General features: G+C 72.8%; 53 protein-coding genes and 1 riboswitch (1 of these 54 cut by a window edge). Of the genes, 26 read left to right on the forward strand and 27 right to left on the reverse strand.

From position 1 onward, the window contains the following. On the reverse strand, positions 1 to 1,062 hold a 1,062-nt coding region (gene cbiE, locus ACWEKM_RS24265; protein WP_451623351.1), incomplete at its 3' end, for a precorrin-6y C5,15-methyltransferase (decarboxylating) subunit CbiE. Positions 1,063 to 1,067: 5 nt separating this feature from the next. Further along, positions 1,068 to 1,886: a precorrin-4 C(11)-methyltransferase gene (cobM, locus tag ACWEKM_RS24270; RefSeq protein ID WP_451623301.1), complete on the reverse strand. Its 819-nt coding sequence runs from the start codon at positions 1,884 to 1,886 to the stop codon at positions 1,068 to 1,070. A 95-nt stretch (positions 1,887 to 1,981) separates the two neighbouring features. On the opposite strand from cobM, the gene ACWEKM_RS24275 reads away from it, so the two are divergent. Beyond that, complete coding sequence (locus ACWEKM_RS24275) at positions 1,982 to 2,896, forward strand: ZIP family metal transporter (protein WP_451623302.1); 915 nt, start codon at positions 1,982 to 1,984, stop codon at positions 2,894 to 2,896. Positions 2,897 to 3,231: 335 nt separating this feature from the next. Here ACWEKM_RS24275 and cobI read toward each other — a convergent pair whose 3' ends face one another. The 9 genes from cobI to ACWEKM_RS24320 all read right to left on the reverse strand — a co-directional run bounded on the left by cobI (position 3,232) and on the right by ACWEKM_RS24320 (position 16,284). Beyond that, the gene (gene cobI, locus ACWEKM_RS24280) at positions 3,232 to 3,963 is read right to left on the reverse strand and encodes a precorrin-2 C(20)-methyltransferase (protein ID WP_451623303.1); all 732 of its coding nucleotides are present in this window, start codon (positions 3,961 to 3,963) and stop codon (positions 3,232 to 3,234) included. Beyond that, positions 3,960 to 5,336: a cobyrinate a,c-diamide synthase gene (locus tag ACWEKM_RS24285; RefSeq protein ID WP_451623304.1), complete on the reverse strand. Its 1,377-nt coding sequence runs from the start codon at positions 5,334 to 5,336 to the stop codon at positions 3,960 to 3,962. The genes cobI and ACWEKM_RS24285 overlap by 4 nt, the downstream gene beginning before the upstream one ends. Continuing rightward, a complete protein-coding gene (gene cobO / locus ACWEKM_RS24290) occupies positions 5,330 to 5,929 on the reverse strand; it encodes a cob(I)yrinic acid a,c-diamide adenosyltransferase (RefSeq protein ID WP_451623305.1) in 600 nt (199 codons plus the stop codon). The genes ACWEKM_RS24285 and cobO overlap by 7 nt, the downstream gene beginning before the upstream one ends. Continuing rightward, positions 5,929 to 7,959 carry a putative cobaltochelatase gene (locus tag ACWEKM_RS24295; RefSeq protein ID WP_451623306.1) on the reverse strand — a complete coding sequence of 677 codons (2,031 nt, stop codon included), beginning with the start codon at positions 7,957 to 7,959 and terminating at the stop codon, positions 5,929 to 5,931. Before ACWEKM_RS24295 ends, cobO begins: the two co-directional genes overlap by 1 nt. Before the next feature lie 169 nt (positions 7,960 to 8,128). Further along, positions 8,129 to 11,779 carry a cobaltochelatase subunit CobN gene (gene cobN, locus ACWEKM_RS24300; RefSeq protein WP_451623307.1) on the reverse strand — a complete coding sequence of 1,217 codons (3,651 nt, stop codon included), beginning with the start codon at positions 11,777 to 11,779 and terminating at the stop codon, positions 8,129 to 8,131. Beyond that, positions 11,776 to 13,326, reverse strand: coding sequence for a cobyric acid synthase (locus tag ACWEKM_RS24305; RefSeq protein ID WP_451623352.1), 1,551 nt, complete (start codon positions 13,324 to 13,326; stop codon positions 11,776 to 11,778). Before ACWEKM_RS24305 ends, cobN begins: the two co-directional genes overlap by 4 nt. Before the next feature lie 20 nt (positions 13,327 to 13,346). Then, positions 13,347 to 14,288, reverse strand: coding sequence for a cobalamin biosynthesis protein (locus tag ACWEKM_RS24310; protein ID WP_451623308.1), 942 nt, complete (start codon positions 14,286 to 14,288; stop codon positions 13,347 to 13,349). 101 nt (positions 14,289 to 14,389) lie between these two features. Beyond that, a riboswitch (cobalamin riboswitch) is annotated at positions 14,390 to 14,529 on the reverse strand. Between the two features lie 156 nt (positions 14,530 to 14,685). Further along, positions 14,686 to 14,907, reverse strand: coding sequence for a hypothetical protein (locus tag ACWEKM_RS24315; protein WP_451623309.1), 222 nt, complete (start codon positions 14,905 to 14,907; stop codon positions 14,686 to 14,688). A 72-nt stretch (positions 14,908 to 14,979) separates the two neighbouring features. After that, positions 14,980 to 16,284, reverse strand: a complete 1,305-nt coding sequence (locus tag ACWEKM_RS24320; protein WP_451623310.1) for an anion permease — start codon at positions 16,282 to 16,284, stop codon at positions 14,980 to 14,982. Positions 16,285 to 16,433: 149 nt separating this feature from the next. On the opposite strand from ACWEKM_RS24320, the gene ACWEKM_RS24325 reads away from it, so the two are divergent. The 3 genes from ACWEKM_RS24325 (at position 16,434) to ACWEKM_RS24335 (ending at position 19,993) form a co-directional block, all read left to right on the forward strand. Next, positions 16,434 to 17,123 (forward strand): class II aldolase/adducin family protein, encoded by a 690-nt coding sequence (locus ACWEKM_RS24325; RefSeq protein WP_451623311.1) that lies wholly within the window; start codon positions 16,434 to 16,436, stop codon positions 17,121 to 17,123. Between the two features lie 144 nt (positions 17,124 to 17,267). Beyond that, positions 17,268 to 18,395: an alpha/beta hydrolase gene (locus ACWEKM_RS24330; RefSeq protein WP_451623312.1), complete on the forward strand. Its 1,128-nt coding sequence runs from the start codon at positions 17,268 to 17,270 to the stop codon at positions 18,393 to 18,395. Between the two features lie 158 nt (positions 18,396 to 18,553). Further along, entirely contained in the window at positions 18,554 to 19,993 is a 1,440-nt protein-coding gene (locus ACWEKM_RS24335; protein ID WP_451623313.1) for a hypothetical protein, read from the forward strand. 16 nt (positions 19,994 to 20,009) lie between these two features. Here the strand turns inward: ACWEKM_RS24335 and ACWEKM_RS24340 are convergent, their stop codons facing one another. After that, positions 20,010 to 20,423, reverse strand: a complete 414-nt coding sequence (locus ACWEKM_RS24340) for a VOC family protein (protein ID WP_451623314.1) — start codon at positions 20,421 to 20,423, stop codon at positions 20,010 to 20,012. A gap of 788 nt (positions 20,424 to 21,211) precedes the next feature. On the opposite strand from ACWEKM_RS24340, the gene ACWEKM_RS24345 reads away from it, so the two are divergent. The 4 genes from ACWEKM_RS24345 to ACWEKM_RS24360 all read left to right on the forward strand — a co-directional run bounded on the left by ACWEKM_RS24345 (position 21,212) and on the right by ACWEKM_RS24360 (position 25,108). Next, on the forward strand, positions 21,212 to 21,895 hold the full coding sequence (locus ACWEKM_RS24345; protein ID WP_451623315.1) for a hypothetical protein: 684 nt from the start codon (positions 21,212 to 21,214) through the stop codon (positions 21,893 to 21,895). A gap of 92 nt (positions 21,896 to 21,987) precedes the next feature. Further along, the gene (abc-f, locus tag ACWEKM_RS24350) at positions 21,988 to 23,586 is read left to right on the forward strand and encodes a ribosomal protection-like ABC-F family protein (protein WP_451623316.1); all 1,599 of its coding nucleotides are present in this window, start codon (positions 21,988 to 21,990) and stop codon (positions 23,584 to 23,586) included. A gap of 335 nt (positions 23,587 to 23,921) precedes the next feature. Further along, positions 23,922 to 24,143, forward strand: coding sequence for a helix-turn-helix domain-containing protein (locus ACWEKM_RS24355; RefSeq protein ID WP_004002281.1), 222 nt, complete (start codon positions 23,922 to 23,924; stop codon positions 24,141 to 24,143). A 161-nt stretch (positions 24,144 to 24,304) separates the two neighbouring features. Then, positions 24,305 to 25,108, forward strand: coding sequence for an enoyl-CoA hydratase/isomerase family protein (locus ACWEKM_RS24360; protein WP_451623317.1), 804 nt, complete (start codon positions 24,305 to 24,307; stop codon positions 25,106 to 25,108). Positions 25,109 to 25,136: 28 nt separating this feature from the next. Here the strand turns inward: ACWEKM_RS24360 and ACWEKM_RS24365 are convergent, their stop codons facing one another. Then, the gene (locus tag ACWEKM_RS24365; protein ID WP_451623318.1) at positions 25,137 to 25,868 is read right to left on the reverse strand and encodes a nucleopolyhedrovirus P10 family protein; all 732 of its coding nucleotides are present in this window, start codon (positions 25,866 to 25,868) and stop codon (positions 25,137 to 25,139) included. An 87-nt stretch (positions 25,869 to 25,955) separates the two neighbouring features. Here ACWEKM_RS24365 and ACWEKM_RS24370 point away from each other — a divergent pair, with 87 nt between their 5' ends. Genes ACWEKM_RS24370 through amaP form a run of 5 tightly spaced genes read left to right on the forward strand, consistent with a single transcriptional unit; the run spans position 25,956 to position 28,383 of the window. After that, positions 25,956 to 26,441: an Asp23/Gls24 family envelope stress response protein gene (locus ACWEKM_RS24370; RefSeq protein WP_451623319.1), complete on the forward strand. Its 486-nt coding sequence runs from the start codon at positions 25,956 to 25,958 to the stop codon at positions 26,439 to 26,441. A gap of 49 nt (positions 26,442 to 26,490) precedes the next feature. After that, a complete protein-coding gene (locus tag ACWEKM_RS24375) occupies positions 26,491 to 26,685 on the forward strand; it encodes a hypothetical protein (RefSeq protein WP_451623320.1) in 195 nt (64 codons plus the stop codon). Continuing rightward, positions 26,682 to 27,125, forward strand: coding sequence for an Asp23/Gls24 family envelope stress response protein (locus ACWEKM_RS24380; protein ID WP_451623321.1), 444 nt, complete (start codon positions 26,682 to 26,684; stop codon positions 27,123 to 27,125). Before ACWEKM_RS24375 ends, ACWEKM_RS24380 begins: the two co-directional genes overlap by 4 nt. Next, on the forward strand, positions 27,122 to 27,799 hold the full coding sequence (locus tag ACWEKM_RS24385; protein WP_451623322.1) for a DUF6286 domain-containing protein: 678 nt from the start codon (positions 27,122 to 27,124) through the stop codon (positions 27,797 to 27,799). The genes ACWEKM_RS24380 and ACWEKM_RS24385 overlap by 4 nt, the downstream gene beginning before the upstream one ends. Then, the gene (amaP, locus tag ACWEKM_RS24390; protein ID WP_451623323.1) at positions 27,796 to 28,383 is read left to right on the forward strand and encodes an alkaline shock response membrane anchor protein AmaP; all 588 of its coding nucleotides are present in this window, start codon (positions 27,796 to 27,798) and stop codon (positions 28,381 to 28,383) included. Before ACWEKM_RS24385 ends, amaP begins: the two co-directional genes overlap by 4 nt. Before the next feature lie 58 nt (positions 28,384 to 28,441). Here amaP and ACWEKM_RS24395 read toward each other — a convergent pair whose 3' ends face one another. From ACWEKM_RS24395 to ACWEKM_RS24415, 5 genes are all read right to left on the reverse strand, one after another. Continuing rightward, complete coding sequence (locus ACWEKM_RS24395) at positions 28,442 to 29,197, reverse strand: SDR family oxidoreductase (RefSeq protein ID WP_451623324.1); 756 nt, start codon at positions 29,195 to 29,197, stop codon at positions 28,442 to 28,444. Positions 29,198 to 29,202: 5 nt separating this feature from the next. Beyond that, positions 29,203 to 31,011, reverse strand: coding sequence for a glycoside hydrolase family 15 protein (locus tag ACWEKM_RS24400; protein WP_451623325.1), 1,809 nt, complete (start codon positions 31,009 to 31,011; stop codon positions 29,203 to 29,205). 70 nt (positions 31,012 to 31,081) lie between these two features. Continuing rightward, positions 31,082 to 31,867 (reverse strand): SURF1 family cytochrome oxidase biogenesis protein, encoded by a 786-nt coding sequence (locus tag ACWEKM_RS24405; RefSeq protein ID WP_451623326.1) that lies wholly within the window; start codon positions 31,865 to 31,867, stop codon positions 31,082 to 31,084. Positions 31,868 to 31,916: 49 nt separating this feature from the next. Continuing rightward, positions 31,917 to 32,150, reverse strand: coding sequence for a hypothetical protein (locus tag ACWEKM_RS24410; RefSeq protein ID WP_451623327.1), 234 nt, complete (start codon positions 32,148 to 32,150; stop codon positions 31,917 to 31,919). A 475-nt stretch (positions 32,151 to 32,625) separates the two neighbouring features. Continuing rightward, a complete protein-coding gene (locus ACWEKM_RS24415; RefSeq protein ID WP_451623328.1) occupies positions 32,626 to 33,624 on the reverse strand; it encodes a DEDDh family exonuclease in 999 nt (332 codons plus the stop codon). A gap of 222 nt (positions 33,625 to 33,846) precedes the next feature. Between ACWEKM_RS24415 and ACWEKM_RS24420 the strand changes: the two genes are divergently transcribed. Both ACWEKM_RS24420 and ACWEKM_RS24425 read left to right on the forward strand, forming a co-directional pair. Next, complete coding sequence (locus ACWEKM_RS24420; RefSeq protein ID WP_451623329.1) at positions 33,847 to 34,566, forward strand: VIT1/CCC1 transporter family protein; 720 nt, start codon at positions 33,847 to 33,849, stop codon at positions 34,564 to 34,566. Between the two features lie 216 nt (positions 34,567 to 34,782). After that, positions 34,783 to 35,826, forward strand: coding sequence for a zinc-dependent alcohol dehydrogenase family protein (locus tag ACWEKM_RS24425; protein WP_451623330.1), 1,044 nt, complete (start codon positions 34,783 to 34,785; stop codon positions 35,824 to 35,826). 99 nt (positions 35,827 to 35,925) lie between these two features. Here the strand turns inward: ACWEKM_RS24425 and ACWEKM_RS24430 are convergent, their stop codons facing one another. Together ACWEKM_RS24430 and ACWEKM_RS24435 are read right to left on the reverse strand one after the other, a co-directional pair. Continuing rightward, positions 35,926 to 36,942 (reverse strand): CopD family protein, encoded by a 1,017-nt coding sequence (locus ACWEKM_RS24430; RefSeq protein ID WP_451623331.1) that lies wholly within the window; start codon positions 36,940 to 36,942, stop codon positions 35,926 to 35,928. Between the two features lie 762 nt (positions 36,943 to 37,704). After that, the gene (locus tag ACWEKM_RS24435; protein ID WP_451623332.1) at positions 37,705 to 39,234 is read right to left on the reverse strand and encodes a S8 family peptidase; all 1,530 of its coding nucleotides are present in this window, start codon (positions 39,232 to 39,234) and stop codon (positions 37,705 to 37,707) included. A 257-nt stretch (positions 39,235 to 39,491) separates the two neighbouring features. Here ACWEKM_RS24435 and ACWEKM_RS24440 point away from each other — a divergent pair, with 257 nt between their 5' ends. From ACWEKM_RS24440 to moaA, 3 genes are all read left to right on the forward strand, one after another. Then, complete coding sequence (locus ACWEKM_RS24440) at positions 39,492 to 39,848, forward strand: DUF485 domain-containing protein (protein ID WP_451623333.1); 357 nt, start codon at positions 39,492 to 39,494, stop codon at positions 39,846 to 39,848. After that, a complete protein-coding gene (locus ACWEKM_RS24445; RefSeq protein ID WP_451623334.1) occupies positions 39,845 to 41,464 on the forward strand; it encodes a solute symporter family protein in 1,620 nt (539 codons plus the stop codon). Before ACWEKM_RS24440 ends, ACWEKM_RS24445 begins: the two co-directional genes overlap by 4 nt. Before the next feature lie 159 nt (positions 41,465 to 41,623). Then, positions 41,624 to 42,613, forward strand: a complete 990-nt coding sequence (moaA, locus tag ACWEKM_RS24450) for a GTP 3',8-cyclase MoaA (RefSeq protein ID WP_451623335.1) — start codon at positions 41,624 to 41,626, stop codon at positions 42,611 to 42,613. Positions 42,614 to 42,835: 222 nt separating this feature from the next. Here the strand turns inward: moaA and ACWEKM_RS24455 are convergent, their stop codons facing one another. Next, entirely contained in the window at positions 42,836 to 43,039 is a 204-nt protein-coding gene (locus ACWEKM_RS24455) for a hypothetical protein (protein WP_451623336.1), read from the reverse strand. Between the two features lie 213 nt (positions 43,040 to 43,252). Continuing rightward, on the reverse strand, positions 43,253 to 43,651 hold the full coding sequence (locus ACWEKM_RS24460) for a DUF3099 domain-containing protein (RefSeq protein ID WP_451623337.1): 399 nt from the start codon (positions 43,649 to 43,651) through the stop codon (positions 43,253 to 43,255). Between the two features lie 261 nt (positions 43,652 to 43,912). Here ACWEKM_RS24460 and ACWEKM_RS24465 point away from each other — a divergent pair, with 261 nt between their 5' ends. After that, a complete protein-coding gene (locus tag ACWEKM_RS24465) occupies positions 43,913 to 44,197 on the forward strand; it encodes a GlsB/YeaQ/YmgE family stress response membrane protein (protein WP_451623338.1) in 285 nt (94 codons plus the stop codon). A 105-nt stretch (positions 44,198 to 44,302) separates the two neighbouring features. Here the strand turns inward: ACWEKM_RS24465 and tyrS are convergent, their stop codons facing one another. The 3 genes from tyrS to ACWEKM_RS24480 form a co-directional block, all read right to left on the reverse strand. Continuing rightward, positions 44,303 to 45,571 (reverse strand): tyrosine--tRNA ligase, encoded by a 1,269-nt coding sequence (gene tyrS, locus ACWEKM_RS24470; protein ID WP_451623339.1) that lies wholly within the window; start codon positions 45,569 to 45,571, stop codon positions 44,303 to 44,305. A gap of 67 nt (positions 45,572 to 45,638) precedes the next feature. Next, positions 45,639 to 47,033: a metallopeptidase TldD-related protein gene (locus tag ACWEKM_RS24475; protein ID WP_451623340.1), complete on the reverse strand. Its 1,395-nt coding sequence runs from the start codon at positions 47,031 to 47,033 to the stop codon at positions 45,639 to 45,641. Positions 47,034 to 47,115: 82 nt separating this feature from the next. Then, the gene (locus ACWEKM_RS24480; protein ID WP_451623341.1) at positions 47,116 to 48,672 is read right to left on the reverse strand and encodes a TldD/PmbA family protein; all 1,557 of its coding nucleotides are present in this window, start codon (positions 48,670 to 48,672) and stop codon (positions 47,116 to 47,118) included. Between the two features lie 239 nt (positions 48,673 to 48,911). On the opposite strand from ACWEKM_RS24480, the gene fabG reads away from it, so the two are divergent. The 3 genes from fabG (at position 48,912) to ACWEKM_RS24495 (ending at position 50,944) form a co-directional block, all read left to right on the forward strand. Next, positions 48,912 to 49,616: a 3-oxoacyl-[acyl-carrier-protein] reductase gene (gene fabG, locus ACWEKM_RS24485; RefSeq protein WP_451623342.1), complete on the forward strand. Its 705-nt coding sequence runs from the start codon at positions 48,912 to 48,914 to the stop codon at positions 49,614 to 49,616. 5 nt (positions 49,617 to 49,621) lie between these two features. Further along, positions 49,622 to 50,389: an enoyl-ACP reductase FabI gene (gene fabI, locus ACWEKM_RS24490; RefSeq protein ID WP_451623343.1), complete on the forward strand. Its 768-nt coding sequence runs from the start codon at positions 49,622 to 49,624 to the stop codon at positions 50,387 to 50,389. 204 nt (positions 50,390 to 50,593) lie between these two features. After that, the gene (locus ACWEKM_RS24495) at positions 50,594 to 50,944 is read left to right on the forward strand and encodes a hypothetical protein (RefSeq protein WP_451623344.1); all 351 of its coding nucleotides are present in this window, start codon (positions 50,594 to 50,596) and stop codon (positions 50,942 to 50,944) included. On the opposite strand, the gene ACWEKM_RS24500 is transcribed toward ACWEKM_RS24495, so the two are convergent. Next, the gene (locus ACWEKM_RS24500) at positions 50,922 to 51,614 is read right to left on the reverse strand and encodes a FadR/GntR family transcriptional regulator (RefSeq protein ID WP_451623345.1); all 693 of its coding nucleotides are present in this window, start codon (positions 51,612 to 51,614) and stop codon (positions 50,922 to 50,924) included. The two genes, ACWEKM_RS24495 and ACWEKM_RS24500, sit on opposite strands and share 23 nt — an antisense overlap. A gap of 70 nt (positions 51,615 to 51,684) precedes the next feature. Between ACWEKM_RS24500 and ACWEKM_RS24505 the strand changes: the two genes are divergently transcribed. The 4 genes from ACWEKM_RS24505 (at position 51,685) to ACWEKM_RS24520 (ending at position 55,061) form a co-directional block, all read left to right on the forward strand. After that, entirely contained in the window at positions 51,685 to 53,019 is a 1,335-nt protein-coding gene (locus tag ACWEKM_RS24505; RefSeq protein WP_451623346.1) for a CynX/NimT family MFS transporter, read from the forward strand. 953 nt (positions 53,020 to 53,972) lie between these two features. After that, a complete protein-coding gene (locus ACWEKM_RS24510) occupies positions 53,973 to 54,089 on the forward strand; it encodes an SGM_5486 family transporter-associated protein (RefSeq protein WP_121893209.1) in 117 nt (38 codons plus the stop codon). Between the two features lie 169 nt (positions 54,090 to 54,258). Further along, a complete protein-coding gene (locus ACWEKM_RS24515; protein WP_451623347.1) occupies positions 54,259 to 54,465 on the forward strand; it encodes a hypothetical protein in 207 nt (68 codons plus the stop codon). A gap of 77 nt (positions 54,466 to 54,542) precedes the next feature. Continuing rightward, complete coding sequence (locus ACWEKM_RS24520; protein ID WP_451623348.1) at positions 54,543 to 55,061, forward strand: SixA phosphatase family protein; 519 nt, start codon at positions 54,543 to 54,545, stop codon at positions 55,059 to 55,061. Between the two features lie 131 nt (positions 55,062 to 55,192). Here the strand turns inward: ACWEKM_RS24520 and serB are convergent, their stop codons facing one another. Further along, positions 55,193 to 56,392, reverse strand: the 3' portion of a protein-coding gene (serB, locus tag ACWEKM_RS24525; protein WP_451623349.1) for a phosphoserine phosphatase SerB. It continues 9 nt past the right edge of the window; only the last 1,200 of its 1,209 coding nucleotides appear in the window; its start codon lies beyond the right edge, outside the window; its stop codon occupies positions 55,193 to 55,195.

Genomic DNA, 56,392 nt, shown 5'->3' on the forward strand with positions numbered 1-56,392 from the left:
CACCCGGTCAAGGGCGGCCACGGCGACCACGACCGCCCGCCGGGCCCGCCGGGCGCACTCCGTGACGACGGCGGGCAGCTCCCGGCCGCCACCGCCGACGAACACGGCGTCGGGGTCGGGGAGCCCGGCGAGCACGGCCGGCGCCGTCCCGTGCACCACCCGTACGTCGACGCCGTGCGCCGCCGTGTTGGCCCGGATCCGCTCGACGCCGTCCGCGCTCTTCTCGACCGCCACGGCGGCGGCGCCGAGCCGCGCGCACTCCACCGCCACCGAACCGGAGCCCGCGCCGACGTCCCACACCAGGTCGCCCAGGCGCGGGCCGAGCCGGGCCAGGGCCAGCGCCCGCACCTCGAACTTGGTGATCATCGAATCGCGGTGGGCGAACTCGGCCTCGTCCAGGGCCCACCGGGACGGCCGGGCGTCCGGCCCGGCCACCGTCCGCGCCGCACCCGGCGCCCGGGACTCGTCCAGGCAGAGGACCACGCTCACCGCCGCGCCCCAGTCCCGGGCGGCGGCCTCGGCGGGCGTGACCCGCTCCACCCGCTCACCGGCCGGGTCGCCGAGCGCGCTCGCCACGACGAGGACCCGGTCCGCGGCGCCGAGCGCGGCCCCCAGCTCGGCGGGCCCCGCGCCCGGCCCGGTCAGCACGGCCACCTTGGGATGCGCCCGGCAGGCATTGACGGCGGTGCGCAGCGCACGCCCGTGCGCGCTGACCACGACCGCGTCGTCCCAGGACAGCCCGATGCGTGCGAACGCCGTCGCGACCGACGAGACACCGGGCCGCACATCGAGCAGCCCGGACCCGAACCGCTCGGCCAGCGCCCGCACGATCCCGAAGAACCCCGGATCCCCGGAGGCCAGCACCACGACCGGCCGGGCCGCCTCGACATACCCCGCGATGGTGTCGAGGGCGCGTCCGAGCGACCCGAGCACCAGCCGTTCGGCCCCGCCCGGCAGGCGTACGGAGTCCAGATGCCGCCGCCCGCCCACGATCAGCGCGGCACCGGCCAGGGCGTCCTGCCGGACCGGCGCCCCCGTACCCGTGCCCACGACGGTGATCAGCGGTGTCATGTGGTCGCGCCCCGCTCGCGCAGCGCCCTGCGGGCCTCGGGATCGGCCCTGCGGAAGCCGTGGAAGTGACCGGGATGGTAGAGGTGCGAGCGGGTGCCGTGCGCGTCCAGGGCCGGGCCGACCAGGAAGAGCGTGTGCTTCCACAGCCGGTGCTCCTTGACCGTCTCCTCCAGCGTGCCGACCGTGCAGCGCACCACCAGCTCCTCGGGCCAGGTCGCCTGGTACGCGACCACCACCGGCGTGCTGGTCGGATAGCCGCCCTCCAGCAGTTCCCGCACCAACTGCCCGCTGCGCGCGGCGGACAGGAAGACCGCCATGGTCGTGCCGTGCCGGGCGAACTCGCGCACCTCCTCCCCGGGCGGCATCGGGGTCTTGCCCCCACCGAGCCGGGTGAGCACGACCGACTGCGCCACCTCGGGGACGGTCAGCTCGCGCCGCGCGATCGCGGCGACCGCGGAGAACGCGGAGACGCCGGGCACGACCTCCGTCTCGATCCCGATCTCCGCGCACCGGTCGAGCTGTTCCTGGGTGCCGCCCCACAGCGCCGGGTCGCCGGAGTGGACGCGCGCGACCCGCAGCCCTTCGGCATGGGCCTGCCGGTAGACGGCGACGACGTCCTCCAGCGCCAGGGCCGCCGAGTCCAGGATCCGCGCGTCCTCGCGGGCGTGGTCGAGGACCTCCGCCTGGACCAGGCTGGCCGCCCAGATCACCACGTCGGCCTCGGCGATGGCGCGTGCGGCACGGAACGTCAGCAGGTCGGCGGCGCCGGGGCCGGCACCGACGAAGGTCACCTTGCCGGTGGGGGCATCGGCCATGGGAAAGGGTCCTCTCGTACGAAATGTCAGAGTTGGTGTCGGGGGCGCGCGGGCCGGATGCGCGCGGTCGGCGGCCGATCGGATAGCAAGGGCCCATGGCTGTCTTCGTCGCGCTCGGCGCGTTCCTGATGACGCTGGCCGGCGGCTGGGCGGCACAGCGGGTGACCGACCGCCGCCACCTGGTGCTGGGCCTGGCCGGCGGCCTGATGCTGGGTGTGGTGGGTCTCGACCTGCTGCCGGAGGCGCTCGCGGCGGCCGGCCGGGAGGTGTTCGGAGTGCCGGCCGCCCTGCTGCTGTTCGTGGCCGGCTTCCTCCTGGCGCATCTGGTGGAACGCCTCCTGGCGACCCGCCGCACGGCCCACGGCGGCACGGAACATGGCGGCACGGAACACGCGGTCACCGCGCCGCCCGCGACGGACCGGGCGGGCGGCCCGGCCGCGCCCCTCGGGCGGCCAGGCTCTCCCGCCCCGTCCCTCGGGCGGCCAGGTTCCCCCCCGCCCGGCCTCGCCCCCGCGGGGGCGTCCGCGGCGCCGCCCCGCACGGGCGCGCCCCCGCATGCCCACGACCACCGCTCGCCCGAGGTGGGGCTCACCGCGGCCGGCGCGATGGTCGGCCACAGCGCCATGGACGGCGTGGCCATCGGCGCCGCCTTCCAGGTCGACGGCGGCATGGGCGTGGCCGTGGCGCTCGCGGTGATCGCCCACGACTTCGCGGACGGCTTCAACACGTTCACCCTCACCAGCCTGTACGGCAACGCGCGCCGCAGGGCGCTCGCGATGCTGTTCGCCGACGCGTGCGCCCCGGTGGCCGGCGCCCTGTCGACGGCGCTCTTCACCATCCCCGAGCAGGCGCTCGGCGGCTATCTCGGGCTCTTCGCCGGGGTGCTCCTGTACCTCGCCGCGGCCGAGATCCTCCCCGAGGCACACCACCGGCACCCCGCCCGCTCGACCGTGCTGTGCACCGTGGCCGGGGCCGCGTTCATCTGGCTGGTGGTGGGCGTCGCCGGCTGAGGGCACCCCGACGTCTGAGGGCACTCCGACGGTGCTCACGGTTTGCCGCCCCGTGAGCCGTCGCGTCGGGCGGGCGCGATGGGTGTGGGTATGTGTGGCGGTGGCGTTCCGCCGGGGTGGTGGCGGGCCGGGTCGCCGGTTGGGGGCACTTTGACGGCGGACGGTTGAGGGCATTCCGACGGCGCTCACAGTTTGCCGCCCCGTGAGCCGTCGCGTCGGGCGGGCGCGATGGGTGTGGGTATGTGTGGCGGTGGTGTTCCGCCGGGGTGGTGGCGGGCCGGGTCGCCGGTTGGGGGCACTTTGACGGCGGACGGTTGAGGGCACTCCGACGGCGCTCACAGTTTGCCGCCCCGTGAGCCGTCGCGTCGGGCCGGTGCGATGAGCGTGGACAGGTACGGCAGCGGCGCCCCGCCGAGGTCGGCGGCGGGCCGGATCGATTCCTCCGGCAGGCCCAGCGCCGAACCCCACACGGCGTCCTGGAGCCGCCCGGTCTCCCGCAGCGCCTCGGCCACCTCGCCGGCCCGCCGCCCGAACTTGTACGCGACGACCGTGCCGGGCCCGGCCAGCGCGTCCTTGAGCACGGCCGCCCCGGCGGTCACCGGCACCAGCGTGAGCGGCTCGGTCCCCTCGGTCAGCACGGCGCCCGACCGGGCCGCGAGATCCTGCATGGCGGTGATCCCGGGCACCGTCTCCACAACGGTCCCCGGCACCAGCTCCGCGACCGTCTGGGCGAGATAGGTGAAGGTGGAGTACACGTTCGGGTCGCCGATGGTCGCGAAGGCGACGGACCCCACCTCCCGCAGCAACCGCGCGACCCGCTCCCCGGCCGTGTCCCAGGCGGCCTCCCGCCGGGCTCGGTCGGTGCGCTCGTTGAGCGCGAACACCACCCGGACCACCTTCTCCACGGGCACGTAGTGCAGCACGGTCGCCTCCGCGCGCCCGGGCTCCCCGGTGTCCATCACCGGTACGACCACGACAGCGGCGGCGCGCAGTGCGTTGACGCCTTTGACGGTGACGAGTTCCGGGTCGCCGGGGCCGACGCCGATTCCGGTGAGTGTGTTGTTCATGTGGTCCGGCACCTCTCCACGAACCGGTGGGCCGTGCCGGGTTGCGCGGCCCAGTGCGTGTGCAGATAACTCGCGTGCACCCCTTGCTGCACAAAACCCTCGACGCGCCGCTTCGGACCCCGCACGCCCCACGCCGGGGCCGTCCCCGCGCCCGGCGCGACGACGGTCCGGTGGAACTCGTGCCCCCGCATCCGCGTCCCCACCCCCGCCAGCACGCTGTCGCTGACGGCGACCGCGTCCCGGTAGCCGAGGGTGAGCCGCTCGGTCATCCGCGCGGTCGCGTCGAGCACCCCGCACATCGGCAGCCCGTCCAGCTCCCGGCACAGATACAGCAGCCCCGCGCACTCGGCGGCGACGGGAGCACCGGACTCGGCCAGGGCGGCGACCGCCCCGCGCAACGGCTCGTTGGCGGACAGCTCGTCGGCGTACTCCTCCGGGAACCCGCCGCCGATGACCAACCCGCGGGTGCCCTCCGGCAGTTGCTCGTCCCGCAGCGGGTCGAAGGGGACGACTTCGGCCCCGGCGGCGGTGAGAAGTTCGGTGTGCTCGGCGTAGCAGAAGGTGAACGCGGGACCACCGGCGAGGGCGACTCTCGGCGCCGGCTGCTCAGCCGACGGGTCCTCGCGGAGGCCGGGCGAGCCGGGGGTCCAGGGGGCGGCGCCCGCCGGCAGCGGACCGGCGGCGCGGGCCAGTGCTTCCAACGCGCTCAGGTCACACCCCTCGGACACCAGCGCCGCCATCGCCCGCACGGCGTCCACCGCCGCGGCCCGCCGTTCCGTGACCGGCACAAGACCCAGATGCCTGGACGGCGTCGACACGGCCGTGGCCCGCCGCAGCACCCCCAGCACCGGCACCCCGGCCGACTCCAACGCCTCCCGCAGCAGCTCCTCGTGCCGCTCGGACGCCACCTTGTTCAGGATCACACCGCCGATCCGCAGCTGCGGATCCCAGGACGCGAACCCGTGCACCAGCGCCGCCACCGACCGTGACTGCGCGGACGCGTCCACCACGAGCACGACCGGCGCCCGCAGCAGCTTCGCCACCTGTGCCGTGGAGGCCAGCTCGCCCTCCCCGGCGGCGCCGTCGTACAGCCCCATCACGCCCTCGACGACGGCGATGTCACAGCCGTGCGCCGCGTGCGCGAACAGCGGGCCGATCAGCTCGGGACCGCACAGATACGCGTCGAGGTTGCGGCCCACCCGCCCGGTGGCGAGCGCGTGATAACCGGGGTCGATGTAGTCAGGACCGACCTTGTGCGGGGACACGGCGAGCCCCCGCCCGGCCAGCGCCGCCATCAACCCGGTGGCGACCGTGGTCTTGCCACTGCCCGACGCGGGCGCGGCGACGACCAGACGGGGTACGGATGTCACCATTCGATGCCCCGCTGGCCCTTCTGGCCCACGTCCATGGGGTGCTTGACCTTCGACATGTCGGTGACGAGGTCGGCGAAGTCCACGAGCGCGCCCGGCGCGTTCCGCCCGGTGATCACCACATGCTGGGTGCCCGGCCGGTCGCGCAGCACCGCGACCACCTCGTCCGTGTCCACCCAGCCCCAGTGCATCGGGTACACGAACTCGTCGAGCACATACAGCCGGTACGTCTGCGCCGCCAGGTCCCGCTTGACCTGCGCCCAGCCCTCCTGGGCCTTCTGCTCGTTGTCCAACTGCGCGTCCCGCTGGACCCAGGACCAGCCCTCGCCCATCTTGTGCCAGGCGACGGACCCGCCCTCGCCGGAGTCTCCGAGCACCCGCAGCGCCCGCTCCTCGCCGACCTTCCACTTGGCCGACTTGACGAACTGGAACACCCCGATCGGCCAGCCCTGGTTCCAGGCGCGCAGCGCCAGCCCGAAGGCGGCCGTGGACTTGCCCTTGCCGACGCCCGTGTGGACCACGACGAGCGGACGGTTGCGCCGCTGACGCGTCGTCAGACCATCGTCCGGCACCACACTCGGCTGTCCCTGCGGCATTACGCGGCCCTCCTCGACGTCCCCTGCACATCCCTGACAAGACCGGCGATGGAGTCCGCCCGCAGCTCGTCCAGCGTGACGGCCGTACCGTCCAGCTCACCCGCGAGCCGCCCGGCGAGCCCGAGCCGCACCGGCCCGGACTCGCAGTCCACGACCACGGACGCGATCCGCTCGGCCGCGAACAGCCGCGCCGCGCGCCCGGCGAGGGCGACCGGCTCGGGGCCGCCGGTGGCGCGCCCGTCGGTCACCACCACGACCAGCGCCCGGCGCGCCGGATCCCGCAGCCGCTCCACCCGCAGCACCTCGTGCGCCTTGAGCAGCCCGGCCGCGAGCGGCGTCCGCCCGCCGGTCGGCAGCGACTCCAGCCGGGCCGCCGCCGTGTCAACCGACGAGGTCGGCGGCAGCGCGACATCGGCCGCCGCACCCCGGAACGTCACCAGCCCCACCTTGTCCCGCCGCTGGTAGGCGTCGAGCAGCAGCGACAGCACCGCGCCCTTCACGGCGCCCATCCGCTGCCGTGCCGCCATCGACCCGGAGGCGTCCACCACGAACAGCACGAGATTGGCTTCGTGACCCTCTCGCACCGCTTGCCTGAGATCGTCACGACGCAGCAGAAGCCCAGGTCCGGTGCGGCCACGCGCCCGCTGGTGCGGGGCGGCGGCCTGCACGGTGGCGGCCAGATGCAACTTGGTCAGCGCGCCCTGGGGCCTACGGGCCCCGGTGGTGCGCCCTTGCTCGGTCCGCGCCCGCGACCGCCGCCCGGCGGCGCCCTCGCCGATCCCCGGCACGCTCAGCACCTTGGTCCTGAACGGCTCCAAGGCCCGTGCGGCCGACTGCTCCCGCCCGCCGGACGTCTGCGGCTCCCCGCCCTCGCCGGCCTCGGGCCGTGCGGTGCTGTCCCCGCCGCCCTGGGGGCCGCTGTCGGGCGCCGACTGCCCACCACCGCCTCCGGGCCCATCGGGACCGGGATCGGGATCGTCGTCTCCCTCTCCCTCTCCCTCGCCTTTGCCGTCGCCGTCGCCGGAGAACTCCTCCAGCGTCTGGTCCAGCCTGTCCTCGTCCAGGCCCGGCGCGTCGAACGGATTCCGCCGCCGCCGGTGCGGCAGCGCGAGCAGCGCCGCCTGCCGCACGTCCTCGGCGAGCACGTCCGTCCGCCCGGCCCAGGCCGCCAGCGCGGTCGCCGTGCGCGCCATCACGATGTCGGCCCGCATGCCGTCCACCTCGAACGCGCTGCACACCGCCGCGATCTGCCGCAGCGCGCCATCGCCCAGCTGCACCTGCGGCAGCAGTTCCCGAGCCGCGAGGATCCGTTGCCGTACGGTGGCCTCTTCGCCGGCCCAGCGCGCGGCGAAACCGACGGGGTCGTCGTCGTAGGCGAGCCTGCGCCGCACGACCTCCACCCGCTGCTCCGGCTCCCGCGAGGCGGCCACCTCGACGGTCAGCCCGAACCGGTCCAGCAACTGCGGGCGCAGTTCGCCCTCTTCGGGGTTCATGGTGCCGACCAGCAGGAAACGCGCGGCATGCCGTACGGAGACGCCCTCCCGCTCGACGTAGGAGGCCCCCATCGCCGCCGCGTCCAGCAGCAGGTCGACCAGGTGGTCGTGGAGGAGGTTGACCTCGTCCACGTAGAGGATGCCGCGGTGCGCCTGCGCCAACAGGCCCGGCTCGAAGCTCTTCACGCCTTCGGCGAGGGCGCGTTCGATGTCGAGCGCCCCTACCAGCCGGTCCTCGGAGGCGCCGACGGGGAGTTCGACCATGCGCGCGGGGCGAACGACGCCGTTGCCCGCCTCGTGCGGCCCATCCGGGCACGCCGAGTCGGGCGAGGCCGGGGCACAGGAGAAACGGCAGCCCGGCACGACGGCCACCTCGGGCAGCAGCGCCGATAGCGCGCGCACGGCAGTGCTCTTCGCGGTGCCCTTCTCGCCGCGAACGAGGACTCCGCCAACCGCGGGGCTCACCGCGTTGAGAAGGAGTGCCAGGCGCAGATCGTCCTGTCCGACGATGGCAGTGAACGGGTACGGCGCGCTCATGCGGTGAACACTCCTTCGGGTGACGTGGCACAGAACGAATCACGCTCTGGCTGTAGGCATGCCATGGTCGAGACTTGGTCCCCGCCGACGCGGGGATGGTCCCGCGGCAGAGCTGCACCAAGACCTACACGTCGAGTGCTCCCCGCCGTCGCGGGGATTCGCAGGGAGATCACGCGTCTCCCTCCAGGTCTCCCTCAAGTTCGAGGTAGGTCGCCCGGAGCCGGTCCAGGGTCTCCTGGTCCGGTTCCGCCCACAGCCCGCGGTCGGCGGCCTCCAAGAGCCGCTCCGTGATCCCGCGCAGTGCCCACGGGTTGGACTTCCTCATGAAGTCCCGGTTCTCGGCGTCGAAGACGTACTCGGCGCCGAGCCGCTCGTACATCCAGTCGTCCACCACCCCCGCCGTGGCGTCGTACCCGAACAGGTAGTCCACGGTCGCCGCCATCTCGAAGGCGCCCTTGTAGCCGTGCCGCCGCATCGCCGCCATCCAGCGGGGGTTGACGACACGCGCCCGGAAGACCCGGTGCGTCTCCTCGCCGAGCGTCCGCGTCCGCACCTGATCCGGCGTGGCCGAATCGCCCACGTACGCCTCGGGGTTGACGCCTGTCAGATGCCGCACCATCGCGACCATGCCGCCGTGGTACTGGAAGTAGTCGTCCGCGTCGGCGATGTCATGCTCTCTCGTGTCGACGTTCTTCGCCGCTACGGCGATCCGCCGGAACGCCGTCTCCATGTCCCCGCGGGCCGCCCGCCCGTCGAGTCCGCGCCCGTAGGCATAGCCGCCCCACACCGCGTACACCTCGGCGAGGTCCGCGTCCGAGCGCCAGTTGCGGGCGTCGATCAGCGGCAGCAGACCGGCCCCGTACGCGCCCGGCTTGGAGCCGAAGATCCGGGCCGTCGCGCGCCGCCGGTCGCCGTGCTCGGCGGTGTCCTCGTCGGCGTGCGCGCGCACGAAGTTCCGGTCGGCCGGCTCGTCCAGCTCGGCCACCGCCCGTACCGCGTCATCGATCAACCCGACCACATGCGGGAACGCGTCCCGGAAGAAGCCGGAGATACGGACCGTGACGTCGATGCGGGGCCGGCCGAGTTCGGCGAGCTGCACGATCTCGAATCCGGTCACCCGGCGCGAGGCGTCGTCCCAGACCGGACGGCAGCCCAGCAGGGCCAGAATCTCCGCGATGTCGTCGCCCTGGGTGCGCATCGCGGACGTGCCCCACACCGTCAGGCCGACGGACCTGGGGTACTCCCCGGTGTCCTTGAGGTAGCGCTGCACCAGGGAGTCGGCGAGCGACTGGCCGACCTCCCAACTCAGCCGGGACGGAATGGCCTTGGGGTCGACCGAGTAGAAGTTCCGGCCGGTCGGCAGGACGTTGACCAGCCCGCGGGTGGGGGAGCCCGACGGGCCCGCCGGGACATAACCGCCGTCCAGCGCGCGGAGGATGTGCCCGATCTCGTCGCTCGTCCGGGCCAGCCGTGGCACCACCTCGGTGCAGGCGAACTCCAGCACGGCCACCGCGTCCGGGAGTTCGCCGCCCAGCACCTCGCGCACCAGGGGCGCGCTCTCGGCCGTCGCCCAGCCGCGGGCCTCCATGCTCTCCGCGATCCGCCGGCACAGCTGCTCCAGCAGGTCGATCGCGTCGGCGGCGGTCCGGGACGGGCCCGCCACCAGGTCCGTCAGCTCCACCGGAACCTTCACCGGCGCGCCCGGCTCGGCCAGCAACTCCTTCTCGACCAGCCCGAAACGGGCGGCGAGGCAGGCCCTGAGCCCCGGCAGGGCGCCTGCCTGCCCGCCCCACACCTGGGACGCCCGCAGGACGGCCAGCACCAGGTTCACGCGCGGCTCGCCGACCGGGCCGCCGCCCAGCACATGCAGGCCGTCGCGGATCTGCACGTCCTTGATCTCGCACAGATAACCGTCGATGTGCATGACGAACTCGTCGAACTCATCATCGTCCGGCTGCTCGTCGACATGCAGATCGTGCTGGAGTTCCGCTGCCCGAACGAGCGTCCAGATCTGGCTGCGCACCGCCGGTGCCTTCGCCGGGTCCAGGTCGCAGACGAGCGCGTACTCGTCCAGTAGCTGCTCCAGCTTGGCCAGTTCGCCGTAGGTGTCGGCGCGGGCCATCGGCGGCACGAGGTGGTCGACGATGGTGGCGTGGCCGCGCCGCTTGGCCTGAGTGCCCTCGCCGGGGTCGTTGACGATGAACGGGTACACGAGGGGCAGCTCGCCGAGCACGGCGTCCGGGGCGCAGCCGGCGCTCAGGCCGAGGCCCTTGCCCGGCAGCCACTCCATCGTGCCGTGCTTGCCCATGTGCACGATCGCGTCGGCGCCGAAGTCGTTCTCCAACCAGCGGTAGGCCGCCAGGTAGTGGTGGGACGGCGGCATGTCGGGGTCGTGGTAGATCGCGATGGGGTTCTCGCCGAAGCCGCGCGGCGGCTGGATCATCACGACGACGTTCCCGAACCGCAGGGACGCGAGCACGATGTCGTCCCCGTCGACATAGAGGCCGCCGGGCGGCTCGCCCCACGCCTCCAGCATGGCGCCGCGCAGCTTCGGGTCGAGCGCGTCGAACCACGCCCGGTAGTCGGCGAGCGGCACCCGGGCGGTCGCGGCGGCCAGCTGCTCCTCCGTCAGCCACTCGACGTCGTGCCCGCCGGCCGCGATCAGCCGGTGGATCAACTCGTCGCCGCCCGCGGGGTATTCGGTGAGCGAGTAGCCCGCGTCGCGCAGCGCGTCCAGCACCCGCACCGCCGACGCGGGCGTGTCCAGACCGACCGCGTTGCCGACCCGGGAGTGCTTGGTCGGATAGGCGGTGAAGACGAGCGCCAGCTTCTTGTCGGCGTTCCCCTTGTGCCTCAACCGCGCGTGCCGTACGGCGATTCCGGCGACCCGACCGGCCCGCTCGGGGTCGGCGACGTACACGGGCACGTCGTCCGGTCCCCGCTCCTTGAAGGAGAACGGCACGGTGATCAGCCGTCCGTCGAACTCCGGGATGGCGACCTGCATCGCCGCGTCCATGGGGGACAGGGCGGCGTCGGACGCGTCCCAGGCGCTGTGCGAGGAGGTGAGGCAGAGCCCTTGCAGCACCGGGATGCCGAGATCGGCGAGCGCCCCGACGTCCCAGGCTTCCTCGTCACCGCCCGCCGACGCCTGCGAGGCGTGGGTGCCGCCCGCGGCGAGCACGGTCGCCACCAGCGCGTCGGCCCGGCCGAGAATCGAGTACAGCCCGGCGTCCGCGCCGCGCAGCGAACCGCAGTACACGGGAAGGGCGTTGGCGCCGCGCGCCTCGATCGCGTCGCACAGGGTGTCCACGAAGGCGGTGTTGCCGCTCAGCTCGTGGGCCCGGTAGAAGAGCACGCCGACGGTCGGGCGGCCCGCGACGGGGACCCGCTCGCCGTGGACGCCGTACTCCGGCATCTTCCGCGGCCCGTCGAAGCCCTCACCGGTCAGCAGCACGGTGTCGGACAGGAACCGGGCGAGTTCGGTGAGATTGGCGGGTCCGCCCTCCACCAGATAGCGCAGCGCCTCGGCGACGACACCCGCGGGCACGGACGACTCGGCCATCAACTCGGCGTCCGGGACGGCCTCGCCGCCGAGCAGCACGGTCGGCACCCCGGACGCCTTCAGCACGGCCAGCCCGTCCTCCCAGGCCCGCTTGCCGCCCAGCAGCCGTACGACGGCGAGGCCGGCCCGCCGCAGCAGCGCCGGAAGCTCCTCGGCGACATCGATCCGGGTCGGGTTGCCGATCAGGTAGGGCGCGCCGGAGGCACGCGCCGCCAGCAGATCGGTGTCGGCGGTCGACAACAACAACACTGTGCTCATGCGGGCGCTCCCGGTGGAATGAAGGGCAGTCCTCGTGGCGCGCCCGACTCGATGAGCCGCCACAGCGCGTCCGTGTCCGCGTGCTGTTCGATCAGGTCGCCGAGCCGGTCGAGCCGCCGCTCGCGCAGCGCGGCGAAGGACGTGTCACCGGCCGGTACGAAGCGGCGGTCCGCGGCGGCCGCCACCTCGCGCAGAAAGGCCCGCCGGAAGCCGTCCGACTCCAGCGCGCCGTGCCAGTGCGTGCCCCAGGTCCGGCCGACCCGGCAGCCGTCCAGGAAGGGCTCGCCGCCGATGACGTCGGCGACGCCGTGATGGATCTCGTAGCCCTCGACGTGCTCGCCGAGCGCTGTGCCAAAGGGCCGGGCGAGGGTCTTCTCGGGGGCGAACCGCACCCGCACCGGCAGCAGGCCGAGCCCTGGCACCTGCCCGGCGCGCGACTCGACCTCGTCCTCGATGTGCTCGCCGAGGATCTGGAAGCCGCCGCAGATGCCGAGGACCGGGCGGCCCTCGCGGGCCCGGCGGGTGAGCGTCCGGGCCAGCCCGCGCTCCCGCAGCCACTGAAGGGCCCGGACGGTGCCCCGGGTCCCGGGGACGACGACGAGGTCCGCGTCGGCCAGTTCCTCCGGCCGGTCCACGAACCGCACCACCACGCCCGGTTCGGCGGCCAGCGCGTCCACGTCGGTGAAGTTGGACATGAGCGGCACGGCGCACACGGCGACCCGCAGCACGTCCGCGCCGACGGGTTCGGCGACCGCCGACTCCCGCACCGCGCCGGGCGGCGAGCCCCGCCCCCCGGCTCTCGACTCCGCTCGGGCGGCGGGGACCCCCATCCCGTCCTCCTCGTCGATGCCGAGTCCGTGCCGGAACGGCAGGACGCCGTAGGTGTGCCGTCCGGTCAGGGCGTGCAGCATGTCGAGGCCCGGCGCCAACAGGCCCGCGTCCCCGCGGAACTTGTTGACGAGGAACCCGGCGACCTGTTCCTGGTCCTCGCGCGACAGCAGCGCCACGGTCCCGAAGAACGACGCGAAGACGCCCCCGCGGTCGATGTCACCGACCACCAGCACGGGCAGCCGCGCGCCCCGCGCGATGCCCATGTTCACGATGTCGGTGCGCCGCAGGTTGATCTCCGCCGGGCTCCCGGCCCCCTCGCAGATCACCGCGTCGTACGTGGACCGCAGCGTGGCGAGACAGTCGAGGACGGTCCCCAGCAGCCGCTGCTGCCGCCCACCGTGGTAGCCGCGCGCGCTCAGCTCGCCCACGGGCCTGCCCAGCAGCACGACCTGGCTGCTCTGTTCCCCGCCCGGCTTGAGCAGTACGGGGTTCATCAGCGCGGTCGGCTCGATCCGGCACGCCTGGGCCTGCATGGCCTGGGCCCGCCCGATCTCGGCGCCCTCCCGGGTGACGAACGAGTTCAGGGACATGTTCTGCGCCTTGAACGGCGCGACCTTGACCCCCTGCCGCACCAGCCACCGGCAGATCCCGGCGGTGACGACGCTCTTTCCGGCGTCGGAGGTGGTACCGGCGACGAGGAGACCACCACCGTTCATGACCGGAGTCCCTTCGCGGCTCATGACCGGTGTCCCTGCGCGGCCAGGCGCGCGGCGGCCACGACGCCGAGCGCGAGCAGCCCGACCCGGCGGGAGAGCCGTACGGCGCGTTCGATGTCCGGGGTGGTGACGGCACGGCCGCCGCCGTTGAGCACGGCCCGGTGCTCGACGCGCCCCCCGTACGAGAGGGTCCCGCCCATCCGCACGCCCAGCGCCCCGGCGAAAGACGCCTCGACGGGACCGGCGTTGGGGCTCGGATGCCGGCGGGCGTCGGCCCGCCACGCCCGTACGGCGCCCCGCGCGTCGGGCCCGCAGACGGCGGCGAGGGCGGCGGTGAGCCGCGCCCCCGGCCAGCCGGCGACGTCGTCGAGCCGTGCCGCGGCCCAGCCGAACCGGCGGTGGCGCGGCGAGCGGTGCCCGACCATCGCGTCGAGGGTGTTCACGGCCCGGAACCCGACGAGCCCGGGCACTCCGCCCAACGCCCCCCACACCAGGGCCCCGACGACCGCGTCGGAGGTGTTCTCGGCCACGGACTCCACGACCGCCCGGGCGATCCCGTCGGCGTCCAGGGCCTGCGGGTCCCGCCCGCACAGATGCGGCAGCCGCGCCCTGGCCGCCGTGACGTCCCCCGCCTGGAGGGCCCGCCCGACGGCCCGGGCCTCCCGGGCGAGCGAAGTCCCGCCCACTACCACCCAGGTGACGGCCCCGGTGAGCGCCACCGAGGCGGCGGGGGAGGCGCGTACGGCCCGCTGGGCCACGGCCCCGAGGGCCGCGGCGCCACCGACGCACACGGCGGTGTGCACGACTCCCCACCCGCGGTGGTCCCGCCACAGTGCCCGCTCCGCCGCGTCGGCCGCACGCCCGAACGCGGCGACCGGATGCCCGCGACGCGGATCGCCGACGAGCAGGTCACTGAGGAGGCCGAGGGCGGCGCCGTACGCGAAGACGCGATCGGCACGCACCGGCTCAGCCGGCCGTGGGGTCGGGAAGCGACCTGGTGCTGTATCTCAATCCGCAGCCGAGCATGGCGATATGTCCTCACTCAGGGTGTCCACGCCCTGGTTCGACGAGACCGGCGGTGAGAGTTCCTGGCTCCCGGGGAGTTCTACCCCGGTGACAGTGGCGGGACCGCGCCGGATTCGCACCGGCTTCCTCTCGTGCCGCCGTACATGGCTCCGGCAGTCCACCATGGCCCCGGAAGGGCCGTCAACTGCCGTTGACCTGCGAGGGGAGAGTGTGCCGAGGCTCATATCGGCACGGCCGCACGCAGCGCCCCGAAGGGGCGCGGGGAACTGCGCGACCAGCCACGACGGTGCCGCAGACGACCGACGGCACAGCGCGGCACATCCAGCGGAGCGCTTAGGCGGCGATCAGATGGATGCCGTAGCCCACCGCGGCGGCGCACGCCGCGAAGCACGCGCAGGCGGCGGTCAGCGCGAGGCCCCCGGAACCGCCCCGCGCCGCGGCCCGTTCGCGGTGCGACAGTCCGGCCACGCCGAGGGTGAAGAGGGTCACCAGCGCCACGGTGACCGTGAGACTGACGCCGAGGACGGAGCCGAGGGCCGCCCAGTCGATCTTCATGGTGATGCTTCCTTGGGTACCGGAGGGAGGGGAGCGGACCAGGAGGGGAGTGGACGAGGAGGGAGTGGACGGTCAGACGGCGGCGGTCGGCGGGGCGGCCTGGTCTGCGGCGGCGGTGGCGGCGGCCGGGGCTGCAGACACCGGCGGGGGCGAAGACGCGGAGGCCGACTGGGGCGAGGACGCGGAGACCGGCGGGGGCGGGATCGTGGCCGTCAGGTCGGCGGCCGGGGAGCCTGACCCCGGGGGCGGCGCGGCGGCGGGCGCCGCGGTCGGCTCACCGGTGTCGTTGACATTGCTGTGGTCGACGACCTCGCGCCGGGAGACCTTCCAGATCGCGGCGCCCGCGCCGACCAGGAAGACGCCCACGCACCCGGTGCCCCAGTCGCCCAGCTCCGTGACGGTCTCCGCGAGCGCGCCTGCCAGCGCGGCGGCCGGCAGCGTCAGCGCCCAGGCGACGAACATCCGGGTCGCCGTGGACCAGCGGACCACGCCGCCCCTGCGGCCCAGGCCCGCGCCCATCACGGAACCGGAGACGACATGCGTGGTGGAGAGGGAGAAGCCGAGGTGCGAGGAGGCCAGGATGGCGGTCGCGGCGCTGGTCTGCGCGGCGAAGCCCTGCTGCGGCCCGAGGTCGGTCAGGCCCTTGCCCATGGTGCGGATGATCCGCCAGCCGCCGAGGTAGGTGCCGAGCGCAATGGCGAGACCCGCGGAGAGGATGACCCAGGTGGGAGGGTTGGAGCCGGGGGCGAGGGCGCCGCCGGCGATCAGCGCCAGCGTGATGATGCCCATCGTCTTCTGGGCGTCGTTGGTGCCGTGGGCCAGGGAGACCAGGCCCGCGGAGGCGATCTGGCCGGCCCGGTAGCCCCGCTCGGCGGCCCTGCCGTCCGCCTGCGCGCCGAGCCGGTACGACAGGCGGGTGGCGAGCAGCGCCGCCACGCCCGCGACGACCGGGGCGGCGAGCGCCGGGATGAGGACCTTGGTGACGAGCACGTCGCCGTGGACGGCGCCCGCGCCGGCGGAGGCGAGGGTGGCGCCGATCAGACCACCCATCAGGGCGTGCGAGGAACTGGAGGGCAGGCCCACCAGCCAGGTCAGCAGGTTCCAGAGGATCGCCCCCACCAGGGCGGCGAAGATGACCTCGGGACGGATGCCGCTCTCGTCGACGAGACCTTTGGAGATCGTGTTGGCGACCTCCACGGAGAGGAAGGCGCCCACCAGGTTGAGGGTGGCGGACAGGGCCACCGCCACCTTGGGCTTGAGCGCACCGGTCGAGATGGTCGTGGCCATCGCGTTGGCGGTGTCGTGGAAACCGTTCGTGAAATCGAACGCGAGTGCGGTGAGCACCACAATCGCGAGGATCAGCGAGAAGTTTTCCATTTACCCAGGCAATCGTTCGAAGTCATCGACCGGTTGAACGTAGGAAACCTGAATGAACGGAAGATGAACCATGAGGGGACTTGTGGTGTCGTGCGGGGCGGGTGTGCCCGCCCGTTGAAGAGATCCGGGTCACCCGGCAGGATCACGGCATGGCGGAACAGCGGCGGGAGCGGCGGACGGCGACACGGGGCGCGGGGCACGAGGAGGCGCGCGCCTGGGAGGAACTGGTCGGCGCGGCCCGCCGCACCGTGTCCGACGGACTGGTCGTCGGCACCTCCGGGAACGTCTCGGTGCGCATCGGCGACACCGTGCTGGTCACGCCCTCGGGCGTGCCGTACGACCGGCTCACGCCGGACGATGTGACCGGTGTGGACCTCGACGGCCGACAGGTGCTCGGCACGCTGGTGCCCACCAGCGAACTGCCCATGCACCTCGCCGTCTACCGCGCCACGGACGCGCGCGCCGTTGTCCACACCCACGCCGTGCACGCCACGGCCGTCTCGACGCTCGTCTCCGAACTGCCCTCGATCCACTACATGTCGGCGGCGCTCGGCGGCCCCGTCCGGGTCGCACCGTATGCCACGTACGGCACCGAGGAACTGGCCCGGAACATGCTCCGCGCCCTCGCCGACCGCTCCGGCTGCCTGCTGCGCAACCACGGCACCCTCACCTACGGCGGCACCCTCGACCAGGCATACGACCGCACCGCCCAGCTGGAGTGGATGTGCCGTCTGTGGCTGACGGCGTCCTCGGTACCGGGCCACACCCCCACCCTCCTGACCCCGGACCAGCTGACGGAGGTGGCGGAACGACTGCACGACTACGGCCAGCGCCCCTGACCCCCCGGCACGCGGAAAGACACCCCCGCACTCACTCACAACGGCATCCATCCACTCCCTTCAGGGGCGCGGGGAACTGCGCAACCGGCCAAAGAACCCCCGCTCCCGCTGGCCGACCGCGCGGTCCGCCGGGAGACTGGTGGCGTGCGCACTGTCACAGTGACGGCCGCCGCCGTCACCGCGGCCCTGGCAGCCGGTGCGGCCAGTGTGGCCGCCGGGCGGCTGGCCAGCGACGCCGCGCTCAAGGCGCCGGCCGGTCGGCCCCTGCCCACCGAACCCCGGCTCACCGTGCACGCCACGGCCGCGGGACAGATCACCCTCACCCGCGACCTGGCCTCGCTGCGCCCCGGCACCTACGGCCTCGCGGGCAACGGCTCGCACGCCGTCGTCGGACCCGTCCTGGAGTCCGTGCGGAGCACCGCCGACACCGTCGTACGCCGCCTGCACGGCGTCACCCACGGCACGCTCAGGGCCGGTGACAAGGTCTGGCTCACCCCGAACGTGCACGTCGGCAACCCGGCCTCCGCCCTCGACCTAGACCACGCGGACATCGACGTGCCCGGCGAACTCGGCCCACTGCCCGCCTGGTTCGTGCCCGGCCGGCGGGACATCTGGGTGATCGCCGTGCACGGTCTGGGCACCACCCGCGAACAGGCGCTGAACGTCATGGAGTTCCTGCACCGCAGGCGCCTTCCGGTGCTCGCCCTCGCCTACCGCGGCGACCTCGGCGCACCCCGCCGACCCGACGGTCTGAACCACTTCGGCGAGACCGAGTGGCGCGACCTGGACGCGGCGATCCGCCACGCCGTCCGGCACGGCGCCGACCGCGTGGTCCTGCTCGGCTGGTCCACCGGCGCCACCATGGCTTTGCGCGCCGCCGCCCGCTCGCCCGAACGCGACCGCGTCGCCGGGCTCGTCCTCGACTCACCGGTGCTCGACTGGCAGGCCACACTGCGCGCCCTGGCATCGGCCCGCCACGCGCCGGACGCCGTGCTGCCGCTCGCCGTGCGCGCCGCGCAGGGGCGCACCGGACTGCACCCCGACGGCCTCGCCGACACCGCCGACCCCACCCGGCTCGACGTGCCCACCCTGATCATCCACGGCCCCGGCGACACAGTGGCCCCCTGGGTGCACTCCCGGTGCCTCGCCGACCGCCGCCCGGACCGGATCGCCCTGCACACCGTCCCGAACGCCCCGCACGCGGCCATGTGGAACGCCGATCCCGAAGAGTACGAGGAACAGCTGCGCCGGTTCCTGACGCCGCTCATGTAATCCATGACGCCGTCCATGCAATCCATTCCGTTTAACTCCGTACCGGTGGCCTGATCATGGCCCGTCCAGCCCGACCGGACACCGTGCATTGGCCACCCCCGTCGCGCGCCGTGACATTCCGTTTGGGTTTTCGGACCGTCAACCGGAAGACTGCCCCCGTGACGTCCCGTATCCCGCGCGACTCCAGGCTTCGACTCGTCCGACCGCGACCCCTGGCCGCCGCCCCCACAGCTGTGAACCAGCGGCGCTCACGCCGCCCCGCACCCCGGCCTCCGGAAGGCACGCCCGCCCCCGCGGAGCTGGCCAGAATGGCTCGCTCCGGCCTGGCGGGCGCGGCCCGCGTAGCCCACTGGGCCGATGCCGCCCTCGGCCCCGGCCGCGCCGGTGCCACCGAGGACGGCAAGGCCATCCTCTCCGACACGACCGTCGAACGGGCGGCCGACGATCTGAACCTGACCGTGGCCCAGGTCCGGGCCGACTGGGACACCGCCCGCCTCGCCGGCCTCGTCGAGGTGCACGGCGACAGCGCCCGCCCCGGCTGGCGGCTGCGCGCCTGGAACCGGGACGACAGCGCCGTACTGCGCGGCTGGGTCGCGCTCTTCGACGCCTGGTCGCTGGCCCACCCGGAACCCGCCGAGCAGGAGCACGCGGTCGTCGCGGACGTGATCTCGGCCATGCCCCAGGCACTCTCCTTCCTTCAGCTGTCCGCCGGTCCGGTCCCGGTCGAGCAGCTCCTCGACCTGCTTCAACAGCGGGTCACCGAACTGCGTACCAAGCGCTGCGAAGTCCCCTACGAGTCCGGCCCGGGCGACGCCCCCGGCGCCGCGCTCCCGACGGCGGGCGCGCCCGCCGTCCCGGCGCCCGCGCCCGCCGAGGACGCCCTCCTCGCCCCGGTCCTCGACTGGGCCCTGCACGCCCTCGCCTCCGTCGGCGCCCTCACCTACGGCGAAGGCCAGGCCACCCTCACCCCGCTCGGCAGCTGGGCGGTATGGGTCAAGCTGGAGCAGATCTGCGTGGCCGCGCAGAGCCCCGCCGGGAACATCGAGCAGTCCGCCGAGGACATGCTCCGCGGCTGCGCCCAGCTCCGTCCCAACGCCGCCCGCGCCGAGTACCGTGCCTGGCTCGCCGCCCGCCCCGTCGGGAGCGCCGTCACCGAACTGATCGAGGCCGCCCGCGGCGACGACGCGCTGCTGCGTGGCCTCGCCTTCGAGGCGCTGCGGGTCGTCGGCGCCCCCGCCGAGCCCGATGTGCACGGCGTCGTCGACGAGCCGACGCTGCGGCCCTACGCCCTGCTGTGGCTGGCCGAGCACGACGGCGCCGACCCGGAGGACGCCCACGAGGTCCTCACCCGCGAAGAGGCCACCTGGCTGTGGGTCGACACCGCCGCCGCCGTCGCCGACCACGGGGAGACGTCGATGCTCGTGCGCCACCTGGAGTCCGCGGTGCAGCCCACCGTCCCGCGGCTGCTCGCCGAGGTGCGCGCGGTGGGGCACCCGCGCACCGTGCAGGTCCTGGTCGCACTCGCCGCCGCGCACCCCGACCCGGCGCTGGCCAAGGCGGTGCGCCGGGCCGCCTTCCAGGTGCACACCGGCGGATAGGGCGCGCCGGAGCGGATCAGATCCCTATCTCGGGGGCGTACGTCCCGAAGCTCCAGATGTTGCCCTCGGCGTCCCGGGCCGTGTAGTCCCGGGAGCCGTAGTCCTGGTCCGTCGGGGGCATCAGGATCTCCGCGCCGTGGTCCACGGCGCGCTGGTGGTGCGCGTCGACGTCGTCCACCACGATGTACACCCCCGCCGGCCCCGCGTCCTTCATCAGTGTGTCGAAGACACCGCCGCGGCCCTTCGAGCCCAGCATCACCGCGCCGTTGCCCTGCACCAGCTCGGCGTGCAGCACCGAGCCGCCCTCTCCCTCGTACACCGACAGCTCGGTGAATCCGAATGCCTCCGTGAGCTGCTTGATCGCCGCTTTGGCGTCCGCGTACAGCAGCGTCGGATAGATACTCGGACGCCCTCCGCCCGTGCCTGCCATGCCGATCACTCCCCTGTGAACATGTCGCACCTATGTCCGTCGACGGGCCGGTCGGTCCCATGGATCCGGCCTGCCGCCCAGTCTTGCACCCGGCACCGACAACGCCCGGCGACAACCGACCCGCGCTTCACCGGAACGTGTCGCACCGCATGTCACCGCTGCTGCTGCTGCCGCCGCTGTGCCGGGTCGTATGTCCACGTCCCCGGCCTCACCCGTCCCTCGGCCCGTCCCTCGGACCGCTCCTGGAGCCGGCCCTGGCTCCGGTCGTCGCCCACGGCCGCCGTGGCGTCCGGCCCGTCGTGGATGTCCGTGGTCGTCAGGCCCGTGATCGGCGGTCACGAGAAACCGGACGGAGGGCAGAACAGAAGGCAGAACAGAAGGCAGAACAGAAGGCAGAACAGGGGGCCGAACGGGGGGCCGAACGGGGGACGGGCCCGCCGCCCGCCCGCCGTGTCGCGTCGGCCCGCCCCGCCGCCCTGCCCCGCCTGGCTACGCTCTGCGCCTGTTCAGTGGGCCAGGGTGCCGAAGGGGGCGTGGTGGTCGTCCTACCGCGGCGCGAGACACCATGGGCGCGCCGGGCCGCCCGACGGCGCACCCGCATCCCAGGAGGACCGGACGGACCGCACGGACCGGACGGACCGGCTGAACTGGACGGACCGGCAGGACCGGCAGGAACCCCGCGCGGCGGGGGAGGGCGGGGAGGCATTCTGCGCGGCCGGGGAGGACCGGGAGGGACGCGGCGCGGTCGGCCGGGCCGTGCGCCCGCCCCCGCTCCGGCCCTCGGCCTCGTGCCCGCAGTGCTGACCGTCCCCGCCGTCCTCGCCCTCGTGGCCGTGCTCCTCGTCGCGGCCCACCACCTGCGCCCCGCCGCCCCCTACGGGGACCGCCTCACCGCGCACGGCCCCCAGGGGCACGCCGTGTCGGTGGTCCGCACCCGCGGCGCGGCCGTGGAGGCGTACGACCCGGTCGACGGCGAGCGGCGCTGGCGCTACGCGCGCGAGGGCCGCCGCCCGCTCGGCGTGCTCCCCGCGCGCGGGCACACCATCGCCCTCTGGGACGACGGACTCGTCACCGACACCGACGGCCGCTCCGTGCGCTGGCACCGCGCCCTGCCCGCGGCGGCCGACTGGCTCGCCGCGCACGGCGCAGCGGGCGTGCTGCGCACACTGCCCCGCGGCATGCTCGCCGTGGTCACCCCGCGCCGCATCACCGCGTACCGCACCGCCGACGGGGACCTGCGCTGGGTCCTGCCAGCGCGCGAGGGCTGCGCGTTCCGCCCCGACCGCGCCGTGCGGCACGGCCCGAACCTGCTCGTCGCCCAGCCCTGCGCGCGGGGCGCCTGGACCGATCAGCTCGTCGCCGTCGACGACCTGGGGCCCGTCGGCCCGCACCGCACGCCCCTCGGCAACAAGGCGCCGGGCCGGGGAACGAGGCACCCGAACCCGGGAAAACCGCTTGCGCCGCCCCGTTAGACTGACCCCTATGGCCATTCTCCTCGCGCATTAGACGGCGGGAACGTCCTCAACCGCCCATCCCGCCAACGACTTCGCCCTGGAGTCTGTCCGTGATTTCCGCCTCCGGCATCGAGCTGCGCGCCGGTGCCCGCGTCCTCATCGAGAACGCCACCTTCCGCGTCGCCAAGGGCGACCGCATCGGACTCGTCGGCCGCAACGGCGCCGGCAAGACCACCCTCACCAAGGTCCTGGCCGGCGAGGGCATCCCCGCCGGCGGGACCGTCACCCGCTCCGGCGAGGTCGGCTATCTGCCGCAGGACCCGCGCACCGGCGACCTCGACGTCCTCGCCCGCGACCGCGTCCTGTCCGCGCGCGGCCTCGACGTGCTGATCCGCAAGATGCGCGAGAACGAGCAGCGCATCGCCACCGGCACGGGCGCCACCCGCGACAAGGCGCTGAAGCAGTACGAGCGCCAGGAGACCGAGTTCCTCACCAAGGGCGGGTACGCCGCCGAGGCCGAGGCCGCCACCATCGCCGCCGCGCTCAATCTGCCCGACCGGGTGCTCGGCCAGCCGCTGCACACCCTCTCCGGCGGTCAGCGCCGCCGTATCGAGCTGGCCCGGATCCTGTTCTCGGACGCCGACACGCTGCTGCTCGACGAGCCCACGAACCACCTCGACGCCGACTCCATCGTCTGGCTGCGCGACTACCTGAAGACCTACCGCGGCGGCTTCATCGTCATCTCGCACGATGCCCACCTGGTCGAGACGGTCGTGAACAAGGTGTTCTACCTGGACGCCAACCGTTCGATGATCGACGTCTACAACATGGGCTGGAAGCTCTACCAGCAGCAGCGCGAGGCCGACGAGAAGCGCCGCAGGCGCGAGCGGCAGAACGCCGAGAAGAAGGCCGCCGCGCTCAACGCCCAGGCCGACAAGATGCGGGCCAAGGCCACCAAGACCGTCGCCGCGCAGAACATGGCACGCCGCGCCGAGAAGCTGCTGTCCGGCCTCGAAGCGGTCCGCCAGTCCGACAAGGTCGCCAAGCTCCGTTTCCCGGAGCCCGCGCCCTGCGGCAAGACCCCGCTGATGGCCGAGGGCCTGTCGAAGTCGTACGGCTCGCTGGAGATCTTCACCGACGTCGACCTCGCCATCGACAAGGGTTCGCGGGTCGTCATCCTGGGTCTCAACGGCGCGGGCAAGACCACCCTGCTGCGGCTGCTCGCGGGCGTCGAACAGCCGGACACCGGCATGGTCGTTCCCGGCCACGGCCTCAAGCTCGGCTACTACGCGCAGGAGCACGAGACCCTGGACGCCGGCCGCACGGTCCTGGAGAACATGCGCTCGGCCGCTCCCGACATGGACCTGGTCGAGGTCCGCAAGGTGCTGGGCTCGTTCCTGTTCTCCGGCGACGACGTCGACAAGCCGGCCGGAGTCCTCTCCGGCGGCGAGAAGACCCGTCTCGCGCTCGCCACGCTCGTCGTCTCCTCGGCGAACGTGCTGCTCCTGGACGAGCCGACCAACAACCTCGACCCGGCCAGCCGGGAGGAGATCCTCGGCGCGCTGCGCACCTACACGGGCGCGGTCGTCCTGGTCACCCACGACGAGGGCGCGGTGGAGGCGCTCCAGCCGGAGCGGATCATCCTGCTGCCGGACGGCGTGGAGGACCTGTGGGGCGCCGACTACGCGGACCTCGTCACCCTGGCTTGATCGAATGAATGATCCACTGTGTATGGATCATTCGGCCCATTGCTGATCCATCATCTGTGTGAGATCTCCTCGTCTCCGAGTGTGTCTTACATCAATTTCACGGCCGATCCCTTTGTCGACAAGGGATCGGCCGTCGTGCGTCTCTGACCTGGCACTTCACCGATGAACCCGTTCGGCGGTATCGGCGGCTGGCATCGGAACCACTGATTCCACTTGTGGGGATGTGCTCCTGTCGTCAAAACCGTGTCTTACGGACCTTGCCGAATGGGTGGCCATCGGGCCCAAGAGGGGTGATCATGAGGGGACCAGAGCGCACTTCCCATGAGGAGGCACGGGTGGCCGAGACTCTGAAGAAGGGCAGCCGGGTGACCGGCGCCGCGCGCGACAAGCTCGCGGCAGACCTGAAGAAGAAGTACGACTCCGGTGCGAGCATCCGGGCGCTGGCCGAGGAGACCGGCCGCTCGTATGGCTTCGTACACCGGATGCTCAGCGAGTCGGGTGTCACGCTCCGTGGGCGTGGCGGAGCGACCCGGGGCAAGAAGGCCGCATCGTCCTGACCCCGGGCGGCCCATCGGCTTCGATGGTGGCCACCCGGCCGGTCCTCCCACAGTGCCCTTGAGGGGCCCGGGAGCATCTCAGATCGGCCGGGTGGTTACTGTGCAGTCACTTGGCATGCCGTACGGCACTGCGCGTTGACCGCACTCATCGGAGGCGCCCCATGGCTTCGCCCGACCAGGACCTCGCTCCCGCACTCGACAAGGACGGCGTACGGCTCACCGTCGAAGACGCGCTCGCCACGGTGACCCTGACCAACCCGGCCAAGCGCAACGCCCAGAGCCCCGCACTGTGGCGGGCGTTGGCCGAGGCCGGGCGGTCGCTGCCGGGCACCGTCCGGGTCGTCGTGCTGCGCGGCGAGGGCAAGTCCTTCTCCGCCGGGCTCGATCGGCGGATGCTTGCCCCGGAGGGCATTCCGGGCGAGCCGACGTTCACCGATCTCGCACGTCGCGACGACGCCGAACTGGACGCGAGCATCGCCGCCTTCCAGGAAGCGTTCACCTGGTGGCGGCGGAACGACCTCGTCTCCGTCGCCGCCGTCCAAGGGCATGCCATCGGTGCCGGCTTCCAGCTCGCCCTCGCCTGTGATCTGCGCGTCGTCGCCGACGACGCGCAGTTCGCGATGCGTGAGACCGGCCTCGGGATCGTCCCCGACCTGACGGGCACCCACCCGCTGGTCGAACTGGTCGGGTACGCCCGCGCGCTGGAGATCTGCCTCACCGGGCGGTTCGTCGGCGCTGAGGAGGCGGTGGGCTGTGGGCTCGCGAACCTCGCGGTGCCCGTCGGCGAACTCGACGCCGCCGTACACGATCTGGCCGGGGCGATCGTGGCCGCGCCACGCGACGCCGTGGTGGAGACCAAGGCCCTGCTGCGCGGGGCGGGCGGACGCACCTACGAGGAACAGCGCGCCGCCGAACGGGCCGCCCAGGCGCGACGGCTGCGGGATCTGGCCGGCGTCGGCGACTGAGGCGCGCACGGGCCCGGCGGGACGGCGCTCAGCCCACCGCGGTGACCAGCACCGCCACCGTCCAAGGCCCCTCCAGCGCCGCCGCCACCGCCGTACGCACCCGACGGACCACGTCCCGCGGCCGGTGCCCCGCGGCCACCGCCAGCTCCACCCGGACATGACGGTGCGGCAACGCGGCGGACCCGTCCCTCAACTCGGCGCAGTACACGCCCAGGCCCCCACCGCCCGGACCGCCGGTCAGCCGGACCACGCCCGGGACGGACAGGGCCGCCGTCGCCGCGCGGATCTCATCGGGGTCCGTGCCCTGCCGGGCCCTGGCCGGCCGCGGCACCCGGGCCCGAGCGGGGTCCGCCGGTCCGTCCAGCAGTTCGGTGACCCGCAGGTCCACGTCCGTGACCGTCAGCCCGAGCCGCCGGTCCGCCGCCGCGTAGAGGGCCAGCCGGAGCCGGGACGCCGTCCGAGGCAGCGGCTCGGTGGCCTCGGCCGCGAAGTCCGCGGTCACCCGCAGCGGCCCCGGGGGCAGCGCGCTCGGCGGCGGCGGTACAGCGGGCTCCTGAGCCTCGTCCGGATCGGCGAGTGTGATCCGCAGCGCACCGAGCCGCACCCCCGGCACCCCCGGCTCCTTCGCCACCGCGCGCCGCAGCACCGCCTGCGCCGCCGTCTCCGTGATCCACCCGCCGTCCCGTGCGCCGCCGAGCGGCAGCAGCCTGCCGAGCCCCACCTGCTGCCGTACCGCGCGGGTCCATGGGTCCGCCGTCATTCCTCCAGCCTGCCCCATTCCCGGCGCACGATCCCGCCACCGCACATACCGTGGTCGAAGGACGACGACCGGAAGGGACGCACGGCGATGACCGATACGACGGAGCAGAACCGGACGACGGGCCCCGAGGACGAGAACGAGTCACCGGTGCAGACCCGCAAGGCCACCAAGCGCGGCGGCGGGGACCCGGCGAGCCGCGGCCGGACCACCATCGCCGACGGAGTCGTCGAGAAGATCGCCGGGCTCGCCGCGCGGGACGTGCTGGGCGTGCACGCGATGGGGAGCGGGCTGAGCCGGACCTTCGGCGCCGTGCGCGACCGGGTGCCGGGCGGTTCGAAGTCGGTGACCCGCGGGGTGAAGGCCGAGGTCGGCGAGGTGCAGACCGCGCTCGACCTGGAGATCGTCGTGGACTACGGCGTGTCCATCGGCGATGTGGCCCGGGACGTCCGGGAGAACGTGATCGCCGCCGTGGAACGGATGACCGGGCTTGAGGTCGTCGAGGTCAACATCGCGGTGAGTGATGTCAAGCTCCCGGAGGAAGAAGAAGAGGAGCAGGAACCGCGGATCCAGTGACGCCCCGGCGGCGACCGGACCACGCGGCTGAGGAGCGGAGGAGGACGGCATGAGCATGGCCGTGGTCGGCATGATCGCCGGGATGGCGCTGGGCTTCGCCGGGTACTTCGGCGGGTTCGGCGCGTTCCTGCTGGTGGCGGCCCTGGGTGCGATCGGGTTCGTCGTCGGCCGGTTCCTGGAGGGGGACCTGGAACCGGGTGACTTCTTCCGGACCCGCGACGGTAAGCACGACCGGCACCGATGACGACCGCGAGCGAGCCGGCGAGCGAGTCCGTGAGCGACGGGGCACACGCGGCACACGGACCCGCGACCGTTGTCGCGCCCGGCGAACGCGGCGCCACCCGGATCGCCGACCGGGTCGTCGCGAAGATCGCCGCGCAGGCCGCGCGGGAGGCCGTCGGCGCGCTCCCGAAGGACGCCGCGCCCCCGCACGCGACCGTCGTCGTGCGTCCCCCGGCCGCCGAGACCGCCCGGAGCCGGGGCACCGCCACCGCCTCCGTCCGGGTCCGCGTCCACCTCGAACTGGACTACCCGACCGACATCGGCGCCCGGTGCGCGGCCGTGCGTCGCCATGTGACCGAGCGGGTAGGCACGTTGGTGGACATGGAAGTGCCGGAAGTCGCCGTGGAGGTCGAGCGGCTGCATCCGGCACCGGGGCACGGCGCGGACGGGAGGACGCGATGAGCGAGCCCCAGGGCACGGAGACCGGCACCCGGCCGCTGCCGGTCATCAAGCAACCGGCCGGGCCCGCACTCGACCAGTCCGCCTCGGCCGCGGACTACGACCCCCCGCCCACCGCGCGCCACCCGGACGGCCGGGACGGCCGCTTCTGGTCCGTGCGCCGGGTGCCCGCCGGCATCGTCGCGCTGCTGCTCCTGCTCGGCGCGGGTGTCTTCCTGTACGACATCGCTGCCGTACGGGCCCAACGACCGGCCACGCACTGGCGCCGCGCACTGGCCCACCAGCTCGCCGAGCGGCCCCTCGACGACATCTGGGTGCTGGTCGGCGCCGGCGTCGCCGCGGTCCTCGGCCTGTGGCTGATCGCGCTCGCCGTCACGCCCGGCCTGCGGAACCTGCTGCCGATGCGGCGCACCCACCCCGACGTCCGAGCCGGCCTGCACCGCGCTGCTGCCGCCCAAGTGCTGCGCGACCGCGCCATGGAGGTCTCGGGCGTGCGGTCGGTGCGGGTGCGGATGCGGCGGCGGAAGGCCGACGTCCGCGCGGTCTCGCACTTCCGCGAACTCGACGAGGTACGCGCCGACCTGGACCTCACGCTCGCCGAGGCGGTCCGGGGACTGGGCCTGGTCCGCCCGCCCGCCCTGTCGGTGCGGGTGGCGCGGCCCGGACGGAAGGGGTGACGGCGGTGCTCCGGATCGTCAACAGAGTGCTGATCGGGATCACCGGGCTGCTGCTGCTCGCCCTCGGCGGCCCGGTGCTGGCCGTGGGCCTGGGGGTCCGGCCGCCGTCCTGGTGGATCCACGGCGGGCCGCACGACGTGCTGCTCAGTAACGCCCAGCGGACCCGGTGGCGGGATGCGGGCTGGTGGTGGCCCGCGGTCATCGCCGCGCTCGCCGTCCTCGTCCTGCTCATGCTGTGGTGGCTGACCGCGGTGCTGCGCCGCCGCCGACTGGCCGAGGTGCTCGTCGACACGGGCGATGGCGCGGGCGCGCTGCTGCGCGGCCGGGCGCTGGAGTCCGTGCTCGTCGGCGACGCGGCCCGGCTGGACGGGGTGGCCCATGCCCAGGCGACGCTGACCGGCCGCCGCACCGCCCCCGAGGCCAGGGTCTGGCTCCGGCTGGAACCGGACGTGGACCCCGGCACGGCGCTGCACCACCTCGCTACCGAGTCCCTGGCCCGCGCCCGTGACTCCGCGGGCCTGACGGCGCTGCCGACGGAGGTACGCCTACGAGCCGTCAAGCACCGCGCGGAGCGGGTGACCTGACGAAGCCGGCCCGGCCGGAGACCCCGGTCGGGGTTCGTCCGCCGTCGGCGTCGCGGGCTCAGAAGCCGTGGCGCATTCCGCCGTCGACCGGGATCATGATGCCCGTCAGATAGGAGGCGGCCGGGGACAGGGCGAACGCGGCCACCCGGCCGAACTCCGCCGGTGTGCCGTACCGGCGCAGCGGGATGAGCGCCTCGTTCGCCGCCCGGGTGACCGCCGGGTCCGCGGACAGCCCGTCCAGCTCGCGCACGCGGTCCGTGTCGATGCGCGCCGGCAGCAGCCCCACGACCCGGATCCCGCGCGGCCCCAGCTCGTCCGCGATCGACTTGGCGAAGCCGGCCAGTCCGGGCCGCAGCCCGTTGGAGATCGTCAGCCCCGGGATCGGCTCGTGCACCGACCCGGACAGCACGAACCCGATGACACCGCCCTCCGACAGCTCCGCGGCCGCCGCGCGAGCGATCCGCACCGCGCCCAGGAACACCGACTCGAACCCCGCACGCCACTGCTCGTCCGTGGTGTCCTCGATGAACCCCGGCGGCGGCCCGCCGACGCTGATGAGCACGCCGTCGAAGCCGCCGAACCGCTCGCGGGCGGTCGCGATCAGCCGCGCGGGGGCGTCCGGCTCGGCGTTGTCCACGGCCGCTCCCACCGCGTCGGGGCCCAGCTCGGCCGCCGCGTCGGCGACCCGCTGCCCGTCCCGCCCCGTGATGACCACCTTCGCCCCGTCGGCGACCAGCTCGCGCGCGGCTGCGTTGCCCAGCCCGCGCGTGGCCCCCGTGACGACATACACCCGGTCCTTCAGTCCAAGATCCATGGCGCCTATCCTGCCCCGTCACCCCCGAACAGTACGAGGGCGGTGTTCACCAGGGCGATATGGCTGAACGCCTGCGGGAAGTTGCCCAGCTGGTGCCCGGTCGCGGGGTCGTACTCCTCGGAGAGCAGCCCCACGTCGTTGGCGAGTCCCACCAGCCGATCGAACAGCTCCCGCGCCTCCTGTGTACGGCCCGTCAGATGCAGCGCGTCCGCGAGCCAGAACGAGCAGGCCAGAAAGACGCCCTCACGGCCCGGCAGCCCGTCGATCCCGGTGCCGATCCCCGTGTCGATGTCGGTGTCGGCGCCGGCATAGCGCCGCACGAAGCCGTCGCGCCCCAGCTCCGCGCGGACCGCGTCCACCGTGCCGATCACCCGTGGGTCGTCCGGCGGCAGGAACCCGGCGCGGGGGATGATCAGCAGGGCGGCGTCCAACTCCCGCGAGCCGTAGTACTGGGTGAAGGTGTTCCGGTCCGGGTCATAGCCCCGCTCGCACACCTCGCGGTGCACCTCGTCCCGCAGCGCCCGCCAGCCCGCCAGGTCCCCGGGGAGTTCGGGACGCTCCTCCAGCGTGCGCACCGCCCGGTCGGCGGCCACCCACACCATCACCTTCGAGTGCACGAAGTTCCGGCGGCCGCCGCGCACCTCCCACAACCCCTCGTCCGGCTGCCGCCAGTGGGTGCGCAGCCATTCCAGCAGGATGTTCTGCATCGACCACATGTGCGGCTTCGGTGACAGCCCGGAACGGCGGGCCAGCCACAGCGAGTCCAGGACCTCGCCGTACACGTCGAGCTGCAACTGGTTGACGGCGCCGTTGCCGATCCGCACCGGCGCCGACCCGGCGAAGCCGGACAGCCACGGCACTTCGAACTCGGGCAGCCGTCGCTCACCGGCCACGCCGTACATGATCTGCAGGTCCGCCGGATCGCCCGCGACCGCCCGCAGCAGCCAGTCGCGCCATGCCTCGGCCTCCTTGTGGTAGCCCGCGGACAGCAGGGCGCCGAGGGTGAGGGTGGAGTCGCGCAGCCAGCAGTAGCGGTAGTCCCAGTTGCGCAGTCCGCCCAGTTCCTCGGGCAGCGACGTGGTGGCCGCGGCGACGATGCCGCCGGTCGGCCGGTACGTGAGGGCCTTGAGGGTGATCAGGGAGCGTACGACGGCGTCCCGGTACGGGCCGGTGTAGCGGCACCGGGCCGCCCAGCGCCGCCAGTCCCTGACGCTGGAGCCGAGCGCTGCGTACGGGTCGACCAGGCCGGGCCGCGGCTCGTGCGAGGGATGCCAGGTGAGGACGAAGGCGATCTTCTCGCCCTCCGTGACGGAGAACTCGGAGTGCGTGCCGAAGTCCTTGCCCCAGGTCCGTACCTCGGGCTCGCTGCGCAGCCACACCGAGTCCGGTCCGGCGACGGCGACGCGGTGGCCGCCGGAGCGGCGCATCCACGGGATGATCGAGCCGTAGTCGAAGCGGAGACGGAGCGTGCTGTGCACGGTGACACGTCCGCTGACGCCCTCCACGATCCGGATCAGCTCGGGGGCGCGGTCGCGCTGCGGCATCAGGTCGGTGACCCGGACCGTCCCCTGCGGGGTGTCCCACTCGGTGTCGAGGACCAGTGTGTCGGGGCGGTAGCCGCGCCGGGTGCAGCTGCCCGCGCCCACGGGTGCGATCCTCCAGTGCCCGTTCTCCTCGTCGCCCAGGAGCCTGGCGAAGCAGGCACCGGAGTCGAAGCGGGGCAGGCACAGCCAGTCGATGGAGCCGTCCTTGCCGACCAGGGCAGCGGTCTGTTCATCGCTGATGAGGGCATAGTCCTCGATGCGGGGGTGCACGGAAATCCGGGTTCCCGGTGTGCCGACGGGGCAATCCGGGGCGCGGCCGGGCGGGTGACGTGCCCGCTGGTCACACGGCGGCCGGCTCCGCCCGCGGCGTCGTCTCGCCGTCCGCCGCCTGGGCCCGCTCCCGCGCCTCCCGGCGGGCCAGCACGGCCCAGCCGACCGGGACCGCGGCGGCGAACAGCCACCACTGGATCATGTACGCGTAGTTCAGCGGGGCGTCTTCCTTGCCCGGGTCGGAGATCTGCTGCGGGGTGTCGCCCTCGGGGGCCGTCTGTTCGACGTAGCCGCCGAGCACGTCGGCGCCGAGCCGACGCGCTTCCTCCTCGCTGTTGATCAGCATGATCTGGCGGTCCGGCAGCCCCCCGATGTTCTTGATGCCGCTCGCCGCGGTCGTCTCGTCCGCCTTCAGCCGTCCCGTGATGGTGGTGCGGCCCGCGGGCGGCGCGGGGATCTTCGGGAAGGCGGTCTGGGACCCGGTCGCCGGGATCCAGCCGCGGTTGACCAGCAGCACCTTGCCGTCGGTCAGTACGAACGGGGTAAGGACATGGAAGCCGACCTCGTCGTCGGAGTTGACGCGGCGGCGTACCACGACCTCGCGGCCGGTGTCGAAGGTGCCGGTCGCGGTGACGCTGCGGTACCGCTCGGTCCGGGTCACCGCGTGGCCGGGCGAGGTCAGCTGCTCCACGGGTACGGGCTTGGCGGACAGGGCGTCGGTGACCAACTGGTTCCGGGCGCTGCGCTCTTCGTACCGGTGCTTCTGCCAGAAGCCCAGCTCGATCATCACGGGGATCAGGAGCAGGGCGATCAGGGTGAGGATCACCCACTGCCGGGTCAACAGGAAGCGGTACACCCGTTGACCGTACAACTCCGACGTCGGGTGCATTCAGTCGGGTACCGGTTCACACCCGGTCCACGATCCCCGTCTTCCCCGCGGCGCGGGCGCAGTGGGCGCCGCAGTACCACTGGCCGTCGGCCTCCACGCCCTGGCCGATGATCGAGACCTGGCAGTGCTCGCAGACCGGGGCCATGCGGTGGATCGCGCAGGAGAAGCAGTCGAAGACATGGACCGCGCCCTGGGCGTGCACCTCGAACGTCATTCCGTAGTCATTGCCACAAACTTCGCATTTCGCCATGGGGCTCAGGGTGAGCGGTCGCCGTCGCCCGGGCGAGCGGCGGCCGGGCGAGTCGTCCGCCAATCACCCGTCCGCACGGCCACCCGCCGACCCGCCGCGCGGGGGCCGCCCGCCGTACGGCGGGCCCGGGTTCGCGGCGGCCCCGGGCGCGGGGCGGGCCGTGCGTGGGGCGGCCCCGTCGTACGGCGCGGCCCTTGCGATGCGCGGTCCGTCGTCCGCTGTGCGGTCAGCGGCGCGGGGTCGTCGGCTCCACGTCTCTCAGGAGTTGGCCGAACGCCGCCTCGTCGATCACCGGCGTTCCCTATTGCCGTGCTTTGGCGCGGCGGCCCCGTCGTACGGCGACCCGGGCCCGCGGCGACCGCCGTCGTACGGCGCCGCCCGTGCGCGTGGTCGCCGCCTTCGTACAGTCGCGTGCTGCGTACGGTCGCGTGCTGCATACGTACGTGCGTTGCGCGGTCCGTCGTCCGCTGTGCGGTCAGCGGCGCGGGGTCGTCGGCTCCACGTCTCTCAGGAGTTGGCCGAACGCCGCCTCGTCGATCACCGGCGTCCCGTACTGCCGTGCCTTGACCGCCTTCGAGGTGCCCGAGTCGGGGTCGTTCGTGACCAGCAGGCTGGTCAGCCGGGACAGGCTCGATGCCACATGCAGCCCGGCCTCGGTCGCCCGGTCCTCCAGCAGCTCCCGGTCGACCGATGTGTCCCCGGAGAACGCGACCCGCATGCCCTGCTTGAGCCGCTGGCCCTCCTCCCAGCGCCCCGGGTTGGGGTAGGGGCACGCGGGCCGCTTGCGGGCGGGACGCCAACCGGTCGGCCGATAGCCGCCCCAACCGCCGCTCGCCTGCCGGCCGATCAGCGGCGCAGGCGTGTCGTTCCACTCGGTCAGCGGCCGGCACTCCAGCAGCGGCAGCCGGAGGTCACCCCGCGCCGCGGCCCGCAGACTGGGCCGGAATGCCTCCGCGAGCACGCGCGCGTCGTCCAGCGCGTGATGCGCCTGCCGCTGTACGACGCCGAAGTGCGCCGCCAGCGACTCCAGCTTGTGGTTGGGCAGCGGCAGGCCCAGCTCCTTGGACAGCGCGATGGTGCACAGCCGCTGACGCACCGGCGCCTCGCGCTTCGCGCGCGCGTACTCACGCGCGATCATCTGCCAGTCGAAGACGGCGTTGTGCGCGACGAGCACCCGGCCCGCCAGCCGGGCGGCGAACTCCTCGGCGACGTCCGCGAAGAGCGGCGCCCTTGTCAGCACCTCGCTCGTCAGACCATGGATCCACACCGGGCCCGGATCGCGCTCCGGGTTGACCAGCGTGTACCAGTGGTCCTCGACCTCGCCGCGCGCGTCCAGCCGGTAGACGGCCGCGGAGACGATCCGGTCGTCCCGGGCCAGGCCGGTGGTCTCCACGTCAACAACCGCGTACCCCTTGGGATACGCGGCCGGCCACCGGGTGGGGGAGGACGTCGCGGTCGTACGGTCTTCGAGCATGGTCACTGAGGATACGGGCCGGGACCGACAGCCCGGCCCCCGAGGCTCCCGGTGCCGCTCGGCGTGCCGGACCCCGCGTCAATTTCCCTCCCTCGGCATACGGTTCGGGCACGGGCTCGCCGTCCGGTCGGCAAGGCGCGCTCGCGCGGCGGCCGTTGCGCGTCCCGCACCCGGGAGCGTCGCTGCGGGCGCACCGGAGCACGGGGTGCGATCCTCCGTGCTGTGACGGAACCGACGCACCCCCCACACGACGAACCGCACGGCAACGCGCTCGGCTCCCGGCTGAACTGGCTGCGGGCGGCCGTCCTCGGTGCGAACGACGGCATCGTGTCCACCGCCGGACTCGTCGTCGGCGTGGCCGGGGCGACGAGCGACCGTGCCGCCCTGCTCACCGCCGGACTCGCCGGGCTGCTCGCCGGTTCGATGTCGATGGCCGCGGGCGAGTATGTGTCCGTGTCGACCCAGCGCGACTCGGAGATGGCCGCCCTGGCCGTGGAGAAGCGGGAGTTGAAGGAGCGGCCGCAGGCCGAACTGGAGGAGTTGGCCGGGTTGCTGGAGGAGCGCGGGCTGTCCCGGGAGGTGGCGCGGGAGGCGGCGCAGCAGTACACCGCGCGGGACGCGCTGCGGGCCCACGCGCGCGTGGAACTGGGGATCGACCCGGACGAGCTGACCAATCCCTGGCACGCGGCGTGGGCGAGCTTCCTGGCCTTCACCGCCGGCGCGCTGCTGCCGCTGCTCGCCATCGTGCTGCCGCCCGCGGACCGGCGGCTCCCGGTCACCGTGGTGTCCGTCCTGGCCTCACTGGTGCTGACCGGCTGGGGCAGCGCCCGGCTGGGCGCGGCGGCCCCCGGCCGGGCGGTGCTGCGGAACGTGACCGGGGGAGCCCTGGCCATGGGGGTCACCTACGCGGTCGGCACACTGCTCCAAGCGGTCGGTGTCTGACCGGTCCGCGGTCCGGCGCGCGGGACCGCCCGACGGCGGCGGGCGCGTGGACGACGTACCGTGAAGTGGGCTCGATCATCTCCGGGCGCACCGCATGCGGCACCCGTACCACCAGGACGAGCACTACGACGTGCACCACGGCGAGCACCACGAGGTGCATCACCGCACGAACACGGCACGAACACGGCACGAACGCCCATGAGAAGGACCCCTGCCATGCGCGCCACCACCATCCACGCCCCGTACGACATCCGCGTGGAGAACGTGCCCGAGCCGGTCGTGCGGCTGCCCACCGACGCGGTGGTGCGGGTGCTGCGCGCCGGCATCTGCGGCAGCGACCTGTGGGCCTACCGCGGCCAGGCGCCTCGGCAGCCGGGGCAGCGGACCGGTCACGAGTTCCTGGGCGTCGTCGAGGAGACCGGCTCCGAGGTGGGCACCGTCCGCCGTGGCGACCTCGTGGTGGCGCCGTTCATGTGGTCCGACGGCGTCTGCGACTTCTGCCGCGAGGGCCTCACCGCCTCCTGCGAGCACGGCGGCTTCTGGGGTTCCGTCGGCTACGACGGCGGCCAGGGCGAGGCCGTCCGCGTGCCCTTCGCCGACGGCACCCTCGTGCTGCTGCCCAAGGACGCGGCCGGCGACGACCGTCTGCTGCCCGCCCTGCTGACCCTCTCCGACGTCCTCGGCACCGGCCACCACGCCGCCCTCGGCGCCGGTGTGCGCCCCGGTGCCGCCGTCGCCGTCGTCGGGGACGGCGCCGTCGGCCTGTGCGCGGTCCTCGCGGCCCGGAGGCTGGGCGCCGAGCGGATCATCGCGCTCGGCCGGCACCAGGTCCGTACGGACCTCGCGCGCCGCTTCGGCGCCACCGATGTCGTCGCCGAACGCGGGGAGGCGGCCGTCGAGGCGGTCCGCGCGCTCACCCGGGGCCAGGGCGCGCACGCCGTCGTCGAGGCGGTCGGCACCGAGCAGTCGATGCGCACGGCCGTGCGCATCGCCCGGGACGGCGGCGCCATCGGCTACGCCGGCGTGCCGCACGGCAGCGGCACCGGCTTCGATCCGGGCGTCATGTTCGACCGGAACATCGCGCTGCGCGGCGGGGTCGCGCCGGTCCGTGCGTACATTCCGGAGCTGCTGCCGGACGTCCTCGACGGCACCGTCGACGCCTCGCCCGTCTTCGACCTGACGGTCGGTCTGGAGAGCGTGCCGGAGGGCTACAAGGCGATGGACGAACGCACGGCCCTGAAGGTCCTCGTCACCACCTGAGCCATCACCAGCCTGAGCTGTCGCCACCTGAGTCGTCACCACCTGAATCGTCGCCACTTGAGCCGTCGTCGGGACCGTCTGACTCGCCTTCGGGTCAGGTCACCAGCGGATCGGCAGGGGCAGCGCGGTCAGCAGTCCCGATACCGCGACCACCGCCCCGAGAACGATCACCTCGCCCCGCGCGGGTACGCACGCGGCCAGCGGGTCGGGTGCCCGGCGCAGCCGGATCCGCGCCCACAGGGCGAGCAGGGCGACGGCGACCACCAGGATCACCTTGGCCAGCAGGGTGCGCCCGTAGGCCGTCTCCGTCAGCTGGTGCAGCACCGTGCCCGCGGGCATCCGGCGCAGGGTGCTCCACACGCCCGTGGCGGTGATTGCCGCGAGGAGAACGGTGGCCACGCGCGCGTAGAGTCCCAGCAACCCGGCGCCCGCCGCGCCGGCGCCGTCCCGGTGCCACAGCCGCAGCGTCCGCAGCGCATGCGGGAGGCCGCCGGTCCACAGCGCCGCGGATGTCAGGTGCACAAGGGTCAGGCCCGTACCGATCAGCGGGCTGTGCTCGGTCGTGGGGTGGGCGCGCAGCGCCTCCGCGCAGACCACCGCGGCCGACGGCCAGCACTGGAGGCCGGGCCTGCGGCCGACGGCGCACAGCCCGGCCAGGACGAACGCGTTGACCTCCAGCAGGGCGAGCGCGCCGTCACGGGTGCCGTAGAGGCCGCCGATGTCGATCTGGGAGGGGCTGTGCGGCACCAGGTTGCCGGTCGCCACGACCGAGGCGAGCCCCAGCGCGGCGAGGAAACCGGCGACGGCCGCGTACGGTGCCCAGCTGCGGGGAACGCCGGACGGCGCGCCCGGCAACCCGCGGGCCAGCCGGTTCACGAACAGCTCGCCCACCGGTACGCACAGGGCCGCGAACAGCACCGTGCGCAGCAGGGCGATGCCGCCGACGCCCGGGGCGGCGGCCTCCCCGGTGCCGTGCAGTGCGGCGGACGGTCCCAGCAGGGGTATCAGCGCGGCCAGTGCCACCAGGGCCAGGACGGCGGCGGCCCGGCGCGTCCCGGACCGGCGGCCGGTGCCCCGCGTGCCGTCCGCCTCGGCGGTCGGTCGTATCAATGTCACCCCTGGATCTTCGCCAGCCGCCACAAACGGGAGCAAGCCGAGGAAAGCAACCGAGGAACGGAATTCCGTCCCCGATTACGTTTCCGGCCACTTCCCCACGCCCCGCGCCGCCGCCCGCGTCCCGTCGGTCTTGTCGCGCTGCGTGCGGTCTTCGCCGACCGCTTCCCGAAGCCGGTGTCGGCGTGCTGTCCGGGGAGTCCCGGCAGCCACGGCGGGTCCACGCGCCCGCACGTCCGCGTGCAGCCCCGTGGCAGGGAACAGGGGAAGAAGCCGCGAGGAGGGCCGAGGCACGCGCGTGTGCCGGGTCGGTCGTGCTGCGTTCGACCAGCGGATGCCGGGACACCTCGGCGGTTCGGGGTGGTTGGGCGGCGGTGCGCACCCGGCCGTCCGTGGTCCGCCAGAGCCGGGACAGCGGCGCGAAATCGACCGGTGGTGCCCACCCGTCGGACCCGCGGAGCCGCTCGCGGTGGAAGTGCGGTGGTGGCGACGACCGTGTCGTTGACCCGGACCGCGGGTACCTCAGTGAGCCCTGGCCCCCCGGCGCCCCTGGCCCGCCGCGCCCCGGCTCGGCGACGGTCGGCGCACACACCCGGCGGTATTGATGCCGTATCGACTCGACCGATGCTCGACTCGACCGATGCCGTATCGACTCGGTCCAGTCTTGATCCGACTTGATCCGATCAACCCGCAGTCAAGACTGGACCGTGACACAGGCGGGCGGCCCGGACAGATGTCCCCGTCGCCGCCCGCCTGTGCCCGGTGCTACTTCGTCACGGCGGCCAGGGCGTTCGCCGTGCCCCAGCCGTAGAAGCCGTTGTAGTTCTTCGAGCCCTCGCACACCGCGTCGATCTTGCCGTCGCCGTCGATGTCGTACGGGTCGGTGCACGGCGTGGCCGTGGCGCCGATGTACAGCAGCGCCTTGACCAGGGCCGGCGAGGCGTGCGGGTGGGTGGACTTGATCAATGCGGCGACACCCGCGACGTGCGGGCTGGCCATCGAGGTGCCGGCCATGTAGCCCCACGTGCCGCCGGGCAGAGGGCCCAGGATCAGACCGCTGGTCGCCGGGGGCTGCGGCGTCTGATAGGCGGTCGAGTCACCGCCGGGCGCGGCGATGTCGATGACTCCGAGGCCGTGGTTGGAGAAGGACGACTTGATGCCCTTCGCGCCGGTGGCCGCGACGGTCACGACACCCGGCAACTGGGTCGGTATGTCGTAGCACTTGGACGGGTCGATCACCCGGTCCGACGGGGTGCCGTCGTTGGGCGAGGACGGGTCGGTGATCGAGTCGGACGCGAGGTCGTAGCTCTCGTTGCCCGCCGCGGCGACGTTGACCGCACCCTTCCGCTCCGCGTACCGGGAGGCCCGGGTGACGGCCTCCACGAGGGCCTTCTGGTCCGGGTCGTTCTTGCAGTTGAAGTACCACGGGTCGGTGTAATAGCTGTTGTTGGTCACGTCGACGCCGTGCTCGGCCGCCCATACGAAGCCGCAGACCACGGCCTCCGTGTAGAAGAAGCCGTCCGGGTTGGAGACCTTGATGCCGGCCACCTTGACGCCCGGCGCCACGCCCGTCATGCCCACGCCGTTCTTGGCGCCCGCGATCTCGCCGGCGACGTGTGTGCCGTGCGGGCTCTCGGACGCGCTGGGTCGCCAGGCTCCGTCGGCCGTGTCCGGCTTGCCCGTCACGCAGTTGACGGAGGCGTTCCGGTCGAAGTTGGGCGCGATGTCGGGGTGGGTGTCGTCCACGCCGGTGTCGATGACGGCGACCGTCACCTTCGGGCTGCCGAGGGTCTTCTCGTGCGCCTTGTCCGCCTTGATGGCGGGCAGGTCCCACTGCAGGGGCTCCAACGGGTCCTGTCCGTCGGCCGCCTGAGCCTTGGCGACCTCCTCGGCGCTGAGCACCTTCGGGGCGCCGACGTCCGTGGTCGACTGCGCGGGCAACGGTGCGTTGCGCGTGGCACCCGCCGACTCGACGCCGGGCACCTTGCGGATCGCCTTGGCGAAATCGGGGTTCGCCGAGTGGACGACGATCACGCCGATCCGGTCGTACGTCGCAACGACGCTGCCGCCGTTCGCGGCCACCGCCTCTTGTACCGATGCGATGGTGCGATGGTGCGTCGCGGTGTTGACGACGTACGACAGCGCCGGACCGTCCGCCGACCGGCCCGCCGAGGCCGCCGAGGCCGCTGCGGGGGCCGCCGACGCGGCCGACGGCAGAAAGCCCAGCGAGGCGGTCAGCGACAGCACGACCGGCACGGCGAGGCCGAGCCGGCGTCTGGAACGCAGATGAAGCATGGGGTCTCCACATCATCCGAAAACAAAACCGCCCGAGACACAGGTGCTGCCCGGGCAGGTACATGACGGGTGGTGCAGGGTGAAGCTATCTCCCCGCCGCGCTGGCCAGCAATGACTTGGGGGGACGACTTCGAAAAGAACTCATAGGACTTGAACCCGACCTCGCGTGGCGCCGTGGACCTTCGACAGGGGCACGAGCACGATCGAGCCCCCGTCCGCACCCCACCCGCACACCCCCCGCACACCGAGGAGACTCCGTGGCTACCGAGACACCGCCCCACTCTGAACCCCATCACCGGCTCCCCTCCACCGAGGAGTTCGTCGCGGTGCAGGAGAGCGCGGAGTTCGGTGAACTGCGCCGCTCCCACCGCTCCTTCGCCTTCCCGCTGACCGTCGCGTTCATCGCCTGGTACCTGCTGTACGTGCTGCTGTCCAACTACGCGGGCGGCTTCATGGGCACCGAGCTGTTCGGCAACATCAACGTGGCGCTCGTCCTCGGTCTCGCCCAGTTCCTCACCACGTTCCTCATCGCCTGGTGGTACGCGCGGCACGCCGCCGCGAAGCTGGACCCCAAGGCCGAGGCGATCAAGTCCCGGACGGAGGGCGGCGCATGAGCCCCGCGATCACCCTGGCCGCAGGTGAGGCCGGCGAGCACCGAACGCTGATCATCACTCTGTTCGCGGTGTTCGTCGCCGCGACCCTCGTCATCACCGTCTGGGCGGGCCGCCAGACCAAGGACGCCAGCGACTTCTACGCGGGCGGACGGCAGTTCACCGGTTTCCAGAACGGCCTCGCCGTCTCCGGCGACTACATGTCCGCGGCATCCTTCCTCGGCATCGCGGGCGCCATCGCCCTGTTCGGCTACGACGGCTTCCTGTACTCCATCGGCTTCCTGGTCGCCTGGCTCGTCGCCCTGCTCCTGGTCGCCGAGCCGCTGCGCAACTCCGGCCGCTACACCATGGGCGACGTACTCGCCTACCGGATGCGTCAGCGCCCCGTCCGCACCGCGGCCGGCACCTCCACCATCGTCGTGTCGATCTTCTACCTGCTGGCCCAGATGGCCGGCGCGGGCGTCCTGGTCTCCCTGCTGCTCGGCATCACCAGCGACGGCGGCAAGATCGCCATCGTCGCCCTGGTCGGCGTCCTGATGATCGTCTACGTCACGATCGGCGGCATGAAGGGCACCACCTGGGTGCAGATGGTCAAGGCCGTGCTGCTCATCCTGGGCGCCCTGCTGCTGACCTTCCTGGTCCTGCTGAAGTTCCACTTCAACGTCTCCGACCTGCTGGGCTCGGCCGCCGACAACAGCGCCAAGGGCAGCGCCTTCCTGGAGCCCGGCCTCAAGTACGGCGCGACGGGCACCACCAAGCTGGACTTCATCTCGCTCGGTATCGCCCTGGTCCTGGGCACCGCCGGCCTGCCGCACATCCTGATCCGCTTCTACACGGTGCCCACCGCCAAGGCCGCCCGTAAGTCGGTGATCTGGGCGATCGGCCTGATCGGCGCCTTCTACCTGATGACCCTCGCCCTCGGCTTCGGCGCCGCCGCGCTGATCAAACCGGACGAGATCATCGCCTCCAACAAGGCGGGCAACACGGCGGCGCCCCTGCTCGCCCTGCACCTCGGCGGAGTGGACTCCGACTGGGGCGCGATCCTGCTCGCCACCATCTCCGCGGTCGCCTTCGCCACCATCCTCGCGGTCGTCGCCGGCCTGACCCTGGCCTCGTCCTCCTCCTTCGCCCACGACATCTACGCCAACGTCATCAAGAAGGGCCAGGCCACCGAGAAGCAGGAGCTCGGCGCGGCCCGCTGGGCCACGGTCGGCATCGGCGCCGTCTCCATCGTCCTGGGCGCCCTCGCCCGCGACCTGAACGTCGCCGGTCTGGTGGCCCTCGCCTTCGCCGTCGCCGCCTCCGCGAACCTGCCGACGATCCTCTACAGCCTGTTCTGGAAGCGGTTCACCACCGCCGGCGCGCTGTGGTCGATCTACGGCGGCCTGATCACCGCGGTCGGCCTGGTGCTGTTCTCGCCCGTGGTCTCCGGCAAGGAGACGTCGATGTTCCCCGACGTCGACTTCCACTGGTTCCCGCTGGAGAACCCGGGCATCATCTCCATCCCGGTCGGCTTCCTGCTGGGCGTCCTCGGCACGCTCCTGTCGAAGGAGACGCCGGACGCCGGCAAGTACGCCGAGTTGGAGGTACGGTCCCTGACCGGCACCGGAGCACACTGAACGCCCCGCACGGACGGCCGCGTCGCAGGGACCTGTGAGCCGGCCGTCCGGGCTGCCGTCCGGGCTCCCTGTCGGACCGGCTCTCGGCCGATGTCAGCGGTGTCACGTAGGCTCGCCAGTGACGGAAGAAGCGTGTTCGGGAGACGGGAGGGGGCCCACGTGCTCATCGACACCTACGGCCGGGTGGCCACCGACCTTCGGGTCTCGCTGACCGACCGGTGCAATCTGCGCTGCACCTACTGCATGCCCGAGGAGGGCCTGCAGTGGCTGGCCAAGCCCGACCTGCTCACCGACGACGAGATCGTCCGCCTGGTCGACGTCGCGGTCACCTCCCTCGGCATCGAAGAGGTCCGCTTCACCGGCGGTGAGCCCCTGCTGCGCCCCGGCCTGGTCGGCATCGTCGAACGGGTCGCGGCCTTGCGTCCGCGCCCCCGGCTGTCCCTCACCACCAACGGCATCGGCCTGAAGCGCACGGCCACCGCCCTGAAGACGGCCGGCCTGGACCGGATCAACGTCTCCCTCGACACACTCCGCCCGGATGTCTTCAAGGCCCTCACCCGCCGCAACCGCCACCAGGACGTCCTGGACGGCCTCGACGCCGCCCGGACCGCGGGCCTCACCCCGGTCAAGGTCAACACGGTCCTGATGCCGGGCCTGAACGAGGACGAGGCCCCGGACCTCCTCGCCTGGGCGCTGGAGCACGGCTACGAACTGCGCTTCATCGAGCAGATGCCCCTGGACGCCCAGCACGGCTGGAAGCGCGAGGGCATGGTCACGGCCGCGGACATCCTGGTCGCCCTGAACGCCCGCTTCGAGCTGACCCCGGAGGGCACCGGGGAGCGCGGCTCGGCCCCGGCCGAACGCTGGCTGGTGAACGGCGGCCCGCAGCGCGTCGGCGTCATCGCCTCCGTCACCCGCCCGTTCTGCGCGGCCTGCGACCGCACCCGGCTGACCGCCGACGGGCAGATACGCACCTGCCTGTTCGCCCGGGAGGAGACCGACCTGCGCGGCGCGCTCCGCTCCGGTGCGCCCGACGAGGAGATCGCCCGCATCTGGCGGCTCGCGATGTGGGGCAAGAAGGCCGGATCCGGTCTGGACGACCCGTCGTTCCTGCAACCGGAGCGACCCATGTCGGCGATCGGCGGCTGAGGCGTGCGCCCGGGGCGCGGCGGGTGAGGGGGAGCCGGGCGGGGGAGAAGGGCGGCGGCCGCTCTCAGCTACGGCCCCATAGGGGCGCGGGGTTGTATCGATATGCGGCTCCGCCGCGCTGGGGGTCCCCCTGTTCGAGCGAAGCCGGGAACTTGGGGGAGCGACCGGCCACGAGCCGCCGCAGACGAGCGACGGCCACTCACGGCCCTCCCAGCGGAGCGCTCAGCGCTCCTCCCACTCCCGCAGCGGTACGACGTCCTTCAGAAACCCCCGCATCCCGAGGAACTGCGCAAGGTGCTCCCGGTGCTCCTCGCAGGCCACCCACGTCTTACGGCGCTCGGGCGGGTGGATCTTCGGGTTGTTCCAGGCCAGCACCCATGCGGCGGCGGCCCGGCACCCCTTGGCTGAACAGATAGCGTCACTCACCGGTTCGTCTCACAAAGGCCCCGCACACAAGGCGACGCCGAGCAGCCACGGGGGGAGCTGCCCGGCGTCGGTCTGTCGCTCCGACGGGGGATGCGGAGCGCGTAGGAAGTATGTCACGGGTAACCCACCACCCGGCACCGGAACAACATGATTGATCTGAGCTTTTCTTGAGCTGCCCGTGAACCGGACGCCCGCCTCGCGCATCCGCGGAAGTCATGCCGGGCCGGTCGGCCCACCGCCCACCCCTGTGCCCGGATCGGCCCGCGCCTGCTCCGGGTCGGGTTCCGCCCGGTCGTCCGTCGCACGCGGCGGCGTGATCATCGGTCGCAGCGGCGTGGTCACAAAGGTCGACGGAAGCGACGGCGGACGCTCCCGGCCCGCGTTGGCGATCACCACCGCGACATAGGGAAGAACCGCCCCGAGCACCAACGCCACGATGGCGACGGGCCGTTCGACATTCCACAGCGCTACCGCGAGGATCACCGAGACGGTACGGATGGACATCGAGATGACGTACCGGCGCTGCCGGGCGCGCACGTCCTCGGCCAGACCGGTCCGGGCTCCGGTGATCCGGAACACCTGGACGTTGCCGTCGCCGTGCTGCTTCCGCATCCCATTCCACCATCCGCCCGCTTCGGGACTCTCCCCGGCCCGTACCGGCCCGCACCCGGTGCGGCACACCGGCCCTGGACACCATCCACGGTACGCCGCCCCTGCGTCGCATTCGAGACCGGGTCGCCTCCCGCCCGGGCGAACGGGTGCGCCGTATCGCGTAGCGCGCGCCCACCACATGGCCGTACCCGACATGCGCCGTTCGGCGGACGGCCCGAGACTGGGCGTAATGCTCACGTCGAGCCGGACGAGGAGGCACCTATGGGCTGGTTGTGGGCGATCATCGTGGGGTTCGTGCTGGGGTTGATCGCCAAGGCGATCATCCCGGGCAAGCAGCACAGCCCGCTCTGGCTGACCACCATTTTCGGCATGCTCGGCGCCATCGTGGGCAACGCGGTCGCCCGCGCCGCCGGCGTCGCCTCGACCCCGGGCATCGACTGGACCCGGCACCTCTTCCAGCTCATCGCGGCGATCATCATCGTCTTCCTCGGAGACATGGCGTACATGGCGATGTGGGGCAGGAGGAAGCAGCAGCGGCAGGCCTGAGCCCGACGGCGGACGGGACGCGGGGCGGGCCTGAGACCGCGACGGCGGACGGAACGCGGGGCGGCCCCGCACCGGAGGCCGCCCCGCGTTATCGCGTTCGCGCCGTCAGACGGACGTGACCTCGACCGCCGCCAGGTTCTTCTTGCCCCGGCGCAGCACCAGCCAGCGGCCGTGCAGCAGGTCCTCCGCGGCGGGGACCGCGTCCTCCGCGATGACCTTGACGTTGTTCACGTAGGCGCCGCCCTCCTTGACCGCGCGCCGCGCCGCCGACTTGCTGGGCACCAGGCCGACCTCCGCGAACAGGTCGGTCACCTGGCCCAGTCCGGCCACCCGGACGTGCGGCACCTCGGACAGGGCCGCCGTCAGCGTCCGTTCGTCGAGCTGGTCCAGCTCGCCCTGGCCGAACAGCGCCTTGGACGCGGCGATCACCGCCGCCGTCTGGTCGGCGCCGTGCACCAGCGTCGTCAGCTCCTCGGCCAGCGCGCGCTGCGCGGCCCGGGCCTGCGGACGCTCCTCGGTCTGCCGCTCCAACTCCTCCAGCTCCGCACGGGACTTGAAGGACAGGATCCGCAGGTACGCGGAGACGTCCCGGTCGTCCACGTTCAACCAGAACTGGTAGAACGCGTACGGCGACGTCATCTCCGGGTCGAGCCAGACCGCGCCGCCCTCGGTCTTGCCGAACTTGGTGCCGTCCGCCTTGGTCATCAGCGGGGTCGCCAGCGCGTGCACACTCGCGTGCGGCTCCAGCCGGTGGATCAGGTCGAGACCGGCCGTGAGGTTGCCCCACTGGTCGCTGCCGCCCTGCTGGAGCGTGCAACCGTACCTCCGGTAGAGCTGGAGGAAGTCCATGCCCTGGAGGATCTGGTAGCTGAACTCCGTGTAGCTGATGCCCTGGTCGGACTCCAGGCGCCGGGCCACGGAGTCCTTCGTCAGCATCTTGTTGACCCGGAAATGCTTGCCGATGTCCCGCAGGAACTCGATCGCGGACAGCCCCTCGGTCCAGTCCAGGTTGTTGACCATGACCGCCGCGTTCTCCCCCTCGAAGGAGAGGAACGGCTCGATCTGGCCACGCAGCCGGTGCACCCAGCCGGCCACCGTCTCCGGGTCGTTCAGCGTGCGCTCCGCGGTCGGGCGCGGGTCACCGATCAGCCCCGTCGCGCCGCCCACCAGCGCCAGCGGCCGGTGCCCGGCCTGCTGGAGCCGGCGCACGGTCAGCACCTGCACCAGATGCCCCACGTGCAGCGACGGCGCGGTCGGGTCGAAACCGCAATAGAACGTGACGGGACCGTCCGCGAGCGCCTTGCGCAAAGCGTCCTCGTCGGTGGACAGGGCGAACAGCCCGCGCCACTTCAGCTCGTCGACGATGTCCGTCACGGTTCTCGTGTCTCCTCGGATGATCTTCGGCCGGCCGGCCGACGGCCGGCCGGGAACGCCTACGAGGTTATACGCCCTGGCTGACCGAGCTCATGTTGAAATCGGGGATGCGCAGCGCGGGCATCGCGGCCCGGGTGAACCAGTCGCTCCACTCCCGCGGCAGCGTCTTCTCGGTCCGCCCGGCCTGCACGGCCCGCCCCAGCAGGTCCACCGGCGACTCGTTGAACCGGAAGTTGTTGACCTCCCCGGTCACCTCACCGTTCTCCACGAGGTACACACCGTCCCGGGTCAGCCCTGTCAGCAGCAGCGTCGCCGGATCGACCTCGCGGATGTACCAGAGGCAGGTCAGCAGCAGCCCGCGTTCGGTGCCCGCGACCAGCTCGTCCAGCGAGCGGTCCTCGCCCCCGTCCAGGATCAGGTTCCCGATCGCCGGGGCCACCGGGAGCCCGGTCAGGGCCGCGCTGTGCCGGGTGGTCGTCAGGTGCTTCAGCTCACCGTCGCCGATCCACTCCGTGGCGCCTACCGGCAGCCCGTTGTCGAACACCGACTGGTCGCCCCCGGAGGAGTGCGCGACCACGAACGGAGCGCTCTCCAGTCCCGGCTCGGCCGGGTCGCTGCGCAGGGTCAGCGGCAGCTCGGTGAGTTTTTCGCCGACGCGGGTGCCACCGCCCGGCCTGGAGAACACCGTCCGGCCCTCGGCTGCGTCCCGGCCCGACGCCGACCACAGCTGGTAGATCAGCAGGTCCGCCACCGCGGTCGGCGGCAGCAGCGTCTCGTAGCGGCCCGCGGGCAGCTCCAGACGCCGCTCGGCCCAGCCGAGACGGACGGCCAGCTCGGCGTCGAGCGCGCCCGGGTCGACGTCCTTGAAGTCCCGCGTCGAGCGCCCCGCCCAGGCCGAGCGCGCCCGGTCCGGGGACTTGGCGTTCAGCTCCAGCGTGCCGGTGGGCTGGTCGTGCCGCAGCCGCAGCCCCGTGGACGTACCCAGATACGTGGAGACGAGTTCGTGGTTGGCGAAGCCGTACAGTTCCCGGCCGCCCGCACGCGCGCGTGCGAACGCCTCGCCGAGCGCCGGGGCGAAGTCCGCGAACACCGCCGACGAGGTCTCGGCGGGCGCGTCCGTGAAGTCCGGCGCCTGCGGCACGCCCGCCACCAGCGGCTGGGCGTCCTCGGCGGGTCCGGCGCCACGCGCGGCGGCCTCGGCGGCCCGCACCAGGGGTTCCAGCTCCTCGGCGGTCACGGCCGAGCGGGAGACCACCCCGGACGCCGTGCCCTCCTTGCCGTCGACGGTGGCGACGACGGTCAGCGTGCGCCCGCGGGTGACGCCGTTGGTGGTCAGCGCGTTGCCCGCCCAGCGCAGGTTGGCGGTCGAGTGCTCGTCGGCGATCACCACGCAGCCGTCGGCCCGGGACAGCGCGAGGGCCCGCTCGACGACCTCGTGCGGCTTGTTGGTACGGGCACTCATCGACCGGCCTCCTGCGTGGTGTTGAGACTGTGCTTTCCCGGGGGGCGCCCCCCGGACCCCCGGCCGATTCCGATGCCACCGTTCACCGACCGGCCTCCTGCGTAGTGTTGAGGATGTTGACGCCCTTGAAGAGAGCGGAGGGGCATCCGTGGGACACGGCGGCCACCTGTCCCGGCTGGGCCTTGCCGCAGTTGAAGGCGCCGCCCAGCACATATGTCTGCGGACCGCCGACGGCCGCCATGGAACCCCAGAAGTCGGTGGTCGTGGCCTGATAGGCGACGTCCCGCAGCTGACCGGCGATCCGCCCGTTCTCGATCCGAAAGAAGCGCTGCCCCGTAAATTGGAAGTTGTAGCGCTGCATGTCGATGGACCAGGACCGGTCGCCGACGACGTAGATCCCGCGGTCGACGCCCCCGATCAGGTCCTCCGTGGACAGCCCGGCCGGGTCCGGCTGGAGTGACACGTTGGCCATGCGCTGTACGGGCACATGGCTGGGCGAGTCGGCGAACGCGCACCCGTTGGACCGGTCGAAGCCGGTCAGCTTCGCGATGCGCCGGTCCAGCTGATAGCCGACCAGCGTGCCCTCCTTCACCAGGTCCCAGGACTGGGCCGCGACGCCTTCGTCGTCGTACCCGATGGTGGCCAGGCCGTGTTCGGCGGTGCGGTCACCGGTGACGTTCATCAGCGCGGAGCCGTACTTGAGCTTGCCCAACTGGTCGAAGGTGGCGAAGGAGGTGCCCGCGTAGGCGGCCTCGTAGCCGAGGGCCCGGTCCAGCTCGGTGGCGTGGCCGATGGACTCGTGGATGGTCAGCCACAGGTTGGACGGGTCGACGACCAGGTCGTACAGGCCCGGCTCGACACTCGGCGCGCGCATCTTCTCGGCGAGCAGCTCCGGGATCCGCGCCAGCTCGCCGTCCCAGTCCCAGCCGGTGCCGGTCAGATACTCCCAGCCGCGGCCGACCGGCGGTGCGAGGGTGCGCATCGACTCGAACTCGCCGCTGGACTCGTCGACCGACACCGCGGTCAGCTGCGGATGCAGCCGCACCCGCTGCTGCGTGGTCACGGTCCCCGCGGTGTCGGCATAGAACTTGTTCTCGTGCACGGTGAGCAGCGCGGCGTCCACGTGGTGGACGCCGTCCGCCGCGAGCAGCCGGGCGCTCCAGTCGGTCAGCAGCGCCGACTTCTCCTCGTCGGGCACCGAGAACGGATCGATCTCGTACGACGAGATCCACGTCCTGTCGGCGTGCACCGGCTCGTCGGCCAGCTCGACCGTCCCCCACTGCCCGGAAGGCGTGGGAGGTGCCCCCACCTCCGACCCGGCGGCCCTGATCACCTGCGCCGACAGCTTCGCCATCGCGACGGCCTGTGCGGCGACCTTGGCGGCGGCGTCCAGGGTCAGGTCCACCCCCGACGCGAAGCCCCACGTGCCGCCGTGCACGACCCGCACCGCGTACCCGAGGTCGGTGGTGTCGGACGATCCGGCCGGCTTGGCGTCCCGCAGCCGCCAGGACCCGCTGCGCACCCGCTCGAACCGGAAGTCCGCGTGCTCGGCCCCCAGCGCACGCGCGCGTGCCAGCGCGGCGTCGGCGAGGGCCCGCAGCGGAAGCGCCGTGAAGGCGTCGTCGATGGAATGAGGCACGGAGGTCTCCCTGCTGTCGTGGCCTGTCGGGTCCGATCATGTCGCGCGACCGGGCCGGCGGACCACACGTTTCCCTCGGGTGTCCGCCCTTTCTGTAGGGACCCGACAGTGACCCGCGCGCGCCACTGTCGGTGCCAGCTTCCTCGCGGAAGGGGTGCTGACGATAGGTTTTCGATGAAGCCGCCTGTCATCCAGGTGTTCGGGCGGATGTGTCAGACCGCAATCGAAAGGGTGATCCGTTGAGCCGCTCGGTTCTCGTCACCGGAGGCAACCGGGGCATCGGCCTCGCCATCGCCCGCGCTTTCGCCGACGCCGGCGACAAGGTCGCGATCACGTACCGCTCGGGCGAGCCGCCGGCCGGCTTCCTCGCCGTCAAATGCGACATCACCGACCCCGAGCAGGTGGAGCAGGCATACAAGGAGATCGAGGCCGAGCACGGCCCGGTCGAGGTGCTGATCGCCAACGCCGGCGTCACCCGGGACCAGCTCCTGATGCGGATGTCCGAGGAGGACTTCACCTCGGTCATCGACACCAACCTCACCGGTACCTTCCGGGTGGTCAAGCGTGCCAACCGGGGCATGCTGCGCGCCCGGAAGGGCCGCGTCGTCCTGATCTCCTCCGTCATCGGGCTGCTCGGCTCCGCCGGGCAGGCCAACTACGCCGCCTCCAAGGCCGGGCTGGTCGGCTTCGCGCGCTCCCTCGCCCGCGAGTTGGGCTCGCGCAACGTCACCTTCAACGTCGTCGCCCCCGGTTTTGTGGACACCGACATGACGCGGGCGCTCAACGACGAGCAGCGCGCGGGCATCCTCGCGCAGGTGCCGCTCGGGCGTTACGCGCAGCCGGAGGAGATCGCCGCGACGGTGCGGTTCCTCGCCTCGGACGACGCGTCGTACATCACTGGAGCCGTCATCCCCGTTGACGGCGGACTGGGAATGGGTCACTGATCACCATGAGCGGAATTCTCGACGGCAAGCGCGTCCTGATCACCGGTGTGCTGCTGGAGTCCTCCATCGCCTTCCACGCGGCCAAGCTGGCCCAGGAGCAGGGCGCGGAGATCATCCTGACCGCGTTCCCGCGGCCGACGCTGACCGAGCGCGTAGCCAAGAAGCTGCCGAAGCCCACCAAGGTCATCGAGCTGGACGTCACCAACAACGAGCACCTGGGCCGGCTGGCCGACATCGTCGGCGAGGAGCTGGGCGGCCTCGACGGCATCGTGCACTCCATCGGCTTCGCGCCGCAGGACGCCATGGGCGGCAACTTCCTGAACACCCCGTTCGAGTCCGTCGCCACGGCCATGCACGTCTCGGCGTTCTCGCTGAAGTCCCTCACCATGGCCTGCCTGCCGCTGATGCAGAACGGCGGCTCGGTCGTCGGCCTCACCTTCGACGCCCAGTACGCCTGGCCGCAGTACGACTGGATGGGCCCCGCCAAGGCCGCCCTTGAGGCCACCAACCGCTACATGGCGCGGGACCTGGGCAAGCAGAACATCCGCTGCAACCTCATCTCCGCAGGCCCCATCGGCTCCATGGCCGCCAAGTCCATCCCGGGCTTCGAGGACCTGGCCTCCGTGTGGGACTCCCGCTCCCCGCTGGAGTGGGACCTGAAGGACCCCGAGCCGACCGGCCGCGGGATCGTCGCCCTGCTGAGCGACTGGTTCCCGAAGACCACCGGCGAGATCATCCACGTGGACGGCGGTCTGCACGCCATCGGCGCCTGATCGCCCGACGCACGCCCGACGGCCGAGGCCCTCACCCGCAGCGGACGCTGACCAACAGCGTCCCGCAGGGGTGGGGGCCTCGGCCGGTTTGGGCGTCACCCGTTCGGCCCACCGGCCGGGCGCGGACCAGCCGCGACCGCGCACTCTGGAGTACCAGTTCCCCTCGCGGATTCCCTCCCCAGCCCGGCCGAGGAGGTTCCCCTTGTGCGCCTGCCCCGCAGCCTGGCCTCGGCGACCGCGGCCCTCGCGCTCGTGCTGTCCCTGCCGTACGGGGCGATGCCCCACGCGCGCGTGCGTGACGACGGAAAGGCCGCTCCACGACTGTTCGGGGCGGAGTGCCGCACGGCCGTCCGCGGGTCCCAGGTGGTGGCCTACTGTCACAACCCGTACGTCGACGTCGATCACGTGCGCCTGCACATCGAGTGCGCCAGCTGGTGGGATCTGGACACCGACGGCGAACCGGTCGACGCCGGTCCCGCGATGACCGTACGGCTGACGGGCCGTTGCTGGAAGGACGTCGGCTCGGTGTGGATCAGCCACCAGAAGGCGGACTGAGCCGGCTCGGGCGGCACAGGAACGGATAGCTCGCCGCCTCCCGCCCGGCCGCCTCCGCGTCGCCCGTGCGGATCGCGTCGACCAGCCGGGAGTGGTCCATGTGCGTCCAGGGTGTCAGATCGGCGCCCACGTCCGCGCGCAGCCAGTCCCGCAGCACCTCGCCCAGATCGGCGTACATGGCCGTCATGACGTCGTTGTGGGAGGCGGCCACCACCACCAGGTGGAAGGAGGTGTCCGCGGTCACGAAGGCCTCCGCGTCGCCCGACTCCCAGGCATCCTCGCGCCGCACGAGAAGGGCCTCCAACTGCTTCAGGTCCTTCTCGGTGCGCCGCCGCGCGGCCAGCCTCGCGGCGGCCGGCTCCAGCGTGGAGCGCAGCTCGGCGATGTGCCACGGGTCGGCCTCGGCGAAGCGGCGGTGCATCACGCCCGCCAGCTCGCTGGTCGCCACGACATAGGTCCCGGAGCCCTGCCGGATGTCCAGCAGGCCGTTGTGGGCGAGCGCGCGGACGGCCTCGCGGACCGTGTTGCGGGCGACGCCGAGCTGCTCGACCAGCTCCGGCTCGGTCGGGATGCGCGAGCCGACCGGCCACTCGCCGGTGGTGATCTGGTTCCGCAGCTCGGCGATGACCTGCTCGGACAGCGCCGAGCGGCGGGGGTGGCTCAGAGGCATGGCACACCTTCGCACGCGAGGGCTGGGTGGCGGCGACACGGGAATGGACAACGAATCATCCCATCATTCTATGATGTCTTTCATGGCAAGCGAAGAAACCCGCACGACAGACACGGCGACGCGGACCGGGGACGCGCCGCCCACCGCCTCCGACGGCGCGTCCGGCGCGCCGCACGGCATCCCGAAAGCCGCGGTGGGCGCCACGCGCGCGTGGGCCACGCGTCTGGTCGTCGTCGGCATCGTGCTCGCCGCAGTGAACCTCCGTCCCGCCATCACCAGCCTCGGCGCCCTCCTGGAGGAGGTCCGCGACGGGCTCGGCATGAGCGGCAGCGTGGCCGGGCTGCTCACCTCCGTACCCCCGCTCTGTTTCGCCGTCTTCGGCGTCACGGCCCCGCGGCTCGCCCGTCGCTTCGGGCCGGGCGCGGTGGTGTGCGCCGGCATGGCCGCGATCACCGCGGGCCTGATCATCCGGCCGTACGTCGGCGGCACCGCCGGATTCCTTGCCGCCAGCGCCCTCGCGCTCATGGGCATCGCGGTCAGCAACGTCCTCATGCCGGTCATCGTCAAGCGCTGGTTCCCGGATCGGGTGGGCTCCATGACCGGCCTGTACTCGATGGCCCTCGCCCTCGGCACCTCGCTGGCCGCCGCGGTCACCGTGCCCATGACCGATGCGCTCGGCGGCAGCTGGCGCGTCGGGCTCGCCGTATGGGCCGCGCTCGCCGCCGTGGCGGTGCTGCCATGGCTGCCGCTGGTCCGGGACCGGCAGCCCGCCCCCGCGCGGCAGCCCGCGCACGAGGCGGATCAGCGGGCCGCCGCCCCGCTGCGGATCACCCGCAGCCGAACCGCCTGGGCACTCGCCGTCTTCTTCGGGCTCCAGGCCACCGCCGCCTACATCACCATGGGCTGGATGGCGCAGATCTTCCGCGACGCGGGCGTCTCCGCGGGTACGGCGGGACTGCTGCTCGCCGTCACCATGGTCATGGGCGTACCCCTGGCCTTCGTGATCCCGCGCCTGGCCACCCGGATGCCCCACCAGGGGCCGATCGTGCTCGCGCTCGGCGTCTGCGGCCTGGCCGGCTATACGGGCCTGTACCTGGCCCCGGCCGGCGGCGCCTGGGCCTGGGCGCTGCTGCTCGGCATCGCCAACTGCGCCTTCCCGCTGGCCCTCACCATGGTCGGCATGCGGGCCAGGACCGGCACGGGCGTCGCCCAGCTCTCGGCCTTCGCACAGAGCACCGGCTATCTGATCTCCATACCCGGGCCGCTGCTGGTCGGGGTGCTCTACCAGCACAGCGGCGGCTGGGGCCTGCCCATCGCCCTCATGGCCGGCCTCATGGTCCCGCAGATGGCGGTGGGCATACTCGCGGGCCGCGACCGGACGGTGGAGGACGAGGCGACCCGCTGACGCCCCAGGCGCGTCCGCCCTTACGGCCGGCCTGGGGGCCGTTTGGCGCTGCTGATGGTCCGGGATCCGTCGCAGGCGTCGATGGCCCCGGGAACCCGCCTGTTGCTGCCCGGCCCGTTGATCGTCCGGGATCCGCCCGGCCCGCTGTGCGGCCCGCCGATGGCTCGGGATCCGTCGGACCCGGTGCTGGCCCGGGGCCGCCTGGAGCTTCCGAGGTCTGGGATCCGTCGGCCCCCCGATGGCAACGGGATCTGCCAGTCTGCTGGTCGGCCCGCTCATGGCCCGTGACCCGCCGGACCCCGCCGACGGCTCGGGGACCGTCCTGATGCTGCCGACGGTCCGGGATCCGCCTGAGCCGTCGATGGCCCCGGGACCCGCCGGACCCGCTGACGGCCTCGGGATCCGCCCGTCTGCTGGTCGGCTGGCTGATGGTTCTGGGATCCGTCCGGTCCCGCTGCCGGCCTGGGGGCCGTTTGGCGCTACGGACGGTCCGGGGGCCGTCGGTCTGTTGGTCGGCCCATCGACGGCCGGGGCCGCCCGGTGTTGTCGACGGCCCGGAATCCGTCGGACCTGTTGAACCTGTTGGGCCTGTCGATGGGGGGATCGGGCTGTCTGCTGGTCGGCCTGCTGGTCGGCCGGGATCCGTCGGATCCGTCTGTGGCCCCCGGGACCTGCCGGTCTGCCGGCGGCCCGCTGACGGCCTCGGGTTCCGCCAGACCCGTTGTCCGGCTCCGGGCCCCGTTCGCCCGTCGTCCGCCCCCGAACCTGCCCGGGGCGCTGCCCGGCCACAGCACCTGCCTGGCCCGCTTGTGGCTCGTAGACCCCAGCCCTCGAACCCCAGCCCTCGGCCCCCGGACCCGGCCCCCTGGTTCCTCGCCCCGGCGGAACCCGTCGGGGCCGTTTTCGGTGCCCCGGCGGCCCGGGCGCGGGCGCAGGGTGCAAGACTGGGCCGCATGCCCGTGCTCGACCCGAACCCCCAGAACGGCCAGAAGAAGATGCTGATCGTCTTCGGCTCGTTCTTCGCCATCTTCGTGCTCATCGCCATCGTCGCGACCATCGCGTCCCCCTGACCCCACCACCGGCGGCACATGGTGGGGCCAGCCCCACCATCCCCTAGGGGGTGAGTGTCAGGGTGAAGTGGGTGGATCACCGGATGGGTTGGCGCCCGCGCATTCCCTACCTTCGAGATGTGACCGCGACAGGCGGTCACCGACCACTCGGAGACCAGTGGAGGCGATCATGCCGGCCCGTACGCACACCCGGCCTCACCCGGCGACCACGGGCGGCGTCGACATCCGGCTGCCCTGGTGGGCGCTGACCCTGCCCGTGCTCGCCTTCCTCGCCCTGCTGGTGCTGCTCCTCAACCCCTCGAACGCCCAGGCGGCCACGGGCGAGCCGGCCATCACCCACCTCCTCGAACGCGCGCAGCAACTGCTGCCCCGCTGACCCGGGGCGGCCGGGCCGGTGCGGTCGCCTGTCAACTCCCTGCGCCCCATGGCCTGTTTCATGCGAAGCTGGATCTCATGAGCGTCGCAGAACCCCGTAGGATCGTTCTCTTCCGGCATGCGAAAGCCGACTGGCCACAGGTGACCGACCATGAGCGGCCGCTCGCCGAGCGGGGCCGCACGGACGCGGCGGTGGCCGGCCGCAGGCTGGCCGACAGCGGCATCTCCTTCGACCTGGCCCTGTGCTCCACCGCGGTGCGGACCCGCGAGACCTGGAAGCTCGCCGTGCAGGAACTCCCGCACCGGCCGAAGACCGTCTACGAGGAGCGGCTCTACGAGGCATCGCCCGGCGAGATCATCGCCGTGCTGAACGAGGTCTCCGATGACGCCCGCAACCTGGTCCTGGTCGCCCACAACCCCGGTGTGCACGGCCTGGCCGAGATCCTGTCCGGTTCCGCCGACGGCGACGCGGGCGAGCGGATGAGGCGCCGCGGTTTCCCGGCCGCCGCCTTCGCCGTGCTGACCTTCGACGGCTCGTGGAAGGGCCTGGAACCCGGCGCCGCGGCGCTGGCGGACTACTGGGCGCCCTCCGACTGATCCTCGTACGACCTGATCCCCGTACGACGTCGACGGGCCCGTACCGCCGCGCGGCGGTACGGGCCCCGTCCCGTGTCACTCCATGGCCGCGGTGCCGGGCCCCGAGCCGGGGCGGAGGCCGTCCCGGCGGCTCAGTCCTCGTCGTGGGCGTCCGCCGCCTCCACCTCTTCGCGGGTGATGCCCAGCAGATACAGGACCGTGTCCAGGAAGGGCACGTTCACCGCGGTGTGCGCGGCCTCGCGGACGACCGGCTTGGCGTTGAAGGCGACGCCGAGACCGGCCGCGTTCAGCATGTCCAGGTCGTTGGCGCCGTCACCGATCGCCACCGTCTGGGCGAGCGGGACGCCGGCCTCGGCGGCGAACCGGCGCAGCAGTCGCGCCTTGCCCGCCCGGTCGACGACGTCCCCTATCACCCGGCCCGTCAGCTTCCCGTCGACGATCTCCAGGGTGTTGGCGTGGGCGAAGTCCAGTCCCAGCCGTTCCTTGAGATCGTCGGTGACCTGGGTGAACCCGCCGGAGACCACGCCGACTTGGTAGCCGAGCCGCTTCAGAGTGCGGATCAGCGTGCGCGCACCCGGCGTCAGCCGCACTTCGCCGCGCACCTTGTGCACGATCGAGGCGTCCAGCCCCGCCAGCAGCGCCACGCGCGCGTGCAGTGACTGCTCGAAGTCCAGCTCCCCGCGCATCGCGGCTGCCGTCACCTCGGCGACCTGCTCCTCGCAGCCGGCGTGCGCGGCGAAGAGTTCGATCACCTCGTCCTGGATGAGGGTCGAGTCGACGTCCATGACGACCAGCCGCTGCGCCCGCCGGTGCAGGCCCGAGGCGACGACTGCTATGTCGACACCGAGCGCCGCGGCGTCGGCCACCAGGGAGGTGCGCAGCGGCTCGGTCTCCACGCCGGACACCGCGAACTCGACCGCGGTCACCGGGTACTTGGCGAGCCGGAAGATCCGGTCGATGTTGCCGCCGGCCTTCGCGATCCGGGCGGCGATGGCGGCCGTCGACTCGGCGGTGAGTGGATGGCCGAGGACGGTCACCAGGGAACGGCCGAGTCCGCGCGGACGGTTGTCGCCGCGCCCGGAGATGATTTCCGCCTGCATCTTCATCGAGTCGGCCCAGCCGTGCACCGTGGCCCGCAGATCACCCTCCAGCCCGGCGGTCGGCTGGGTCACGAGCGCGCAGAGCACCAGTCGGCCGCGGGTCACCACCTGCTCGATGTCGACCACGTCGACGGAGAAGGCGGCAAGGGTGTCGAAGAGACCGGCCGTGATGCCCGGCCTGTCCTTGCCGAAGATCTTGACGAGGAGGGTGGGGAACTCGGAAGTCTGCGC

The organism is Streptomyces sp. NPDC004752 (genome assembly GCF_053601275.1).

Bases quoted from the DNA above. Each gene is read 5' to 3' on its own strand.
- ACWEKM_RS24395 (WP_451623324.1), bottom strand. From the start codon at position 29,197: ATGGATCTTGGACTGAAGGACCGGGTGTATGTCGTCACGGGGGCCACG.
- ACWEKM_RS24515 (WP_451623347.1), top strand. From the start codon at position 54,259: ATGCCGGCCCGTACGCACACCCGGCCTCACCCGGCGACCACGGGCGGC.
- ACWEKM_RS24340 (WP_451623314.1), bottom strand. From the start codon at position 20,423: ATGGCAGGCACGGGCGGAGGGCGTCCGAGTATCTATCCGACGCTGCTG.
- cobN (WP_451623307.1), bottom strand. From the start codon at position 11,779: ATGAGCACAGTGTTGTTGTTGTCGACCGCCGACACCGATCTGCTGGCG.
- ACWEKM_RS24435 (WP_451623332.1), bottom strand. From the start codon at position 39,234: ATGCTTCATCTGCGTTCCAGACGCCGGCTCGGCCTCGCCGTGCCGGTC.
- ACWEKM_RS24460 (WP_451623337.1), bottom strand. From the start codon at position 43,651: ATGCGGAAGCAGCACGGCGACGGCAACGTCCAGGTGTTCCGGATCACC.
- ACWEKM_RS24275 (WP_451623302.1), top strand. From the start codon at position 1,982: ATGGCTGTCTTCGTCGCGCTCGGCGCGTTCCTGATGACGCTGGCCGGC.
- ACWEKM_RS24465 (WP_451623338.1), top strand. From the start codon at position 43,913: ATGGGCTGGTTGTGGGCGATCATCGTGGGGTTCGTGCTGGGGTTGATC.
- ACWEKM_RS24305 (WP_451623352.1), bottom strand. From the start codon at position 13,326: ATGAACGGTGGTGGTCTCCTCGTCGCCGGTACCACCTCCGACGCCGGA.
- ACWEKM_RS24410 (WP_451623327.1), bottom strand. From the start codon at position 32,150: ATGGCGAAATGCGAAGTTTGTGGCAATGACTACGGAATGACGTTCGAG.
- ACWEKM_RS24500 (WP_451623345.1), bottom strand. From the start codon at position 51,614: ATGCCTCTGAGCCACCCCCGCCGCTCGGCGCTGTCCGAGCAGGTCATC.
- fabI (WP_451623343.1), top strand. From the start codon at position 49,622: ATGAGCGGAATTCTCGACGGCAAGCGCGTCCTGATCACCGGTGTGCTG.
- ACWEKM_RS24415 (WP_451623328.1), bottom strand. From the start codon at position 33,624: ATGCTCGAAGACCGTACGACCGCGACGTCCTCCCCCACCCGGTGGCCG.
- cobI (WP_451623303.1), bottom strand. From the start codon at position 3,963: ATGAACAACACACTCACCGGAATCGGCGTCGGCCCCGGCGACCCGGAA.
- ACWEKM_RS24285 (WP_451623304.1), bottom strand. From the start codon at position 5,336: ATGGTGACATCCGTACCCCGTCTGGTCGTCGCCGCGCCCGCGTCGGGC.
- ACWEKM_RS24365 (WP_451623318.1), bottom strand. From the start codon at position 25,868: ATGACGGCGGACCCATGGACCCGCGCGGTACGGCAGCAGGTGGGGCTC.
- ACWEKM_RS24520 (WP_451623348.1), top strand. From the start codon at position 54,543: ATGAGCGTCGCAGAACCCCGTAGGATCGTTCTCTTCCGGCATGCGAAA.
- ACWEKM_RS24445 (WP_451623334.1), top strand. From the start codon at position 39,845: ATGAGCCCCGCGATCACCCTGGCCGCAGGTGAGGCCGGCGAGCACCGA.
- ACWEKM_RS24425 (WP_451623330.1), top strand. From the start codon at position 34,783: ATGCGCGCCACCACCATCCACGCCCCGTACGACATCCGCGTGGAGAAC.
- ACWEKM_RS24360 (WP_451623317.1), top strand. From the start codon at position 24,305: ATGGCTTCGCCCGACCAGGACCTCGCTCCCGCACTCGACAAGGACGGC.
- ACWEKM_RS24320 (WP_451623310.1), bottom strand. From the start codon at position 16,284: ATGGAAAACTTCTCGCTGATCCTCGCGATTGTGGTGCTCACCGCACTC.
- ACWEKM_RS24295 (WP_451623306.1), bottom strand. From the start codon at position 7,959: ATGAGCGCGCCGTACCCGTTCACTGCCATCGTCGGACAGGACGATCTG.
- ACWEKM_RS24510 (WP_121893209.1), top strand. From the start codon at position 53,973: ATGCCCGTGCTCGACCCGAACCCCCAGAACGGCCAGAAGAAGATGCTG.
- ACWEKM_RS24370 (WP_451623319.1), top strand. From the start codon at position 25,956: ATGACCGATACGACGGAGCAGAACCGGACGACGGGCCCCGAGGACGAG.
- ACWEKM_RS24505 (WP_451623346.1), top strand. From the start codon at position 51,685: ATGATGTCTTTCATGGCAAGCGAAGAAACCCGCACGACAGACACGGCG.
- ACWEKM_RS24385 (WP_451623322.1), top strand. From the start codon at position 27,122: ATGAGCGAGCCCCAGGGCACGGAGACCGGCACCCGGCCGCTGCCGGTC.
- ACWEKM_RS24475 (WP_451623340.1), bottom strand. From the start codon at position 47,033: ATGAGTGCCCGTACCAACAAGCCGCACGAGGTCGTCGAGCGGGCCCTC.
- ACWEKM_RS24380 (WP_451623321.1), top strand. From the start codon at position 26,682: ATGACGACCGCGAGCGAGCCGGCGAGCGAGTCCGTGAGCGACGGGGCA.
- cobM (WP_451623301.1), bottom strand. From the start codon at position 1,886: ATGGCCGATGCCCCCACCGGCAAGGTGACCTTCGTCGGTGCCGGCCCC.
- cobO (WP_451623305.1), bottom strand. From the start codon at position 5,929: ATGCCGCAGGGACAGCCGAGTGTGGTGCCGGACGATGGTCTGACGACG.
- ACWEKM_RS24375 (WP_451623320.1), top strand. From the start codon at position 26,491: ATGAGCATGGCCGTGGTCGGCATGATCGCCGGGATGGCGCTGGGCTTC.
- ACWEKM_RS24315 (WP_451623309.1), bottom strand. From the start codon at position 14,907: ATGAAGATCGACTGGGCGGCCCTCGGCTCCGTCCTCGGCGTCAGTCTC.
- ACWEKM_RS24325 (WP_451623311.1), top strand. From the start codon at position 16,434: ATGGCGGAACAGCGGCGGGAGCGGCGGACGGCGACACGGGGCGCGGGG.